Below are 53,117 nucleotides of genomic sequence, written 5' to 3' on the forward strand. Positions count from 1 at the left end.
TTCTCTAAACGTCTCACCCGTTAATGAAAAATTTAAAACCTCAGCTTTCTCATCATACCACTGCTCACTACCATCAGAGCGAGTATGAATGCGTTGAACTAACCAATTAACCGCTTTCAAATATGGGTTATTACCCCAATAAAACTGCTTTGCGATCAAACTGACAACACCACGAAACCCAGGGACAAAACCACCTAACTTCGTACTCAAATAGCTATTAATAGGCTGCTCTGGATATCCCATCCCTACATCTATAGTCCCCTGAACACCGCCTTCGCGTTTATCACCACCCAACAAACTCGGTTTATTAACAACCATCTGACCATAGCCTGTGGAACTGCCAGACTCTTCACCAATCCAGCATTCGCGATCGGCATACTGCATATCAATAATTTTATCGGCAGGGCCGTGGCACAACGTAAAGTGCACGCCAGAATGATATTTATAGCCAACGGTCTGTTCACCACCTTTGCCGCCACCCATTATTCAACTGCCTCCCGTTCTGCCAGTTCAGCGGCTTTAATCGCCAAACCACAACCGGTAGCGCGTAACTCAGACGCGGGAATACCTGCCCTAAAACGCCGAATATCTATACCATGATCGTCACACCAAACACGCACCCTAGGAGCACAGTACTTCAGCTTGCGCAGGTCTTGAAATGTCACTAAAACTTCGCTCATTTCTTACCACCACCGGACTTAATCGGAACCGTCTTAATATCGCCGTACCATGCCACATTAGGCCCGCTGATACGCCGAGTACCAAACAAGATAGGGATAGGCTGGCCCTCTTGCGCCGTAGGTACCTCAAACTTCTCAGCAGATGACTTATGCGCCTGTTGAGGCTTACCTAAAATCAAACTAGTAACCGCTTGCAGCGCTACCGAGATGATAAACTGAACCCAAAATCCCATATCTTCACCTACACCAATGAATTACCTTCAAAGGGCCCCTTTGGCGGACCAAAATCAAACCCACCGTAGTTTTCAATATTGTTAAATTTACTGCTGCAGGTAGCATCTAATCGATCGCAACCGGGGTACAACGTAACCTCAGCTAATCCACCCACATGGTCATAATTACGTTGATATGCACTGACAACAGCAGCCGCTTCTAACTGCGCACCCCATAGATAACTGCTCCCAAAACCCGCTTCAGCGTAATACAGGAAAGGAGAGCTCTGGATTACATCATCAACAGCACATACCAGCGTTGCGGTTATCGTAATTCTGTACCAACCATCACCCATATCACTAATGCTGTTTGACGTATCAGATACACCCGCAGCGTCCAGTACACTATCGAATGCCAAAACATTCCCAGTCCACAGCCACTTCACACAGTACAAATCATCGCTGGTCTCATTTTTAATCTGCAGCGCTATATACGGCGCATCGTTTTCTTTAACATACACACTCAGGGTAAATGCAACGTTATTAGTCTCAGTAATCGCCATACTTTGATAAATTCTAGGAGATACCGTAGCCCCGTCACCAACCAACAAATCCGCCACTTGGTAACCGCTAGGGGCATTTACCGCATCAGCGGTAATAGAAAGGCCAGCAGCAGACCACGCCGCATTATTCAACTCTTCACTAAACAGCAAACGGTTAACAATACCGCGATCGCTAAGATTCTCAGCCAAGCCAATAATTTCACGATTTAACGTAACGGCAGAGCCCGCATGGCCTGTGATATAGCGCATCACGTTGTTGTACTCAATAATGCCGCCCGTAAAGTAGCCATCCTCATATGCAGCAGCTTCATTAATAACCAGCTGCGTAGGCGCAGACACAGCAATAGCATGTGCGGGTTTTGCCCAGTTGGCTTTATCTAATTGACACTGCCCGTGATATAACGCATGTCGACACTGGCGCTGATAGCGCGCTCGCAGCGCCGAGCGCTTCATCGTTGTGGTCATTCTTTCAATCGACACAACCATATGAGGGTGCTCCCAACTAACCCCCGTTAACCTGCCCGAATAAAGCCCGATAACCTGCAAATCCGGGTCATTCAAATCCACAGCCCGTAGCTTAAATGTAACCGCTGTATCAAAATCAGAAGTGCGATAAATATCAGCAAACGGGTTATCACGCTGAATACGAATAGACAACTGTTTACCGTCATCCGGATTGCCGTCCTCATCATATGTATCGCGTTCAATAGTAATAGAGATATAGGTATCAGCACCGAGTATTAAATCCTGATCAGCAGACGTAAGACGCACAATATCTTCAGGATCATTACCGTACCGAAACTCATAAAGCTCAGCAGGCATTGCACGATAGCCTGTAGTAACAATGTCAGAATAACTCATGTAACAACCTCCACGGTTTGTACGGCCAAGCTGATATTAGCCACGTCGTCAGTAACCCAACTAATCGACAACGTGTCACTCACCAAACGAACCGTATTTACAAAACAAACAAACAAACAATCCTCAGGGCCATAAAGCTCATCCCACGGCTCAACCGTTGCTATGCTCGTTACCCCTAACGTGTAATCGGCCTCGATACTCTGCACGGCAAAGAAAGCAAAGCTCCCATCTCGTTTGCGCAACATTAAATGGCTATGAATCGGCCCCGTAGGCATAAAACGCCCCAGCTCGGTTCCTGCCACCTCAAAATCAGTTAAACCAACAGGCGTCTGCAACTGGAGATCGTTCTGCCACGTAGGCATTAAAAAGGGGGTTTGGCGGCCACGAACTCGATCAAAAAACGCTTGATACCAGCTAACTTCATCACGACCGACTTCTAACGCCGTACCTTTATAGACACGCACCGGCAGCGATGACGTTAATTCATACGTAAACGGGCCGCTCTGCGAATCAACAAACTGAGCTGACCACTGATGTTCAGTAGATACCGCATTATTCCAATTCATTTTACGCAACAGCACTTCCAAACCATCAATGGTTAGCTCTGCCTCAGCAGTCCAACTAAACGGCTCATAACTACCAACCAATCGTTTAAACGACAACGGCGCGCGCATAACAGAACTGGTTAACTTACTTGCACCAATATCACCATTAACGTGCACTCTCCACGCGGGATAAACCGCCGATTTTTTTGACCAATCAGAACTCATTGGCTGGGCTGCCCCCAGCGTTAAACCATCACCAGAAATCGATTGCAACGCAAAAACCTCAGGCTCCTGATTATCGTTAACCAATACCCATTCATCACCGACCTGACTACCATCCCCAACCGGTTTGTCTAACACTAAAACAGACTCCCCAGCATCAACAGAAAGGCTTAAATAACGCTTACTAGGCCAGATAGGCAGCATTAATACATGGGGTTGCAGCGCCCACAGGTAATAATCTAAACGAGCAGAATCGTGCCCGTCCAACAACACCTGGTACTCAATATAATCACGAGGCTTTGAGCGCAACGCTCGTCGTTGTTCGGTACCATCCCGGCTAGTGATAACATCGGTTTTAAACTCCCGTAGCTGCTTAACAGGAGTACTCCAATCTGGGGAAAACGGAAAAACGGCCGCAACACCGGTAGGCAATGTCATTTAACCCTCCAGAATCGCTTTAATCTGGCTTTTTTCAGAGCGGATAGTATTCACAATAGAGCGGGAACCTTGTGTTGTTCCCATTATCTGCTGCGCCATATCCCCAGCATCCAAACTGTTAAATATATTCAGCTCTGTTGCACCACCATTTGCTGCCATGGGTGCCGGTTGAAGCATTTGCTCACTGCCAACTACGCCACCCTCCGCATACCCCTGAAAGCTATTCAGCGCCTGCATGCCATAGCGGCGGAATGATTCCATAAACGGCAGTGCACCGGGCTGCTGCATCACGTCACTTGGCTGAACAAACTCGCCCGCATGGACCACGCCTGCCACCTGATATTTACTGCCTGGTCCGGTCCAGCCGCCGTCCGCATAACCGAACAAACCGCCCAAAAACCCCGAAGAAGACCCCGCTGAATCACCAAACATACTTAGCACTGCTTTTTGTGCGATCATTTTAGCCAGCAGCTCGGTCATTGCATTAGCGACGGACTGAACTAATGACCCAATCGCATCGCGTAACGTCATCGTTCCATCAGCAAGGCCCTGAACAGCCGTCTGAATACCCCCTTGTAAACCCTCTTTTAAAGTAGATTCAAGCAAGGTGCTGGTTGAATGTAACTGCTTAATTTGATCATTTAGTTGTTGATATGCCGCTTGAGCCGCTTCACCAACAGCACCCGGCTGATTAGCCAACGCTTCAAGAATGGGTTTCTGTTGTTCTAGTACTGCAGCTGTTTCACTATGAAGCTTTAATAAGCGCTCCCGCGCATCTAACTCATCAATCAAACCCGCATCTAGTTCAGTTTGGATCGACTGCTCTTCACGATTTTGTTTATCAAAAACCGTATCAATTTCAGCCTGCACCTCATCTAACCGAGCCCTCGCCAATTCAACATCAATCAGTGATTCAATTAGATTTGCACCGTCTGTATTACCGTCGGCTCTTAGCCGCTTCAGGAGATCGCCAAACTCCTGCTCCAGCTCCAACGCACGGGCTTCTGCACTTTTACCGGAGTTCTCCAATAACCGTATCTGAATCCGCTCTAGTTCCTGCGCGTCTTCCATTGCTTGGTTCAGTTTTTCTTGCGTTGCCAATGCCGCATTGGCAGCTCTGGCACGCTCAAGTAACGCACCAGACAAACCTTTCTCAGCTAGCTCATATTCACGGGTTTGCTCTGTAGATAAGCCATAAACCTCAACACTACGCTCAAGCTGTTCTACATACTTCTGCTGGTCTCGCTGGCGAGCGACAATTTGTCGCTGTGCTTCTTTACCTGCTGCAGTAGCCTTGCGCTGCGACTCAGCAGCCGCCTTGTTCGATTCATCCAATTGTTGATTGGCAGCGGCTTGCTCCAGTATCTGCTGACCTAAATCCGAGTGCTCTTTTATCTGGTTTCTCAGCAGGTAAGAGCGGGCCTGCTCAACAGGTGAAAGGTCGCTCAGCTGGCGGAACTGCTTTTGTAATGATTCCAGATACGCTGCAGCTGCTTTTTCTGCGGCAGGGGTATTTTTAGTTAGCGCGTCTCCGGCGTTATCCGCCGCTACTTCCGTTTCACTCAACGCGTGGGTTAATTCGTTATAACGCTGCTCTAGATCACCTACATCACGCCCCTGTTTAACCAGCACCTCCATCAAGTTTAGCAACTGCTTTCTGGTCTTTTCTGGTATGTCTTCAGAGGTTTGTATGGCAGCAAATATGGCATCAAAATCAACAGCAATACCCGCTGCGGTATCCGCTGATGCTTTACGCAATAGCTGAATCGCCTCAATTGATCCCGATGTTAATGATTCGCCAGATATCGCATTCCCACCACCGAGCGTCTGATCAACAGACAGCGCACTCAGCTCACGTGCAGCATCAACCACACGGTCCTTCATTTGGTCAATTTTCTCACTTAGCCTAGTCAGCTCTTGCTGGCGTTCCAATTCAGTCAGCTGGCGCAAACCTTCAACCACTTTATCCAGTGGCTCACTCACGTCTGACAGGCTGCTTTTAACGTCATCTGTACTGTCACGGAACGCATACAAACCGGTGGCAGCAAGCGCCGTCATTGCAATCATACCCACGGGGCCGCCTAAAATACCCAGCACACCTCTAGCCGTTATCGCCGCAGCTGATTGGGCTGCAGCTAAACGTTGTAACGCAGCGGTATGTGCAGCACTAGCGGCTGTTGCAGCACCCGCTGCACGTGCCGAGGCCAATTGACGAGCAGTTGATACAGCATGCGCTTTTGCAGCAGCCAACTGAGCAGCAATATCTGCACGGGTAACTAATATCTGTTTTATTTTACCCGCCGTTAAGTCGGTTACAGCAATCAACGCACGGCCCGCAGTTAATACTAGGGCTGTATCAATCACCGCGCCCAGCAACTCTGTATTATCCGCCATGCTATCAATCACATCCGCAATAGCCGTTAACGAACCCGCTAACGTCGCGCTCATCCCGTTTGTCGTCGACATTGTGCCAACCAATCGAGTAAATGCTTCATTTAGCTCTGTAGCGCCTTGAGCAACAATTTTAACGCGGCCATCAAACTGAGTATCCACTGCATCTTTAGACTTTTGCAGTGCCTCCACTAACTTATCAGCGGTCAACTCGCCCTCAGCAGCCATTTCGCGAAGCTTCCCTATATCAACGTCCAAGCCATCCGCAATAGCTAGTAACAAGGCCGGCGCTTGCTCAGATACCGAGTTAAACTCTTCACCACGCAACACACCCGAGGCAAGCGCCTGCCCAAACTGCACCAACGCTGCCTCACTACTGGCGGCAGAACCACCCGAAACAGCAATGGCCTTGCTGACAGTTTCAGTTAATTCGGCGGTTTCTTTTTGGCTAATATTTAGGCGATCTGCATTCTGTGCAAAACGTTGGTAAACCGCTGCGGTTGAGTCCAATTGCTGGCTGGTTTCACGGGCAATTTCATAAACGTCTTTAGAGGCGATTTGCAATCCAAGCTGGGTATCAGTCACCAAACGCAAACGGTTTTGATACGCAGTCCACGCATCGGCAGAGCTGATAATTTCATTTAACCCAAAGCCTGCGGCAATGGTTAATGTAGCCGCTTTAACAGATGCGGCAATGGTGTTGAACCCAGCCGCTGTTGTGTTATTGGTTTTGTTCAGCTTATCTGCCGATTTTCGGGTGTCATCTAGCGACAAACCCATCTGGTCAAGCTCACTAATCGCTTGATTCAGATCGGCTTTGATTTTTAGCGCGAGAGTAAGGTTTTTATTCGCCATGTCACCATCCTAGAAATTAAAGGCATAGTGACACGGCTATTTAGAAAGGTCTTTTGCACAAGGGCAAAAGCAATAGAAGGGGTAAGCGGTAGGCTAAGCCGCACCCAGCGGACTAAAATCAACAAGGCCAAACTTCATGTTCTCACTATCTGATGGGGAACACATTCCTATCAATCGAATTCCTTCAGGAAGGTCTACATAGGTAAACGCATCGTCAATGAGCTCAAGTGTGGTATAGCAATCGTCATCGTCAGGATCACGAGTATCAAGCTGCTCTGCTAACGTTTCAGTATCGAAAACAAAACCAACTTGTATGGATTGATACCGTAATATCCAATCCGTAGGAAGGTTTAATTGTTGAGCAGCAAACTCAGTTGTTTTCTTATCAAACATGTCACATTCCTATTTCGTTACTTAATGATTTAAGATGGTTTAAGGCTTCTTTACCGCCGCTAACTGCATAATTTGTATCAATTAACATAGCCTTCCGCTGCTTACGTTCATGGCGTAACGCCGCATCGTAGTACAGCATTAACTGTCGTTCAGTATAAAAACCTATTTGGTCAGGGGGGTGGCCATTGGCGATGAGGGTGGCGTAAACGTCGCGCCAGCGATCGCGTTTCTTTCCGCTTGTCGCTGCAGCTGGGCGGTCATTAGTCGATCGCTCAGCTTGCGTACGAAAAAAGGGCCGCACACACCCCACCATGTCATCATAAGTAAGGTGCCATCTGCATCGTTTAAACTGTTTATCCAGCTTACATTTACACCCGCAGACGTTGCGATCAGTTGAGTTAGTTCGTCTGGATTATCAGACACAACATCCAAAATAGATTCTAACTCTATCCGCTGGCCTGATTTCGTTATCTCATACAAACGGTCGTGCAGGGGCTTCATTAATGGGCGCAACTTCAAACCCTCAATAAAACCATACTCCCTCACGGTGATTTCTTGGCCATTAATTGTTACGGTTTGCTCAGGATGAAGGACCACCAAATCATCGTTCTGGGGGTCCTCCTTTTCTATCCGTGTAGCCATTACTCAGCATCCAGCAGCTCAAGTTTACCGTAGGGGCCCAGCGTCTCATCCAGCTCTGCCGCTGAATCCAGCAACAGCGTACCTGTCAGCTGTAAATCACCGAACGTATCATTAATCAGTGCCAATTGACCCACCGGATTAAACTTAAGACGATACAACCGCACACGAATTTTATCCGTGCTACCGTCGACTGTGTTCATACCGTTCATCATCAGATAACGCACAGGCGGAGCTTGGTTAAACATCAAGACATCAGAGCTGCCACCGTGATCATAATTTGCACTCAGTGGCTGAGTGAGTGTAGACAAATCAATAATTTTAATAACACCACCGACCGCATCTTCAACAGCATAATGCGTACCTTCTACCAGCGTTACAGGAGACCCCGTACTGTCCTGAATAACAACAGACGACACGTTTCCACGCTCCAACATGACTAAATCACCGGCTAATAAATCCTCGGGAAAGTCCTCACCGGTAATACTCGCTGCAGCGACTGTTTTAACCTCGCCATACAAGCCTAACGCTAAATTTTTAGCGCTGCCGTGGTTCAATGTTAGTGAAAACGAGACCTCTGTACCGGTGTTAATCGTGGCACTGGTCCCGCGATTACCGGAATAGCTCTCTTTACGCTTTTCTTCAGACGCCGTGGGTGATACTTGCAACAACGCCGCATCATTAACCCAGTGCATAGCACCCGGCTTACCATTAATGGATTCGCCCAAGTAAACCTTGCCTTGTAGTGAAAAATCTTCCATTACATAGCTCCTTATTTAATGATTTCGCGGTCTTTCAGAAACTTTAGCTGAACCGCATTAACGTTGATTTTGTCACCCGCTTTACACGGTTTCCCCGCATGCTTGTGAGGCTTAGCTAACGTGACCTCCTGCAGTGCGTCGTTTTTAGGTTGTGCGGTTTTAGATGTGCTCATCAGTTACCTCCGATAAAGCGGGTTGTTGTAAATACATCAATCCATAAAAGCGTGTTTTTGTCGTAATCCAATACGTCGCCTTGCTTCCATGCAATAGGACGCATAATGCCTAAATCGGGTGTCCAGCCCAGTAGTGCTTTACGCACAGAGCCAATCAATGGCATGGCATCCTTTTTTGCTGCATCTCCGGTGCTATCACGATAATTACGTACAGCAACAATCACCCCAAACGTCACCAGCGCTTGGCTTTTTCCTCGCTGGCGAGCACCAGGCTGTGCATCCGGATCTGCCGTGTTAACCTCTTGCGCTAACACAACATACGCGGTGCCGTGTCTAAACCCTCGCATCTCAGTGACCGCCGCATAATCAGCAGCGCCGCCAACTGACTGCACAGCAGAAACCTCGTCAGCCAAGTGGCGTTCAATCAACGCGGTATCAAAGGGCTCAAACATTAACGAAACCTCGTTAGTTGCTCACGGCTAAAAACTTTTTCATCAGACTCAAATCGCAAATCAATTGCTGATGGGCTGTTCGTAATGGGGTCGTCTGCACCCAAGCTGAATTTTCCATCCGCTGTTAACTGCAGCAACTTAAGGGCGTCTTTGTAATCTCGCACAATCGGATCTTTATCATCAGAGATACGATCTTGGTGCAACTTATAACGTGTAATAGCCCGCGCCCACGTAGTGACAATACCTGGCACTGGATCCAATGGCAGATAACCACGCTGTGCTAAAAAACCATCGATCAGAGATTGCGCGTCCACCACTGCAGCATCGATGCGCTGCAGGGCCTCATCCGCTATTGCAATCTCGTCAACTGACCATGCACTGCGATCGGTATCAGCCAAGCTGGCTGCCATCAAATCACTGTCAATCAAATGCTGGTGCGCAGCCGTGGCCACTTCAGCCAGTTCACGTGCACCAGGTCTTTCAGACAGTTGGGAGCGGGTTATATACATCACTACTTAGCCTCTGGCCGCGTAAACGGAACTTCCGTAAACGTTACACGCTCAACCACCAAAGCCGGCTCGGCTTCTAGTTGCTCAAGGTCCTGTTCTGATAACGCATGCAGGGCAATGCCATTGCCAGCCTGAGTAAACGAATACCCTGCGCGGCGAAAGCGCGGGCCAACAGAACGCACCCACACACCCTCAACCTCAAGGTCTTTATCCCAGCCCTCAACATCCGGCAAAGATGGCACGTCCTGTGCCTTACTAGCTTCGTTCTCTGAAGCTATTTCTGCAGGTTGTTCCTCATGCTCTGGCAACTCAGGCTTAGCATCCGCTTTAACCGTTTTCCGGCGAGGCTTACGCACAGTCGGTGATGTTTTCTTTACAGTCATACATCACCCCCTTACAGCCACGGAGTAACCAACACATCCACCGCATCACGGTTGACGTTGGTAGCACCATTTGAGTTACGCTCAGCTTTAATCACTTCTAACGCTTTTTCACGTAGCGTCGCAGGTACGACCAGCAGCTTAGGACGAATGCCTAGCTTTTTCCCTTGATCGCCAGTCATGCTCTGCATCGCTGCAAAAGCTGCGTTAAAGTTAGTAGCATTCAATGTCTCTTTTGAGCCATACGCCAACTGCCATAAGCCGTAACCCACGTTCAAACGCGCATCAACACCATACAAATACTCTTTGCGCATAAAGACGTTTTCATCTTTTTCGCCATTGAGCATCACAAAGTTGTACGGCTTACGCTTCTGTAAAATGATCGGTTTAATCACGCGCGTTGTATCAATTAAGAACCATGGCGTCCCGCTACCGCCTTGGAAGTTTGATACAGATGATTCCGTGCCATCCGCATCAGTCACAGGGTGATCGGTATCAAAGAAGTACTGCCCGTCATAGCATTTTTCAGAAAAACCAGCCGATAGCAGCTCATAAACTAATTCAGCCGGATGCTGTTTAGAATCTTGCCCCAATTGAGCCATCAATGGCGTAAAAATACCGTAGGAGTCATCTTCTATCGCATCGCGGCCAACACCCACCGTGTTTTCAAACGACTTATTTTTAATCGTGTAATCATGCAATTCCAGATTCTGAATAACACGATCGCCCAACCACTCACGGAAGCGAGTTGACTGCCCTAGCCATGGGTACGACTCTTTGCTGGTCGTTGACATTACCTCCAACACAAACTGATCAAAATCGACTTCTAAACCATCATATGCATTTTGAAACGCCGCTTTATAGCCAGTAAACAGCAGTTGTAAATTTTGCTGATTAATATCCATCATTTAGTCCTCTTGGGCCGGATTAAAGTTCGACCCAGACACCAGCACTCTCCACGTCGTGGATTTTGCCAGCTACTGAGCGAGTTGAAGTACCATTGGTTTTAGCCACAGTTTCGTCATCGACGATATAGCAGTCATTACCAATATCAGCGCGGGTGATCTCATCCGTAGTCGCGCTGTTGTTAAACAAAAAGACGCCACGGCGTGTCTCAACACGTTCATCACCTGCAGCACCGCCGCTGTTATCCACGTACTCTTCAGCTCGACCACGCGCGGTCAGCGTTGTAGAGGTACTACCAGGCACGGCGTTGCCGCTGGCATCCAGACAGACCAGCGCACCCGCATAGATCTTAGTTGCAGCAGCAACTGGGTCACTGTGCTGGATGCCTTCGCGGCGTTTCGTATTACGATCTTTAGACAGAGCCATGGGTTAGTCCTCCTTAGCGGCTTTGAATTGCTCAGGGGTTAAACCCATCGAGCTGCAGACTGCTAGCTCATCTTGGGTCAACCCAGTTTTATCATCCGTCACCGGAGGCTTACCGTTCGTTTGTGAGGTATTCAGCGCCGCAATGGGTGCCGCTTTATCCAAATAGGCATTCAGCGCAGCAATATCCGTTTTACCCAAGTCGGTAGCCCAGGCTTTCAACGGTTCAATTAAACGCCCATCTTCGAGCGCGTCGTCAATTAACGAGCTAACATCTTTTTCATCGCGTGCTTTCAGTCGCGTATTTAATGATGCGATCTCTGTTTGCATTTGAGCGACGGTTTCAACCGGTACAAATTTAGAGGGATCAACAGCTGAGTGACTAACGCTGGATTTCATTGCAGAACAGGCAGTGATAACGGTTTGCATATCCGTCGTTTCTTCAAGGTCTAACGCTTTGCACAACGCAGCTAGATCTTTATCAGGGCTGGCTGGTTTTAAATCCTTTAGCGCAGCCACCGCTTGATCTTCAGTGGTTGTCTCAGGCAGAGATAGTGCAGCACATATAGCAAGGAGCAATTTATTCACAGGGTCGTCCTCCGATTCCTGATTGAGTCCAAAAGTTGCAGCGGCCAGCAGGGATAACTCATCCATGCCGTCAATTGCGGGGGTATTTGTGAGGGCACCCATAACAACATCAAAAACCTCGCCAGTGGCGGCGTTGTAACTGAATACAGGGCTAAAATAACGATATTCACCGTTGCTGATAAACGCTTTAGCACGCGCAGTTAGCTCTACAGTCGCCCAAAGGCCACTGCCTTCCCGCCACTCTAAAGAGCGAAACCAGCCAGCGGCGGGAGCCGGTTGACCATTTTTCTCTTTGTGTAGCGTTTGATGCTCATAATCCAGAACCGTATCTGTCTTACGCGCATTAAAAAGGGTGATTACTTGCTGTGCTAATGCGGCATTAATCAGCCAGCCTGACACCTTTAACTCACGGCCATCTGCAGGCACAAAAAAACCAGCAGGCGTAACCTGAATCGAAATCAGGTTGTCTGATAGGTCTTCTGGCATCACGAATGAGCAGGGAGCAATAGCAATCAGTTGGCGTTTCACGTTCGCACCTCAACAATTAAGAGTCTCCAGCCTAAACACCAAAACTACTGAGGTCTTTTGTACTAGGGCAAAACTTAATACTGTGGATAGGGCTAAAACGTTTTATAAAGCCTTTATGAGCGTAAAACGGGGGGTAATACTTATGATGGGATAGATAGAGGTGCGTAGAGCGGCTCTCAGCCGCTCAGAGCGTTATCCATATATTCGAGGGCTTTGTTAAGGATCGTCTGATCATCATCCGCACTGGTACCCAACCATGGGCGCGCAGGAATATGCACACTATGCCCACCTACGGTGGCATCCTGAGCAAAGTTGCTGCGGCTCTTCTTCACAAATCGATTACCTACAGAGCCATCGCGGGCGCGTTTAAAGTACAGCGTAGTACTGCGTTGCTTTCTCTTAATGTCACCGCCGAATTGATGGATAGCGCCATAAATCCGATTAGTACCAAATTCCAGCCCCTCATTGTCATACTGTCCGCGCAGCGTTCCTTGCAAGTGACCCCTAAGCGCCAAAATCTTATTCTGATTGCGGTGCTTACGTCGTTTATAACGAGGTGATAGCGGAGCCCACGGAACGCCAGCCGGACTGCGCTGCTCTTTGAATCGTTGGCGGTGTGCCTGCAGTAGATATTCATTGATAATCGCAAACAGCGGCGCAGGTTTTTCCAGCTGGTTGATCGCGTTATTAATGCGTACCTGCACTACGTTCGCGTTATATTCTAACTTTACGCCTGTCATAACCCCCCCTATAATGTAATCACGTCTTGACGCATGTGCTGCCCCCGGCTATTGGGCCCCCAGGTGCGCAAGGTGCCCGTGGTTGCCGGACTGCGGGGCTTCTTACTCGTCATTCTCCTTATCTTTCCTGCTGTATAGCCGTGTGCCAATCCTTGAATCATTGATGTCCCGATCATCTTTGTGAATGGTAATACCGCTCCAACCATCATTACTCCACTCAAACACAGCCAGTGCAGGCACTCGTTGGTCGGGGATTTCAAACTGGGCAATATAGCGGCGTCGTATCACTGCACGTTTAAGCGCCGCTTGGTATTCTAAGCGCACCCAGATCTCATCCGGATCCAACAATGCATCGGCTAACAACAGCATGTACTGGCCACGCCCCGATTTATTAGATTTAAACTGGCCGCTCCTCCGCTGGGTAAACAGCTCCTTACCGATCACCAATGGTTCAGCTAATACATCCCGGAAGATAACAGGCTGGTCCAATGTGGCACCAAAACGAGACAGGAACGCGGCGGCATATTGCTGGTCACTCAGATTATCCGCTAATAACAGATCTGGGCTGACAGTCCGAGCGGGTGGCAGCTCTGCACGGGAACGAATGTTCGGCAAGCCGGGACCACCCGTTGAACCAGATATTGGAGGTTCCGGCCGCTCAGGGGGTATAGCGCCTTGTAACCGGCTCATGCCAGGCGCGTGTTCAAAGCTAGGGTCAATGCCTACTGGTACCGAAACCGTACGTGGCCCGTTTGGGTTGCGCTGGCCAATTACGCGGGTTTCCATGTTCAGTGCCGGTGCCTGGTCTGGGCCGGTTTTACCCATCACCCTCAGGTCTGACTCTGTTAAGCCTGTCACATAACACTGACAACCCCACCCATTTGATGGAAAGTGGGTTTTCCACCACGGATCATCAGCCCGTAAAACAAGATTATCCCATTTTAGATGTTCCTCTCGTGGGTGCTCAACCGCATCACTGTGATGGTATTGACGATATGGCAACACATCCTGCATATCATCCAGCTGTTGTAAACGCCCCGCGTTATAGCTGCTGAATAGATTGGTTTCGTAAATGGTACGGCTGCGCCAATCCCGACCGCCGTTATAATCCCAGCCGTAACGCGCAACAATGTCATCAAAGTCGTTGCGAAACGTTTCCAGTGTGGTGCCATCGTCAATCGCTTTTTCAATCGCTGTGCGAAAGTCCTGCACCAGCGCATCACGATTAGCTCCCGCCACTACAAACGCCCAATCATGCTCAGCGTTGTAGATATCAGTCCAGTGTTTAGTTGGTAGGTTCAGCTTACGGCGGAAAAACTCAGATTGCTCTTTAAACGGTACCGAACCATACACCGCATCAACCATTATTGGATTCCTCAATAATCGAGTTACGCCCAGCCAAGCTAGCTGCGGTCAATGCCTCACCCATCGCTGCAGCGTACTGGTCAAGGGTCATGTCCGGGTATTGCTCCAACAGCCGATCTCGCAGCTCGTCGAGTGTTTCAGCCTCATTCATTAACGTGCGGATCTGCTCAACCCAGCCGTCAACAGCGGGGGATATTGTTTCTTGCACCTGTGGCAACATCTGCTGCGCAGGCGTGTTTGGATTAACAGCTGTTGTTATTTCTGCTGTTATTTCGGCATTAGCAGAGGCTACGTCCGTGGCCGGTGGCACCGCAGGCTGCACAAAGGCCTGTCGCATTAATATCTCCTCATCAGGCTGAGGCTCCGGGATAGCCACTTTACTCTGGGCCCACTGGCGAGGGATCTTAAAGCCCATATCAACCAGCGTTGGCAGGGCTTCAGAATACACCTGCATATCTTCAGGGTCTTGAGTATTAAACTCAAAACGTGGGCAACGATTCCAGCTATCCGCTAGGCCATTCAATACAGCAATGGGATACACCCAGTCACGACTGATAGTTTTCTGAATCTGCTTAGCATCAGCATCGCGCAGGTCCATGCGCACCTCATTATGCACATTGCCCAATGCGTTCGTTGATGATTTACCGTCCGCCTGGCTTGTGAGTGTGCCCCCTAAAATTGCTTTGCTTTGGGTCTTTTCACACCAGTCAATCATTAACTGAAACGCAGCCGGATCACCCTGTGCTGCATTCAAAAAGTCCAGCTCCATACCGTTAGGGATAATACCCGCTGCATTGTGTCCAAGCTGCGCCAGCGCTCGCAATAGCGTTAATTTCTCTTTATCGGTTGCACCGGATGGATATTTACCCACCCGCATGGGGATACCATAGATCTCCAGAAACTCAGCCAGATCACCCACAGAATAGTTTTTAAACAGATAGGGCCATACGAGTACTCGAAACAGTGCCGAGCGCTCTAGGTAGCCAGACTTTGCTTTATGAACATGCGTTATCCAGCCGAAGGGTTGCAAGGGTTCACCCGCGGCAGAACCCCTAAGCCTAATCTCCTGACGTTGCCCCCGCACCAGCTGAAACCAGCTTTGCGGCCGATGAATAACAGCCTTCGGCACGCGGTAGCCCTCCAGCGTTTGCCAGCCGTCAAATTCTAGGCACGCAAACCCCTTTCCGATGGCGTCGGTGATATCAAACAGAATCTCCTCAAAATCATCTTCAGCTTTCAGTAACTCATTGAGAATCGCAGCTGATTTTTTCTCTTGTGCGCTGGCATTATCCGGCGGAACAATACTCCAATCCAACCCAATTATTGCGCGGCGGCGCTTGCCCATCTCAGACATGATATGGCCGTCTTTCTCTTCCATGTCCTCAAATAGTTCGTATTGGCCGACAATATCGCCTTGCTCAGCGGCATCCAGAATCGCTGCCAATTTACTGGGGGTTAGCCCTCGTGATGGGTGGTTGGCAAACTCATGATGCAGGCTAGTGATATGTGAGGTTTGTCCTGTTTTCAAATCTTTATCATTAACCACGGTACCACTTGGGCTAAAAAAGCGCGCAGCAGAGGCCAGCAGCGCTGCAGCATGTTTAGATTTAATTACCATGCGGTTGACTCCGGAAGGATAAGATCATCCTCATTGTGAACATTATCAAAACCACGGCTCTGTCTAGGCAGTGGAGTAAAGTCGATTTCACCGCCATCCATCCATGAGGCGCGAACAGCCATCACTAATCCGACAGCAAAATCACCGTGGCGCTTACCGCGCCCTCCGGCGGATTGCAGGTCTTTCGTGCGGCCCTTATCAATTAGAGGGACCCCGTTTTCCACCTTGATGGCCAGCAGGTCATCTAGGGTTGTTTGGTGCCGAGCAACCTCGATATTAAAGGCCTCAAGCTCACCTTTTAGCTTTGGCATCCACTCGTGGTACCAGCTGGCTGACAAGTGCACCTGGTCAACCATACCTGCTCCATACTTCAACGCGGCCTGCTCAGCGAGATAACCACCATTACCCGTCGCATCAAACGCCATGCCCCCACGGCGCGGTAGGCGATCACAGATGTAAAACATCACTTGTCGTTGCTGTTCATACGTCAGGCTACGCAGCTCAACACGAAACGTTTCACGCTTGCGTAGGCTGGGCTTAATCGCCAAAGGAACAAACACAGTCAAGTCGCCATGGCGGGCAAAATCCTCACCAAACACATGGCGATCGGCAGGGTCTAACTTTTTCAGCTCAGGTAGTAAATTAATGCGACACCAATCATCCACCTCAGCTTCGCGCATTTCAGGCGTCCAGCCCTCAAAGCCTTCGGGGGCTTCAAAGCGGTGAATATTGATAGAGTGATCCGCCACCATCGCGGCTTCAATCAGCACACGAGAGAGATAGTTGCCGCCTGATTTTTTCGGCACACAGCCATATTCCTCATCAGCAGATTCGGTATTAGGTGCGTTTTTATACAGGTCATCACGCCATTTCTTTTCAGCCTCTAGGCTCCATTCTTGCCCAGTTACATAGCAGATACGTTTATATAACCCCTCGGCGATCGCTTCATCCAAGGTGATACGGTGCACGCTGTAATCCTTACGCCCCTCACGCACATCCTGAATGTATGTATTAAAGGCATTATCAACGCCGTTGTGGGTACTGATCAGGCGTACTTTGTTGCCCCACATAGTCAATGCCAGTGCGGCTTTCAGCAGCTCTTCAAGTGATTCATGGAATGCCGCCTCATCGATCACCACATCACCCTGTAAACCACGTAAGTTGCTGGGGCGGGAACTCAGTGCCTGAATCTTGCGGCCCGTTTTAGGAAAACGGATCATGTAGGTTAAAATCTCTTCTTTCTTTGCCGAATCCCAAAACGTTTGCTCATAGACATCGGCGTCGGCTAACTCGTTAAAAGCTCTCGCAAACAGCGCGCAGGCGGCAATATACTCCAGCGCCATCTCTTGCTTACTGCCTACATAAAACGTATTACACCCCCCGCGACGCCGAGGCTTAGCAGCATTAAGGACATTACGACCAGCCTCGGCCCAGGTAAGGCCGGTTCGGCGGGATTTTTCTGCAAGCATGATCTGGCTTTCATCTTCAAACCAACGTTGCTGATAGGGTAAAAAGATCGATTCGTGCTCTGGCTGGGCGTCTGATATCTCCTGCGGTACATCAACTCCGTACAGCTCCATCTCATCCGCAAGATCGATTTTACGAGGCTCGGTTATCGCTTTCAGATTTTTTGTTATTTTCTCAGCCATTAGGATTTACCCAACAAAATGCCGCGTATTCGGCCTTCCAGCTCTTCACTCATGCCATCAGAGCCCCGCATCTCTTCTAGGCGCTCTTCCTGTTCCTGCAGCAGCTCAGCCTTAGCCGCTTTCTGAATCTCTTCCTGGTACTTCTTCAGACTAATGCTAGAGCGTGTCAACGTAGCGATATTTTTAGCAGCATCAGCCAACAATCCAATGCGGGCTGCTGGCTCCATATCATCCGCTTCTTGCAGCGCCATAATCGACTCAAACAGCTCAGACTGAATCATCGCTGTCAGCGCCTCAGATCGCGCATCTTCACGATCGCCTGCGTGATTTCGTATTATTTTTGCAGCCTCAGTACTGGCACGGATAGCAGACAATCGCCGTTCAAGCTTTTGGCCGTATCGATGCACAGCGCTGCGGCTCGGTAGTTCATCACTGTGCTGCGGGAACGTGGCCTGCAAGTCAGCAATTAACTCATCTAGAGTGAGCCGATCATCAATCAACAGTCGCTCGATGTGTGTTTTAATCTCGGCCGGTAAACGTGCAATGGATGACCGACCGGGTGATGTGATTAATGGCGTTTCATCAGTCATATCGATTACCAGTACTTCACAGGCCGGGCAATACCCGGCTCACAATCAATGGTGTACTCAGCGATATCAGTACCATAGCGTGTCAGATCGCATTTCCACTGCCCGCTGGGCTCTTTCTTAATCTCCACCAGATCACGGTCGTGTAAATAATCCAGCTCTCGACGCATCTCTAGCTGGGTTGCATTGGGGTATTCAGACTGGGCAACGGTTAGAATTAGCCGCTCAGGCGCACCCAGCGGACGCGCATTATTTAATGTTAATAAAATCAACCAGCGGATTGACTCACGGCGTGCCCGTTCAATATCAGGATTCATTACGTTTAGCTCCAATCATTGCGCGCAACTGCACGTTTTCAAGTTTATTACCCAGTGAGTCCATTTTTGCCTCTAGCACCGATTGACCTCGGATATAATCCTCACGTCGCACATAGTGGAGAGGTAAGTCTTTCTGCAGATCGTTTAGGTCTCGCTCAATCCGCTTCCATTGCTCACGTTCCTCAGTGTTTGACGACTCCATCGCCTCCATTCGGTCACTGACTAGCTTTAAACTGCTACCGATATAGTTCTGCATTTGTGCAAAAATCAGCTTGCCAATTGCGGCTAACGCCAGCAGAAAAAACACCATTACACCGATGAGTTGAGTAAATGTAATATCAACGGCCATCGTCATTTGCCGCTCCTTTTAATCGCTCGTAAAAACGCCCAGCACATTCACCGTATTGATCATAAAGCTGCTTTAACGCAACAGCGGCCGCATCGGCGCTATTATCAGCAGGTTCAATCGGCATGGGGCATGGCACCTGTAATACCGCTGGTTGCGGCGCTGGCGGCACGGTCACGGGCTTGTTTAAGCTGCTGCATGATGTCGGCGCTAAAGCGACAATCAACACGCTCAGCAGACGTTTTAGAAAGTGCATGGCGCAACTCCTCAGTTGTTTTGGCATCGTCAGCCGCCTGTTTCTGAACCAAATGACTCAACCGCAGGCTGGTTGCGTTTGCGTGTTTCGCCTGTGTGGCGGCCGTTTCAAGCAGTGTTGTTAAGGTAGCTATATCGTCAGATTGGCTGTCGTTAACGGCGGCAGCATAGCCCCGCTCATAGCCTGACTGATCTGCGTATTCCACAATCCACGCGCCCCCCAGCAACACAACAGCTGTTACAGCAACCACAATCAAAATGCGCCTCATAACGAAAACCTCGCAGCGCAAACACCACGGCCCCAGCCCGCAGCAATATATTGCGGCTCATGCTGGGCTAATATGCGCCGAGGGTAATCACGGTTTTCAGAAAAGTTAGCGGCAGATCGCCCAGCGTTGTGGCGTTCGATGTTATCCCACCACAACCATCGGCTATTACCGTTGGCAACGGCCAGCTTCTTATCACGCAGCACCCAGCCCAGCCCACCGTTATAGGCCGACAACACCATCGCCCATCGGTCACAGTTAGTGTCGGCCTTCAGCCGAGCATGCAGCCACTGGTCATATCGCACCATCGCACGCATAGACCAACTCGGGTTATAGGGATCAACGTTTTTTAGCTCAGGGAAAACATTAATAATCCACGCAGCGGTAGCTGGCATAAACTGAGCCAGCCCCTGCGCACCCACCCACGACGTGGCCGTAGGTTGCCATGCAGACTCCTGATGAATCTGCGCAGCAAAGGTGGCTATGGGGGCATCTAACCCCCATTGCGCGTGAGCTGTGCGTATTAAGGTACGCTGGTATGGCTTAGCTGCATAAGGAACATCAGCATAAACCGGTGTGCATGCGGCTGTTGCAAGCAGCAATAACGCCAGCAGTAGTGCTGCAACAAACTGTATACGAACCCCTGCAATATGCATGGCTACAGCCCCAACGTTAGGCCTAGCACGCAGGCAGTGATAATCAGTGCCCGTCGCAGTGTCGCTACTGTGGCAAAAACTTTATCTAACTCATCAGCCCGATCAAACAAAATATGAGGTCGCGCATACGGAAACATCAACCGATCCAGCAGATACGCCAGCGTCACCGCTAACACGACCAGCACCAGCTTATATAGCACCACAGGGAGTTGAACGGGCGAGATCACCGTAAGGCACGCCAGCAACACAACGCTGGCTAACAACCAAACGAGAAAACGAAATAGGGGGAATTTTTCAAACATGACGCACCTCTTAGTTAGTTCAGTGATGACTGAATGTGTCCTAAGAGAGTGCGGTATTGTGTTAAAAAGGTCTTTTGTACAGGGGCAAAAGCGTATAGATCAGATTAAGCACAGACTAAGAGGAAACCTACAGGAGAAGCTTAATATGTCAGCTGCGCAAGAAAACCAAATAAACCTTTCAGAAGAAACACTTCATGAATTAGAAGCACTGGCTGAAAAGTGGGAAGCTAATGCACGCAAAGCATTTGAAAGAGGCGAATTAGAAGAAACACGATATATGCGCCGCTTTGTGCAGAATGAGGCAATGAGTCGATATAACTGTGCTATGCAGCTACGGGCAGCATTACTAAAGAGCAACCGCATATCTGAGCTAGAGATGGATGCACTGACAGCAGACTCCGAACAACGAATCGAGGCTTTCCGTACAGTTTTGCAAGACAGCATCAGTGCGGGGGAAAGCTGCGCCGAATTTCGTGATCGATTACGGTCAACGCCTGTTGCCAAGGCTCTGATTCCACCGCGACATACCACTTAGTCGAACGGAAAACTGAGTCAGGCTGCCGCAGTTTTATCATAAAGTCCACAAGCAGCCCGGACACGGTTATCCGTGCTTGAGTTGATAGATCGCCCCAAGCATCAACCTGACACTGCGCAAGCTGCAGCAGAAAAGCAACCGCTTCATGTTCTACAGAAGCATCAAGCTTTCCCTTATATTCAATCAGCCATGGATACCGTTGCAACAGATAATAAATACAATCGAAAGCTTCCTCTGCGTTTATCTCTTTATTCATTATCATTTTCCTTGATTAAAACCCTACTTTTTTTCCATTTAAAGTAAAATCCAGCATCATATCATCAGGCGCTTCATACTCACCTTTAGAGTTTTGACTAACATAACCAGAACAGACTGATGTTGAATTAATGCTGGCATTAAATCCATTTTTGACTGTAAAGTCTGAAATTAATACTTCGAAATTCCAGAATTGATCAGTACCCCACCTATCATTTGCTTCTTTGTCGGGTACCATTTTATATAACGAAACCTTTGGCGAATCTACGCGCCAACCATCATATTTAGCCCATTTTTCTAATCGATTTTCAAGCCCATCGACACACGCCTCGAACAACATTTCCTCTGACGACTTACAACCTGAAAGCAAGACTGTTACTAACGCTAGAACGCTCCATTTCATTATGTAATACATCACTCACTCCTTGTTTTCCAACATCCATAACTTAATCAATTCACCTAGCGCATGTATAGCGTCAGCCGTAAGGGTTAACTGATAACAATCGCCCATAACTACCCGGTTGTGATCTCCATTGATATGAACATCCATTCAGCACCTCCTGTGCCGTCATCGTTAATCGTTATTTATTTTTAATAATCCTACCACCAACCACGTGGTTGTTGTCGCCCTGTATCGTCATCGAGCTACTACCTTTGCTGTTATCAATATGGGTATGCTTACTAGATGTATCCGTTTGTGTGGCGACAGCGCTATTAGCAAAAACTCTAGCGGTGGATCTCAGTGCCTTTTTACCTTCAGTCGCACTTTGTCGGTAATCATCTAGCAGCGCCTTCTCATCCGCAGACAATACATTTAGCGCCTGTAACACCAAATCACTATTACCAATCTCTATACCCGTTAACAACATCTGTACACGGGTTTGTGCATCGGCATCCAAGCCTGACATCTGCGCACGCTGCGTGGCACCGGCCACAGCATCTAAGCGGCGTTCCAGCTCTTCCTCACTACTCGACCGAAACATAGGCCCGTCGCCTGTTGCCAGCCATTCTGCGCGCACATTGAGTTTACGAATGAGAGCTTCACCTTCTTCTCGTGTGAGATTTCCCGCTCTGCCTCTGGTTAGGTTTTTCACACGATCAACTGTTACCCCCATCACCTCAGCAAGGCCCTTCTGCTTAAGACCTTGATAGCTCATTAACTCTTTCAATTGAGATGAAAGTACTCCAGACATAAAAATACCCTTGACAAGGAGTACTCAGTACCCCTATATTAAATACAAATAACTACTAAACAAATTTAACAGAACACGAGGTATAGAACCCCATGTCTAAATGTAAAGCACTCACCCCTAATGAAGTGAAAGCCCGCTTTCAAGCTAACGGCATCACGTTCACCCAGTGGGCCAAGGATCACGGCTACACACCTAATGCTGTTTACCGCGTCCTGAATGGCTTTGATAAAGCCAAATACGGCAAGGCCCATGAAATTGCCGTCAAGCTTGGACTTAAACCTTCTGTCGATACAGCTGACATACAAGCCGCCTAAAAAGGAGCTGCCGCCATGAGCCAGATAGCCCTCAACCTGCCCAACCCACTCGCCGCCCGTGAGAGCCTGTTTCTCTCAACCGATGGCGCACCGTTTACAACCAGTCGCGCCGTTGCCGAGCGTTTTGGCAAACAGCATAAAAACGTTATTCAGTCCATCGAAAACCTGATCACAAACTGCCCTGATTCCGAGTTTAGCCAGCTGAATTTTCAGCCCGCTGAATATCTTGATGCGCAGAAAAAACCGCGTATCGAATACCGCCTGACACATGACGGTTTTGCCTTTCTAGCCATGCGCTTTACCGGTAAAGAAGCGATGGCCTGGCAAATTGCCTTTCTGCAAGCCTTCAATGCTCTCGAAGCCGAACTGCGTACCAAAGAGGCCCGCTTTGCCAAAGCCCTAGACCATGTTCGCCCCACATTGCGCCCCATTGTAGAAGGCACTGAACAAGGGCAAAGCCGCGCTGACATTGCAGCACCCTTGGGTAAATCAGTTAACAGCGTCACTTACCACCGCCGCAAAGCCCGCGAATTGGGTCTGCTGCCAACCCACCATTGAGGTCACTATGATGAGAACTCTACAACCACGTTTCCCCTTTGGCTTTTCTCCCTGCGCATCGGTTTTGGGCGGTGCCTCGCCTCAGCCATCCATTACCCAGCGGCGCGTTAATCTGAAATGCCAGATTAATGTCAACGGCATAACGTACGATCTCAATGCAGACGTCCATTCTATGGTCGAGGTCGATCTAACACGCACCACGCCTACTGCCGTGTTCTGGCGCCATGCCGGACAAGACACCGGATTTAATCAGGCGCCAGTGCATCAGCCGTTCTCCTATTGGCCTGGTCTCGAGACATCCCTGTTGACACAAAGAAATCGCTCAGCAAGTAGTTCGCCAGCTCATTCAGATTGCTCGGTACCTGACTCTGTACACCAAAGCGGATTTGAAGATTATCCGCCTCAATGCGCAGTGCCGCCTGCAGCTTCTGCAGATCCAGTGGTTGATGCTGTGCAAGCGAACCAGCCAACACCCGATACGCATAGTGCATGGCAATGTTTTGCTGCCGTAGTTCGTCGATTGCTTGGTTCAGTATTTCGATCTGGTCGCTCATAGCTACCTCGTTACGATAAGAATGTACCGCAAAGCTTAGTTTTTTGAAACTGCTTTGCCCAGAGGCAAAAAAACTATTTGTTTGGACGGACTCAAACATACAACCCAAACGGTATTTCCAATGAAAAGAAGAATGCGGAAAAACTGGAAAAACTACGTACCACCTAGTGCACGTGATGCGCTGAAGGCGTGTAGAGATTATGCCGATGAAAAACACAACCTCAGCATTGAGCGTATTGCGGCGCTTATGGGGCTGGAGGATCACTGGGTCTTATATAAATGGATCGGCAGCGGTCGCATGCCTGCCATTTTAATCCCGACCTTTGAGCACGTGTGCAAAATTAATTTGTATTCACGCTGGCTAGCGGCAAGTAACAACCGCTTGCTGATTGAGATACCCAGCGGGCGTAACGCTACTGCTGAGGATATCCAGCAATTGCAAACGCAGCTACATGAGGTGACCGGCATGCTAATGGGATTTTATGCCGGCAACTGCGAGGCCGAAGAAACGCTAAACAGTATTCAAACATCAATGGAATCGTTGGCGTGGCATCGAGGCAATGTAGAGCAACACTCTCAGCCAGAATTGGAGCTTTAACATGAATGACAAAACTCGTAAATCAGACAGTGGCGGCCGCGTGTTACGCGTAATGAAGGCTCTGCGTGGCCATAGCCTTACAGGCCTTAGCAATGGTGAGTTAGCAAAGGCAATGAACGAAAGCCCTGCAACCATCAACCGTTGTCTAAATACCCTAATTGCTGAAGGGCTAGCAATGAAGCTCGACAACGGCCGCTTTGCCCTAAGCGTGAGCATGTTACAGATAGCACAGGCCCATGCTGAAGAGATGAACCGTGCAAGTAGTCGTATAGCAGAACTAAACCAGCGTGTAGCTGCAGGAGCTTATTGAGATGGAAAAGAACAAATCGAAACATCCAGCATTTGATGAGGGGCAATACCTGATAGGCGTAGCTCAGGGAATGATGAATCATCAGATCATCACCCTAGTCCTGAAAGCTGATGGCATGCGCAATATGGACACACCAGTGCAAAACGAGCTGCTAGATGCATTTATTCCGGAGCGGAATAATCCATCAGTACGGGCGATGCTGCTCCGTATTAAAGACCGGTTCGAATATTTGGTGCGTGACGGAAAAAGCACGACTGAAGCCCTGAACCTGATTCGTGAAGAAGGCTTGCTGAACAAATATGAAAATTTGGTTAATCCAGCGCAGGAGATCCACTAATGGATGAACAGAATTACCCGGAAATTGATACGGGCAAAGCTATAGCTTCTCAACAACAAGCAGCTCGGCTGGAGGCAGCTTTTACCGAAGAGCAACGGCGTATTACATCTATTGTGAGCCGTCGGTTGGGACGTAAAGATATTATCAAGATGATGACTAAATTATTAACCGTTACGGATCTCATAGACCTTCAACAGCTAAAGGATTCTAAAGAATACAAAGGGTTAATGCACATTGATGAAAATAAAAAGTCGCAACCGATTACGACTTGGGCTGAATACTGCAAAGTAATTGAAGGTCGCTCAGTAGAGTCAATTGATAATGATCTGGCTAACCTCAACACCTTTGGCGAAGAGATGTTCGATGCCATGCGTCAGGTAGGCATCGGCCCTGGAAAAATGCGCTCTATTCGTAAACTACCAGAAGATGAGTTGCTGCTGATCCAGCAGGCAAGTGAGAGCGATGATAAAGATCAGGTCGTTGAATTGATCGACAACCTTGTTACGAAGCATGCCAAAGAGAAAGCTCAACTCGCAGAAGAAAAGGAGCAACTCACCTCTGAGCGCGACGAGGCCGTGGCAGATAGCGAAGCCACACGCCAAGTTTCCGCCCAAAAAGACGAGAAAATCAACCACTTGTCCACTGAGCTGGAAAAATCCCGCCGTCGTATTAGCACCAGCGAGCCTGACCAAGTTGCTAAAGAGCTGCAAATAGAAGCGGCTGGCATCGCGGCTGAGTTTAAAAGCATTGTTCAAACCAAGCTACGCCCTGCAGTTGAGGCGCTAATGGACTATCAAACGCTGCACCCTGAGATAGACCAACAAAACTGGTTGTCAGCCACTATCAGTGATTTACAGCTGGATCTTACAAACCTAGCAGATGATTACCAGCTAGACGAGCTAGCTCAAGCCCAGCTGCCTGATTTTTTAAACCCCGAAAAAGTCGCTGCGGCCAACGCTAAGGTTGGCGCGATGCGCGATGAGCGAGGTATCTGATTGTGAGCGCCGTGAAACTTCAACGCCTGGTCGCGGTAGCCCAGGCCGCTGCGGCGGCGGGTCACGGCGGCAAGCAAGACATTTATAACAAAGCGTGTGCAGATTTAGGGGTTTCGTTAGCCACATTGCATCGACAGCTGGAGAGAGTAAAGGTGACAACAAAAACACGTAAACAGCGGTGTGATGCGGGCAACAGCGGATTAACACTGGATGAGGCAAAGCTGCTCTCCGGTGTGCTAATGGAGACCATTAAACAAAACGGAAAGCGTCTTTACAGCATCACTGATGCGGTTGCTGGGTTGCGAATAAATAATCTTATTCGTGCTGAGCGTATAGACAAAACAACCGGTGAGCTTATTCCCATGAGTGACAGTGCCATTAGCCGCGCAATGAAAAACTACGGTGTACACCCTGACCAGTTGCTAGCCCCAGCGCCGCATTTAGAGATGGCCAGCCTGCACCCCAACCATGTTTGGCAGATCGATGCGTCACTGTGTGTGCTGTATTACCTAAAGCCGCTTAAAAACCAGGCGAACGGCTTGCAGGTGATGGATGCGGATAAGTTTTATAAAAACAAACCTAAAAATCTAAAAAACATTATGGCGGATCGAGTGTGGTCGTACGAGATTACAGATCACACATCCGGCTGGATTTACGTTGAGTATGTAATGGGCGCGGAGAGTGGTGAAAACCTGTGTAACGTGCTCATAAACGCCTTGCAAGAGCGCTCTGGCGAGGGCGATGTTCTGCACGGTGTACCAAAAATTTTGTATATGGACCCCGGTAGCGCTAACACCAGTGCTATGGCTAAAAACCTGTGTCGGTCACTAGGTATTGAAGCCATTGCCCATGCGCCAGGCGAGGCCCGTGCCACGGGCCAAGTAGAGAACGCACGAAACATTATAGAACGTAAGTTTGAGGCGGGTTTAAAGTTTCAGCCGGTTGCAGATCTCGCTGAGCTAAATGCCTTAGCTGCGCAGTGGCGTGCGGTTTTCAATTGCACGGCTGTACACCGCCGGCATGGTAAAAACCGTACCGATATTTGGATGCAAATTAGTGCTGAGCAGCTTATTAAAGCACCGTCGGTTGAGGTGTGTCGTGAGTTAGCGGTGGCTGAGCCAGTTAGCCGAAAAGTGACGCCTAAGTTGCGCGTTAATTTCCACGGTGATGAATACGATGTTGGCCAAGTGCCCGGCATTGCAGTGCATGAAAAAGTAATGGTTACGCGCAACCCATGGCGTAGTGATGCTGCGCAAGTAGTTATGCGTGATGAGCACGGACATGAGGTTTTTCATGTTGTGAACAAGGTGCATAAAACAGAGTTTGGTTTTGCTGAAAATTCTCCGGTTTACGGTGATGGCTTTAGCAGCATTGCAGACACAGAGGCACAAAAAGCAAAAGCCTCAGTTGAACAGATGATGACAGACACAGAGACACCGACTGATGCACAAGCCGCGCGTAAACAAAAGGCATTGCCATTGGGCGGTAAATATCAACCCTTTAAGGCATTGGACGATGCCAACCTGCCTACGTTTATGCCTCGCCGTGGTACCGAGCATGATTTGAATCTGCCGACCCTGGCACTGCCGCCGCTCAGTCATGTGCAAGCGGCTAAACGATTACGCACCCGTCTAGGTGACGCATGGAATGCAGCCAGTTTTGAGTGGTTGCAGCAGCGTTACCCTGAGGGTGTTCCTGAAGATGAGCTGGAAATTATTGAACAGAAGTTACGCCAGCCGGAAGCTGCACCACTACGCGTGGTGGGAGGTGACAAGTGTTAGAGGTTAAAAATGTGCTACGCACGATAGAGCAAAAACAAGCCGATTTGGCGCGTTTTTTGAGTGTGAGCGATGCAACGCTATCGCTGATCGTCAATCGCAACGAATGGCCAAAGTCGATAGATCATGACGGTTTAAAACAAGGGATTAACGACTTTTTACGAGCAAACGGAGCCACTGATCAACAGCTGTCTAACGTTTTTGATGTTGCAACTGAGTTGGTACCACTAAAACCTAAAAAACCGGAGCCGGAGCTAAAACCTGCACCGGAGCCAGAATCAGAACCAGAGGAAGAGATCATGTTATTGCGTAAACAGACTATGACACAGGAAGCCCGTCGTCAGTTTGGATTTGGCCGTAGCCCGTTTGATGAGGTGCGTAACCCGAATGAGGTGTTTCTGACGCCAGACAGCCGTTATGTACGTGAAGCGATGCGACAGACCGCGAGGCATGGCGGCTTTATGGCCGTTGTTGGTGAATCCGGTGCGGGGAAAAGTACGCTGCGCAGGGACCTTGTGCAGTGGGCTCATGCTGATCAGCAAGTGACTGTTATTGAACCCTATGTGCTAGGTCTGGAAGACAACGATATGGCGGGTAAAACGTTAAAGGCCAGCCACATTGCTGAAGCGATTATGACTGAAATTGCACCGCATATTCGCTTAGCCCGTAGCCCCGAAACGCGCTTTCGTACTGTGCATGAGGCTCTACGTGAATCACACCGCGCGGGTAATCGCCATGTGCTGATTATTGAAGAAGCCCACGGTTTGCCTATACCAACCCTAAAGCATTTAAAGCGGTTCTTCGAGCTAGAAGACGGCTTTGAAAAACTGCTGGGCATCATCCTCATTGGGCAGACGGAGCTAGGCCAAAAGCTTGATGAACGTAACCCTCGTGTGCGAGAGATTGTGCAACGTTGCGAGATTGTTCATCTGCGTCCTATTGATATAGAGCTAACCGATTATTTGCGCCACCGCTTTGCAATGTCAGGCCGCAACGTAGACGAATTAATGGATACCGACGCAGTTGAGGCATTGCGTTACAAGCTGAGCGGGCGTGGCCATTCTGTACTTTATCCCTTAGCAATTCATAACGTTTTAATTGCTGCATTTAATGAAGCCGCAGCGTTGGGTATGCCATCACTCAATGCTGATCTAATTACCGAGGTGTGAGATGAATACTCAAAATAATCACATTATGCAAAAGCTGGAAGAGACAAAAGCAGCAGCCAGCGCATTAATAGCAGAAGGTTTAACTGTGACGCATATAGAAATTGAGGGTGCACACCCACGCCTTCATTTATTACGCGGTCCACGTAAAACGGGAGCATTACCTATTTGCTGGAAGGCGATCCGTCCCAGTAAACGCGGATCGGGTCGAGAAACTGAGATGGCAGCCTGTGTAAACGGCTGCGAAGTCCGCTGGATAGAGGATTAATAGCATGCTGATACTAACACGGCGCGTAGGCGAAGTATTAATGGTTGGTGATGACGTAACTGTCACTGTTCTCGGTGTTAAGGGTAATCAGGTCCGTATTGGTGTAAATGCACCTATGGATACTGCTGTGCACCGCGAGGAGGTTTACCAGCGGATTCAACAGGAAAAACTAGAGGCCGAACGACATGGATGAGTACTTAATTATTGATCTACCCAAAACCCGAGAAATTGGCGCAGTTATGTTTTGGGGTATCGGATCAACCGTAACAACGGCTAACCCCAACGCAGCAATGGTTGTGAACTGCAGCTATTTAGATCAAAACCTAGAGCGATTTGATAACGGCGCAACCACTCAAGCCGTGCTGAAAAGCGTTGTAGATGAACATATCGACCAACTTGAATATTTACTGCATTTACCGATCCAGGAGAACGTAGCATGAGTACACAACAACCAGCACAGCCTATCGTACAACCCCATATTCCTGAAGGCTTCATGCAAAATTCAGCGGGGCATTTAGTCCCTGCAGACCAAGTACGTGAGCAAGATTTATTGCGTGATGCGCTCGTTAATGAGCTCACACCAAAAGCGATCGCATTACATACAGCGCTGGCAGAATTCAAAACCGCTGCACTGCAAGACATTGATGATTTAGTTGCCATTGCAGGTGATCGATACGGCGTAAAACTTGGCGGAAAAAAAGGCAATGTCAGCCTTACTTCATACGACGGCCGCTACAAAATACAGCGTGCATTTCGCGAAGTTGTCGCCTTCACCGAAGAGATTGAAGCCGCCAAAGAGTTGATCGACCGCTGCTTAAAGCGCTGGACCGAGGGTGCCAATCAAAACGTTAGCGCCATCGTTAGCCAAGCATTTAGAACTAACTCAAAGCAAGAAATAAAAACCGGCAAGGTACTGGAGCTTATGCGTCTAAATATAGAAGACGAGGAGTGGCAGCTGGCAATGCAGGCATTAAGAGATGCACTGCAGAACGTCGGTACCGCCGTCTATATCCGTATTTATGAACGCATAGGGCAAACGGATCAGTACAAGCCTATTCCACTAGACCTAGCAAGTGTGTGATACGCCATGTGTATTCAAGTGGATCGGTCTGATGCGGAAATTTACGACCTAGCCAGCTGGGCTGAAGAGCGCGTCATGCACGGTGAAACTGATCACGATGATGGCACCTATGAAGAAGGCGTAAGGGATGCTCTGCGCTGGCTTCTAGGGGAAACAGATATTCGACCTGATGAGTAAAAATTAAGGAACTTAAAAATGACAGATGAACGCAAAGCTTACGACCCGATGGCAGACGTTAAAACGGAAGGTTTTCTGGATGAAGACTCGGCGCAAATTATATCGCAACTTATCGCTTGGCATGACGGGCGGATGGAAACACTGAGATCAACAGCCGATACCGAATTGATTCGCTTACAGATTAGGGATGGAGATGATCTTGAAATTAGCGACCCTAAAGTGATCGAAGGCTACAAACTAGGTATCTATGTTGCCGAACAGCTTCTTGGCGATTTTCCCGTCAGCTTGAGTGAATAGCGAAACGCCTAACAAAGGCGTCTATCTAGCGTAGCGGCTAGGTACTGATGAGCAGCTAACAACTAAAGGAAAATATGATGAACAAAGCAGAACTAATTAACGCCATTGCCACTGCCAGCGATTGCACAAAAACTCAAGCAGATCACATGCTCGTTGCACTAGGTAACATAACTACAGCTGAGCTTGCAAACGACGGTGAAGTGACATTACCAGGCTTAGGGAAATTAACAGTAGGCATGCGCGCAGCGCGCACAGGCCGCAACCCACAAACAGGCGCAGCGCTAGATATTCCCGCGGCAAAAGTTGCCAAGTTCAAACAATCAAAAGTATTAAAAGACGCGCTGAACTAGAAGGAAAATCCGCCCCGTTAGGGGCGGGATGCAGAGCGGCCATCCTTGGCCTAGTAAGAACTAACGTTCTCTTTCTCTGGTTACAGAATGTACAGAAGTCGAAAAAAAAGAGATATAAGAAAATTTCTTAAATTTGGAGCACAGCAGCATGTCACTGACTCAAATTGAAAAGAACATCATTAACGCACTCGGGCAACGCGGGGCGATGGGCGTTAGTACGCTAATCCCGTTGGTCTACGGGTTAACAAGTAAAGCGCAGTTAAAAAATGTACTTGAAGAACTACAAAACCGGAAGCTCATTAAACAGCAACAGAACGGGCAATGGAGCATTACACGTACAGAGTTTAAAGGCCTTACCGATGGTGGTTTTTTGGCTGGTGCAAGCAAATTACCACCAAGCCCTAGCAGTCAAGAATTACAGACACCATCACTTCAGCCAAAGAAACAACCTAAGTCTGAGCCTAAGCCAAAAGTAAAAACCTCGGCAGCACCAAAAGCACCCGCAGAAGAGGTTCTATTCAAGTTGATGCGTACGATCCCAGTGGATATAACGCTGCAGATCAACAGTAGAGGTATTGCTGTGAATTGGAACGAACAACGCTACGAGCCGAGTTTAAACGAACTGGCTAACGTGCTCGATGCTATCGATACTCTGCAGCAACATGCGGCGTAAAGTAAAAATACGGGGCGCTTAGCGTCCCCGTGATTGCGGTGTTATCACCTCCATAATCAAAAGTGGCTCACGGGCTATTTCTGATTGTGAACAAAACGAGAGAACATCATGCAACTAACTCGCTGTCCTGTTTGCCATAGCCGAATTTCGCTGGAAGCAATCATTCAAGATGATGCGTCTAGAAATTTACTGATACTGGTTGCCAAGCTAGACAAAACATCGGGGGCTGTACTGGTTAGCTATCTGAGTTTATTTCGTAGTAAGTCTCGGGATTTGGCAAACGATCGAGCACTACGTATTGCTGAGGAAGCACTGGAACTAGCATCGATTGACATATTAATACCTGCATTGGTGCAAGTCGTTGAGCAAATGAGAGTAAAGCAACAAGCCGGCGGATTTAAGCCATTAAGCAATCATAACTATTTAAAACGTGTTTTAGAAACACGAGGACCAGTAAATATAGAAGGCGATATTCAAGCACTTCCATCATCTGCAAGCAAAAAAGATAAGCGCGCGGCTGTTAGCTCAGCTGTTATGAACATTAAAGATACGGATTGGTAATTATGAGTCAGTCAGAATATCAAAATAAGCTCAAAAAAGTGATTCACGTTGCAAAACGCGAACTCGGTATGACAGATGAAGACTACCGATCCATGCTGTCATCAATTCCTGCGCTGGAAGGGGCTACATCAACAGCCAAGCTGACAATTCCAAAACTGCAGGCAGTTTTGGACGCTATGAAATTAATGGGGTTTAAGGTACGTCCAAGCAAGAAAACCGCCGGCAAACCCAAAAACTTTGACAGAATGCCGGAGCATATCACTAAAATTGAAGCGCTTTTAGCTGATATGCAGCTGCCCTGGTCATATGCCGATCGCATTTCAGAGCAGATGTTTGGAATTAAGCGCTGCGCATGGCTAAAAGACAGAAAAAAACTCTCTGCACTAATCGCAGCTCTGCATGTTGAACAAGAAAAGCGATCGCTGGAAGCAACAGTTCTAAAACTACTAAATAACCTGGATACAGAGACAAAACACCTCTATGAGAAAGGGCTGCCAGTAAACTGGACCCGGAAACGTTCACTGATGAAAGCAATCATCGAAAAACTAGCTGATGAGGTGGAATCATGAGCCAGCCAAACGGAATGGAAGAGCTACGTAGTGAGCTGCTCGACGAAGTAAGCTCATACACAACAAAGATACTGACAGACCACGGTATAGATGATGCGGTAGCAGAACAGTCTGGTTTTGCCTTGGCAGAGTTTTTAGCGGAACACTGGGGAGGTCAGTTGATCAACTTTCCGAAGAATCATTTATACAAACTAGCCCGGCGTGACATGCAGATTTATAATGAATTCAATGGAAGAAATTACCCCCAACTGGCACGTAAACACAACATGTCAATCAGGGGTATGTACAAGCTAATAGAGAGAGTTCACAAACGCAGATTAGCAGAAACGCAGCCAGACCTTTTCAGTTAACCAGATTGAAAAGGTTTTTCACTTTCCATCCCTTGTCATTTCATCTGATCCCATCCAATCCCACATTTATCACGCTTTCTCCTATATATTTATCTCACTCTCTCTCATTAAGAAGATTACATAACCACTTAGCTAAAAAAGCGAGCTAAACTCTGTTTATTCCGTAAACAGAGGCGTAATATCTGACAGTTCCACGCAACTTATTAATTAAACAATCATTAGGACTCAACATGAAAAAACATAACACCCAAAAGACCCAAAAGGGAGTCAAGAACACAGGCTCCCTAGAAACCGGCAGAGGCACTATTCGTAGCAACCATTTAGCGGCCCTAGTCACCTCACGGGTTTTCAAAACACAAGTTGTTAAAGCAAAAAAAGGTAAAGGCGCCTACCTTCGCAGCAACAAACACAAAGGACAGGAGTCCTATTTAATAGCGGCTTAAGGATCTATTAGGTCCACAAGAGTCGTTATTCAAATAGGGCTTTAAATAACCATCACTTAACAGTAGCTATCATCGCAGCCAGCTTTGCTTTTTCTTCATGATCAATGTGATAGAAACACAACCAATAGATTATCCCTCACCTCCCTTGTTTGCACCACAATAAAGCAGACAAACCTTCATAAACACTTATAATGCACGATATTGGTCATTACGCACCAATACAAAACATATGATGCACCATATTAGTGCTAAATATAATTTAAAATACCCTCCTCCCTATTAGGAAATTTAATTTTTCATTTATAAAACAATAAGTTATTTGATAACAAACAGAGAACCCCTAATTGGTCTAGTACTTGCTTAATAAATAGCATATTGAGCATCAATATGGTCGTTGTTTATGAATATGTTGGATGCTGCGTTTAACGAATTGAATAATTTTTCTGGGGTAACATAATGAGTGGTAACACATCAAGATTAACATCAATCAGTGCAATCACTAGCGGTAAACCTATCGATGTGGAGATGCCAAAACCATTAAGTAAAATTTGGGCTAGCGATGTATTTAATCTAGCCAAAATGGAAGAAGCACTATCCAAAAACGCTTTTAAAGCGATAAAGAAAACCGTGCAAACAGGATCACCTTTAGATCCCGCTACGGCTGATGTTGTTGCTGCTGCCATGAAAGATTGGGCTATGTCCAAAGGTGCCAAATTCTTCTCCCATATTTTTTACCCCATGACCAATGCTACTGCTGAGAAGCATGACGGTTTTATTATTACCAATGCTGATGGCGCTGCTATCACCGAATTTACAGGCAGCTTACTTATCAAAGGCGAACCTGATGGTTCCTCTTTCCCGAACGGTAGCTTACGTATAACCAATGCCGCACGTGGTTATACTGCTTGGGATCCAACCAGCCCTGCTTACATTATGAATACGCCAAACGGCGCGACATTAATGATACCTAGTGTCTTTATGTCATGGACTGGCGAAGCATTAGATAAGAAGATTCCACTGTTACGCTCAAATGCGGCGATGGATAAAGCAGCTAAAAAAGTACTTTCACTTATGGGTGAAAAAGAGGTTGCAACACTAAACTCTAGCTGTGGCGCTGAACAAGAGTACTTTTTAGTAGATGAAAACTTTGCTAATAGCCGTCCAGATTTGCTACTTGCCGGTCGTACGTTATTTGGCGCTTCACCAGCAAAAGGTCAACAGTTTGACGATCATTATTTCGGTGCAATTCCTGAGCGCGTACAAGTCTTTATGCAGGACTTTGAAGACCAGCTGTTTAAACTAGGCATCCCTGCAAAAACACATCATAACGAAGTAGCGCCGGGCCAATTTGAGATCGCACCATATTTTGAAGCAGCTAACGTAGCTGCTGATCATCAGCAGTTGTTGATGACTATCATCAAAAATACCGCTAAAAAACACGGTTTCCTTGCTTTACTACATGAGAAACCTTTCGCAGGCATTAACGGTTCTGGTAAACACGTAAACTGGTCTGTAGGTAACTCAACCCAAGGTAACTTGCTTGATCCGGGCCACACACCTGAAGAAAACTTAAACTTCCTTATCTTCTGTGGTGCGGTTATCCGTGGGGTACATTTATATGGCCCACTATTACGCGCAGTCATAGCGACGGCATCCAATGACCACCGCTTAGGTGCCAATGAAGCACCACCGGCAATCCTATCGGTTTATTTGGGCGACCAATTAGAAAAAGTATTTAAAGAGATTCAAGCAGGCGACTTACAACCAACAGTTTGCGGTGGCGAGATGGATCTAGGCTTATCTCAGATTCTGGCCTTTACTCGTGATCCTGGCGACCGAAACCGTACTTCTCCGTTTGCCTTCACAGGCAACCGCTTTGAATTTAGAGCCGTCGGTTCATCACAGTCTGTATCTGGGCCGTTGGTAGCAATGAATACAATGCTTGCCGATTCCCTCGATTGGATTGCAGGCAAACTTGAAACAGCGTTAGAATCAGGCTTAGATCAAGCTTCTGCAGTACTTTCTGTACTAAAAGATCTTATGGATGAGCATGGTAATGTTATATTCGGCGGCGACGGCTATTCAGAAGAGTGGCACAAAATCGCTGTAGAAGAACGCGGTCTGAAAAACATCCCAACAACAGCAGATGCCCTACCTGTTTTCCAAGAAGAAGAAATTATCTCCTTGTTTAAAAACACAGGGGTATTATCACCTGTTGAGCTAGCAAGCCGCTATGAAGTGTATTCTGAGCAGTACATTTTATCGATTGAAGTAGAAGCTAAGTTAGTGATCGATATGGCAACAACTTCTATCTATCCTGCTGCTGCGACTTACCTATCAGAGCTAGCATCAACGATTGCCACAGCATCAAATGTGGGTGTGACACTTGATAATAGCATTGCGCAAAAAGTAGCAAGTACTGCTGACGCAATGATGGCTGATGTAGATGCTCTGTCTATTGCCATTACCAAGCATGACTTCCCTACCGTAGAAGATCATATGAAATTCTGCGCGAATGAAATTCGTACTCTAATGGACAGCATTAGGACTCATGCAGATCTACTTGAAACTATTGTTGCAGATAGTGCTTGGCCTTTGCCTAAATATGCAGAAATGCTATTTATTAAATAAGATTATTTAATAAATATAAAAGGCCGCATAATGCGGCCTTTTTCATATTTCCTCAACATTTACAAACAGGAGGGGTTAGCTGACAAGGAAATCTATTTACTGATTTTTATTAGCTATACCAAACGGAATATGAACCATTGGAATATCACCCGCCTCCGATTCCAGATGGCTACGCTGATCATCAAAGAACATATGCGGTTTCAGTTTTGAAAGAATTCGATCTTTTGACATCCCACCAAGAAAAAAGACCTCATTTGCACTAACCCCCCAATCTTCCAGCGTTGTGATGACCCTTTCATGGGCAGGAGCGCTGCGAGCAGTAACAATCGCAGTCGTTAATATACGTTGGTAATCCCGGTCACGCTCAACCTCTTTATCTTCAAGTTCTTGTAAAAAGGATAGCTTTCTAAATAGATCGGCTAAAGGACCCGGCTTATGCGGTATCTCAGATTTCTCAACCTCATAATCATAAAAACCGGGAAGATCAGCGCCTTTGAAGACAGCCTCAGATTCATCATCAGCAATAACGCCATCAAAGTCGAAAGCAATTCTAAGTATCTCGCTATCATCGTCGTTTATACTTTTACTCGGCAATACAACCCCGCCGGGATACCCCGAATTTATAGCATTCTGAATATCTTCTTCATTCGCGGATAAAAATAGAGATGCATTAAAAGCTGGAATATATTCATAGGGAGACTTCCCCTCCATAAACGCAGCACGAGATATATCAAGCCCATAATGCTGTATCGAACGGAAAACACGCTTCCCCGTCGCGGCCGAGTTTCTTGAAAGCAAAACAACTTCCACCGGCTCTTTACCTGGGAAGCGCTTATTAATCTGTAAAAAGCGTTTAATAAAAGGAAAGGCGACTCCTTTATCGAGTACTTTATTTAAGTTTTTCTTCTGAAAGTCTTTATAGGCCTGCGGCCCCTCCTCGACAAAGACAGAATTCGATTCAGAAAGGTCAAATAACGCACTGGAAGATACGGCAACAACCAGTTTTTTATCTATAGGGTATGACATACGCTTCCTTTCAAAATAGTTCTAAGCAGGTTGATTCTATGTTTATAAAACTTCACTCTCCCTCCTCGACTAAGTTAAAATCAGCGCCCCAGATATCACAAATCTCTTGTAACTCGTCATTTTCAGTTTTATCTAAAGGTCCGGCTAAACGAAGCTGGTAAGTATCATTCCGCCTAAAAACAGATTGATAAGTGCTCATGCCATGTAAACGTGAAATAAACACCTCTTCATCCACAGCACACTTGAAGATTGGGTCGACTATTTGTATAAGCATGCTTCTCTCTCAACCTTCTTTCTTTATATTTATCGGATTATAAAGTTCGTTAACCGATTGATTTTCGATCACCCTTTTTTTGACCCCAGTAAAACTGTTAAATAGGTGCTCATGAGCCGACTTGGAAAAAGTATCTTTCCTATCTGAGTATTGTGAGATCCAATTAATTAACATATTTAAATTCTTATCTTGCGCTGCCTTAGAACTATACTTATGAGGCTCCCAAGGACGATTACGCGCGTTCTCTATGCAGAGAGCTATAGGTAGATCCATAAAGATAATTTCGTTCGAAAATGGCAACGCAACTTCCAGTAAATCAGCATAGCAACCTTCTATTACCCAGCCATTATAGGCATTCATAAAGCCACTTATTTCTAATGATGATTCACTTAGCGGCCTCCTTTCCGGTGGCATTTCCTCTTTCCAGGCCAATGTATCAAGATCTAAATGAGAAAGGCCTTCAGATCGACTGATTGCTTTCGCAAGGGTCGATTTTCCTGATCCAGAATTGCCGAATATTAAAACTTTTCTCATAGCCTTCTTAACCTAGTTAGATCGTTATATAGGTTTATATCTTATAACCACCAGCACTACCGGTCACAATCTTAAACCACGCCTTTTCTCGCGGATAACAATCAGCCTCTCTAGCTGAAAAATCTATACTGTTACGCGGTACTTCAAAGTAGTCAATCACCTGCTGCCTTTTGACGACTAGAAATAAGGTGATGCTATCCAATTCATAAATATTACTCTTTGACTCTATATCAAACTCAAAGCCGATAAGCCTTTCCGCTTCTTGATTGCTAGAATAAGGTGTTAATAAGCAGACCTTGTCCCAGTCACCTTCTATTTCAGTAGACAGATCAATAGTTGAACCACTAAACGTAAACACCCGTTTAGGAGCCTTCCCTATTTCCGAACAAGAGAGCGATAAAAAAAGCAGGGGGAGGAAAACATAAAATTTCATCAGGCTTAAACCTCAAACGTTAGAGCCTATTTACAAACAATTTGATTAGATAAAACAAGCTATATGGCACAAAAAATAAAGGCTAAGCCGTAACGGAAAGAACCATCAGACTTGGCCTTATCTCTAGCAATGTGAACGTATATATCAGCCTAAATACGACGTTTTCATCATCACACTTTTAGCAAAGTGATTAAGTTATTTTATTAACCGAATCGCGAAAGGCACACGAAACTGATTCCCTTTTGACGTTGAAACCGCTCCCATAATACAAAAAACCAAATGGCAAATACCGATAATAGGGAAAAGAACGACACCAATAGCGATAAAGCTCAACAAAAAAGCTGTTACATAGGCAATCATTACGGTTATCGACCAATTTAATGATTCTTTCGATTGATCCTGAACATAAGCATCATCCGTTTTGATCACATAAAGAATCAATCCTGGAATAAAGCCTAAAAAGAACGTCCCAATCCATGATAGTAACGCCATATTTTTCGAATCTTGTGTGATTTCCTTAAAGTCTGGCATAAGGTCATTACTCATTCCACTTCCCTCTTAAATTTCAAATTATACTAAGTTCCACTTACTAGGCATCATATCAGACACGTTGCTATTTGATTTATCTATTCTTTTAATTTCCCCTCGTAACAATACAAACATCCATTTAAGTTACTATAATAGTGAAACAAAAAACGTTACATATAAAACAAATCTGAACCCATATAAGATCAGCATACTTAAGCTACAACACCTTTAAACTAGCGCCTGATTCATATTCCATAATAGAGTCATAAAGTCTGGTTACAGCTAAAACATCATGAACGGGCTGGTATAGTTTTTTCCGTTGTATAGGTAATTATCTGCAACGACTTCCAACCAATAACAACCCATTTAAGATTAAGCACAGATTAAATGTAAATTTTGACAATAAATAAAATCATCCCCTTGTGTAGCTATTAACTTTATAGACATGAAAATCCTTTTTACTTGAGCACGATTATGATTAATCAGCTACAGGAAAAATATCAACTCTGCTTATTAATGCTGCTTAGCTCTGTAGCAATGTGGGCGCTTTTCCATTTGTAGTCCTCCGCTATATGGCGGGGAATGTCACCGCTGCCATTATAGATATGATGATCATGCTTAGACTTATAGCCTTAGTTCCTTATGCCGCTTACTCCAAAAAACCCGTCTAGTCAGTGCAATAATCGCAGCCTTCATTAACATTTGGAGTTGCCTCTTGCCAGCTAAAGACAACTATAGATACATGGCTCCAACGCGCCAATGAAGCCCTTTATCAAGCTAAAGCACAAGGACGTGATGGTGTAGTGTTCAGTAATATAGAACTAATCTCGCCCTATAACATATAAGAGCCTTTAGACTTCGCAAGCCAGGAAGGCTCGCCACAGAAGAAGCCCGACCGTGGCGGCTTAACACTAACCGTTTTTAAAAACTATCCTTACTTTTCTATTTTAGTTTTCATTAGCTACCGATTCAGCGCCTCTTTCAGGTCCACGCACCTTAAATAAAATGTAAACAATAAAGCCCGTCATTATGCCTGGCGCAACACTATAAATTGCTCCACCCCAGCCCATTTGTTGCCATAAAAGAAAGATCCCAACACCAGCAATAACCATGCTAATGGATACCGACTGCGGAATACGTTTGCCTAAAGCCTGTAAAATGACCAACGGCGCAAAAGCTGAACCAAGTAAACCCCATGCATCAAGCACTAAAGAAAATACCGACTCAGCGCCCGTTAACGCAATAATAACGGCAACAGTGATGACACTTGCTGTGGTGAGTTTTGCGGCCCAGAGTGAATGCATCTTCCCCGGTAACCGAACAAAATCACGGGTGACCGCAGCAGAGCATGAAAGAACCAACGAATCCGCTGTGGACAGCGTCGCGGCAAACAGTGCGGCAAGAACCATACCGGCAAAGATATCAGGCAAGACCAATTGCGCCATGGTCGGTAATGCCAGCTCTGAATCAAAGCTTGTACTCTCTGGAAAGGCTATACGGCTTAACAAGCCCACCATAATAGTTGCCCCGTAAAACAACGTAAACCAACTATAATAGTAAAAGCGCATGCGCTTAATTTCCGACTCGTCTTTTAAGCTGATAAAACGAACGACAACATGAGGCTGACCAATCACAGCAAATCCACCAAACACCCAACCAACAATAAAGAGTATGATGCCAATCCAGTCTTTATCAGGGAACCAGCCAAGAAAATTCACATCAACACGGTCGATCTTATCCAATGCCAACGTCCATCCACCCGCTAATTCAATACCCCCAGCAATCAACATTGCCATGCCAATCAGCATCACAAATGATTGAGCAGCATCAGTCCAAATAGAGGCCCGTAATCCGCCTGCTGCACTGTACAAAAGGACGATAACGGCACTAATTATGATACCCCAGGTCGGATCCCACTCCAGCAGTACTGATGTTGCCTTACTTCCCGCTTTAAACTGAGCTGCCGCATAAAGCGTAAGAAAAAAGAGTGTCAGCAAACCCACTAAGCGACGTAATCCATGATTTTCACCGCCATGCCAATGCGCTAACAACTCCCCATAAGAGTGTATTTTGTTTTTGTGCGAAGCAGCATGCAGAGGCTTCAACGTGATTAGTGAGGCCATCAAGTCACCAGCGATCCAGCCCAGCATCAACCAAATAGAAGATAGCCCTGTCGTATAGGTCAACCCAATCATGCCGATAAACATAAAACCACTGTTGTTTGTCGCCACCGCAGAAAGCCCAGCAAGCCAAGCGGGTATAGATTTACCTGCGACCAGATAATCTTCAGTTGTTTTTTTACTCTTAAGCATGGAGGATAACCCAATGATTAAAAATAAAAATAATGAACACAAGAAGCTTATTTCGATCATGAATTCCCCCCTTTATCTGTTACCTTTTTATATTTTCTGTTCTCAGGCGGGTTATGAAATATTAAATTTTCAGCTCGGCACTTTAAAGGATTCTTCATCTTTCGATCCTCCATTGATTTTTTTCATATAACAACGGTACAACATCATAGAATAAATACCCAATTTCTAAGCAATATGTTTCAACTTTGGGGAAATTAAGGGGCGTATAATAGGTCTATTAAACAAATAACATCGCTTATTTGCACAAAAAAACTGTTATATCGTTTTTTAATGGCCAACAGCGGCATATTAAATAATGCTTTGTGAATGTAGCTGGGTATTTCAACCCTAAAGGTTCTTGGCTACGCAGTTTCATCGGAGCCATCATAAACCGTTTACTAAAGAAGATGGTGCATTGATTTATGTGCAAACAGGTCATCTGAAAACATAAAACTTTGAAATAGGACAGACACCCTAAAAGTCTGATCGATTAATTAAAAAGGTCTTAAAATTGCCCGGTCTTAAAAGTGCCTGTCCTAATCTCACCTTTTGTATTGGCTTATTAGCCCCACGAAAAGATAGATTTAAAGGCCTTGCTCTTGGAATTGACTTAGCGCTTGCATCGCCTCAATCCCATAAACAACTGAGGGTCCACCGCCCATAAGAATAGCAACGGATACTGTTTCGGCGACCTCTTCTTTACTGGCACCCGCCTTTAAAGCATCATGTACGTGGAAAGATATGCACCCATCACATCTAACAGTGACAGCAATACCTAAAGCAATCAGCTCTTTCGTTTTTGTCTCTAATGCACCGGGTTTTAGGCTGGACTCATGTAATGCAGAAAACCCCTGCATTGCGCCAGGAATCTCCAGACCAAGCTTTTCCATCCAGCTACTAAGTTCTTTAAAGTGTTCAGGAAAATTCTTCATGGCTCATCTCCGTATGTATAGAAATCAATCTAGAAAATAGATCAGAATTCATTATAGCGGGCTGGATGAGATGCTGGAGGAACGATTACAATTCTATTGCGTTCTGTCAATTTTTTGCGCAGGCCTATTTTTGTCCTATATATCGCCAAGAGTTTACACTCGAGTTCCATGCTTTCTTTTAAATTGTTAACAGAGGTTTGGGGTAGCCGTTTCGGCTAGTAAGCATCGATTTCTGCCACCACGTTTAGCCTTATATAAGGCTTGGTCAGCCGCGTTAATCAACTCTTCAGCACTTTGCCCCTTTGCATAAAGCGCAACACCGATGCTAATAGTCACATGTATACCATCACTACCCGGTATTATGATTTGACGTTCAACCCGCTCGCGTAGTTTTTCAGCCATTTGTAACCCAGTTACTGCATCAACACCCGGTAACAAAAGACAAAACTCCTCTCCCCCATAGCGACCAACCACATCATAGTTGCGACTGTTTTCTACCATCAAGTGACCTAGGTCTGACAACACTTGATCACCGACCTGATGGCCCCAAGTATCATTTACCCTTTTAAAGTAATCTACATCCATCATCAATAATGTCATGGGCTGTTTCGAGCGCTGATTACGATTAAGCTCTTGCTGGAACCGCATCATAAAGTAGTGACGACTAGAAACACCAGTAAGCATATCTTGGTGTGCAATTTCCTCTAATTGCCTATTCAAGACCTGTATTTCCTGCGTCCGCTCATCCACGGTCTGCTTAAGTTGACCTAACACCAATCGAATACCCAAAAAAAGAGCCAGTTCAATTATGAGAAAACCGATAATCCCATAGATAATGTTAATCCAAGTATTATGATTGAGCTCTTGTACAACATCAGAGGCCGATTTCCAGATCAGAATACGGCCCACCGGAGTCTCGCTGCCGTCTCGCTCCCCAACATAATCTGACAGTGCAAATTCAGTCAAAGCAACAGGACCATTTGCCATATTAACTAAAATCGTACGCACGCTTTTAGGCGGCTTAGACCACTTAGTAGTCGATCGCTCAGCTAACAAAGCACTCAGTTCAGATGATGACGTCGCTTCAATAAAGCAGCCACAAGGTGTCCTGCTTTCAGGTTCATCTGGACGAGACCACGTCGCATTTTCAACATTGGCCTCGTTAAGCAACACCGCAATATTTCCTCCAATAGAAGAACCCAACGAATCAATTAAGGTTTTAAAAGAGGTTCCTACTTCCAACGCGCCAATTTGATGTTTGGGATGATTATCAGAAAAAAACCGGCACGATGCCACGAAGGCCTGAATATACACGCCCTAGTTCAAAGCCCTGTCGAGGAACACCATCACGATTAACATCGACTACCATGTGCCGAAGATTATCCATATTATCGCCAAATTTCTCAGGCTTATGAACACGAAGGAAACTGGTCGAGCCTGGACCAAGATGAAAATGCAACTGACGAACCTGATACTTTTCCGTCATGGTAGCCCATCCTGACGACACACTATCGTAGAGTATGTCTCGCAAGTGAGCTGATTCAGCGCCTCCCGCACCTCCTCCCTCTTCCTGAACCGCTTGTACACCTTGGGCAAATAAGTGCTGCACCTCCGTTGAGCTGGCAATAAAGGTCGCGAGTTGAGACATGTTATTGAGCGTCATGGTTAATGCGACTTCAAATGATCTTTTAAGCTGTTGACCATCCTGCTTCAAGCTCTGCTGCAAGGTGCGCTTATCACTAATATAGTTAATAGTGACGAACAACGTATCTGCTACAAAAAGCATTATAGATAGTAGTATGAATAACCGCTTATGCGTTTTATTGATCATCATGCGCTTATATGAAACGCTATAGTACAGGACGGTACTGATGTTTGGCTTTTTTGTTTTTTCATACAACTTAATCCTAAACCTTCAACATTTACTGTTTGCATCAACAGTTAACTACAAGTTGTGCGGGAAGATATCACAGAGATAGAGGCTTTGAAATTCTTTGCTGTTTTTATAGGGCAGTGACCGGTCAAGCAATAAAAGGTGTGTCATAAAGACGGGTATTTTTCCCTCTTTCCAACCGCGCCCGTCCTAGAGTATTTTCTAGGTTATGACTCCCTGTAGGAAGCCAACCTTTGGCCGAAATAGTTAAGACCAAAGACCCTGATAATAAAAAACGATAAAGAGCAGCCACGTTAGGTTATTGTAAATAATTAAGAGCAGACCTAGTTTATGCATTGATATAAAATGCTTATCGATTTCTATCCCTATCTACTCATCCCCCCAAATAGCTTATTTACTTATTCCAAAATAGTATTTAAATAATATTTAATATTCTTTTGCATTATATATAATCCATACTCAAATTTTAATTCTCTGGAGTGCTCTAATGTCCCGTTTCGTGGCTCTGATGACCTTGTTATTGTGTGGCTGGAGCAGTTTAGTGACTGCGGCTGACAAAAATCTTGAAATTGGCTATATGCCGATTATTCCAATTTCCCAAGCTTTTATTGTGTTAGAAAATGACACTTTACAAAAGGCTGGCGTTAACGATCCCAAGCTATTTAAATTTCAAAATGGACCCGCCATTGTACAAGCCCTGTTAGCCGGTCAATTAGATGTTGCTTATCTAGGTATTGGGCCTGCCATGGTTGCGCGCGCCAAAGGGGCAGACATTAAAGTGGTTGCCTCTAACATTGTTGAACAAATCAGCATGATCGCATTGGGCGAACTGTCTCCTTACTTTGATAATGGTGATGCAAAAACAGCCTTTGCTCGCTTTAAAGCAGATAAAGGCCGTAAAGCCGTTATCTCCACCTTTCCTCGAGGTTCAGTGCCAGAAACGGTATTGCAGTATTGGTTGCAAAACCAGTTAGGGATGAGCCGTGATGAGATTAAGCAAAATATCGACATCATTTACCAAGGCGCAGCACAGGTACAACAAGCACTGATGACCGAAGCAGTCGATGGCGCAGCTATTTTAGAGCCTGTCGTTAGTATTATTCGTAATAAAAAATCCTATGCAAAAGTCGTCGCTTCCGGCTCGGGCATGTTCCCTCATCAGCCAGGCGCTGTATTAGCCGTGCGTGAATCATTGATCAATGAGCACCCTGAATTGGTGAAAGCATTAGTGAAAGCACACATCGCCGCCACCGATGAACTGCGTAACGCCCCAGAACAAGCAGCTAAAGCGGTTGGTAAATACGTCGGTGGTGGTCGTTTACCGAAACAAATTATCCTAAATGCATTAAAGAACTCGCACGATCAGTTCCAAGCAGATCCGAACGCCATCATCGATGGCACCCGTACCATGCATGATTTTCAAGCCAGCCAAGGCACACTTAAAGCAAGCGTGGACCTAAACGCACTATTTGATGTTCGTTTTTATAACGAACTCATTAGGGAGTAATTCCACATCATGGAATCACACACTCACCCTTTAACACGCTCTCGATGGGGGCGTGTTTTACTGGGAATCTTAGGTCTAGCCGCATTTGTGCTGTTGTGGAAATACGCGCAAGCAGCAGGCTGGGCGGCGGCTGGCACCATTCCAGACCCCTTTAAACTGCCACAAGCACTGGCAGATGAGTGGACATCCGAGCGCTTAATGCCAGCCGTCCTCTCAAGTTTAGTTCATTACGCATGGGGCTTGGCGATTGGTACGTTTCTTGGTTTCTTAGTGGGTACATTGGCGGCGTCTTCATCGCTGCTAGACGCATTACATGCTTTGCTCGCGCGGATTCTACGTCCAATTCCGCCATTGGCCTGGGTAGTCTTTGCCATCGCTTGGTTTAAAGTAAGCCATGCGGGAGCCGCCTTCGTGATTGCCATAGGTGTATTCTGGGTAAACTACTTTGCAACCTATTCAGCGGTACGCAATGTGGATTCTCGTTTTTATGAACTGGCCCGTGCTTTTGGGCAAAATGGCCATTTACGTCAAACCTTTCAAGTAACCTTACCGGGTGCTGCCACGGGTATTTTTTCGGGTATTCGCACTGGTATCGGACAAGCTTGGATGACTTTGATCGCCGCTGAATTGTTGGGCGTCCCCGGTATGGGACAAGAGATGAATTCAGCCGCAGGCGTAGGCGCTTACGAAGTGGTTGTGGTTTACATGCTGATTATTTCTCTGGTTTACACCTTGAGCGATACCCTGTTTGGTTTCATTGAAAAGCGAGTGTTAACATGGCGCCCATCCTAAAGATCGAAGACCTAAGTTATCACTACGGTAACAACCCTGATCCCGTGTTTTCTCATTTGAACCTTCAAATAGAAGACGGCGAGTTTATAGCGGTCGTTGGTGGTTCAGGCGTTGGTAAATCAACCCTGTTACGTTGTGTCGCTGGCCTTACCTCAGCGAGTCATGGCACTATTTCGCTCAACGTGGAAGAAGACGAAACCCGACGCTCTCGCAGCGTGGTGTTTCAAGATGGTCGTCTTATGCCTTGGCGTCGATTGCGCAGCAATATAGCTTACGGGCTGACGGGCCTAAAACTGACCGCCGAAGAGAAACGTAACCGAGTAGACGAAGTATTAAAACTGACTCGCCTTGACGAGCTAGCTGAGCGTTGGCCACACCAGCTATCGGGCGGCCAAGTACAACGGGGCGGCATTGCCCGAGCATTAGCGGTAAAGCCTCATTTATTGTTGATGGATGAGCCTTTTAGCGCGGTGGATGCCATTACCCGTCAACATTTGCAAGATCAGTTACTGGCTATCTGGGAACAGACGCGCAAAGCGGTGATGTTTATCACCCACGATATTGAAGAAGCAATATATTTAGCGGACCGAGTGATTGTCTTGTCGGGCTCACCTGCGAACGTGGTGTTAGATAAACCCATTGACCTGCCCCGTCCAAGAGATCGTGGCACAGATAGCTTGCAAAAAATGGCTCAAGAGATCGCTAATGCTCTTTAATTTTTAAAAGGATACCCTCATGGCTGTTACACAATTATTGATTCACGCACCAACAGTGGATGCATTAAAACGTGCGCAAAATAACGCTCGTAATTTACTCAAATTAGAAGCGGATGCCCAAGTGGAAATCGTCGTCAATGGTCCCGCAATGGCAATGGCGGTCACCTTGACAGATGAGGATATTTTAAGTCGACTGGTGATGTGTCGTAATAGTTTACAAGCACAATCGCTGACCGCTCAGGCAGACGTTAAGCTGGTGGACGCCGCTGTGCAGTACCTTGCTCATCAACAAGCCGTTGGTTGGTCTTATCTTCGCGCTTAAGGTTGCCTTCACAAGCCATTATCGTATGTGCTCAAAACCTATTATAAAAGCTGAAGTGAACCCCCGAAGATTGGCGTTTCGGTAAAAAACTCTACAGCCCTGCGCACCGGTGATATGCAATGTACCTGGAGGGGTCTGAGCATGGCCGATACCGTTAGTGCGAAACGCTCCCTGCAAGGCGTTCTCGCAAAACTCATGCATAGGTGACATGGGATTCGGGTTCATTCTCGACACTTTCGAAACACTCTGGGCTGAGGATGTCGCACGTAATGTGTCGATCTCATGCATGCAATAATCGATTATCTTAGAACACCAGAACGCTTCATAGGCTTCCAATCGAGCCGGATCGGTTGGCGCAACATAGGTAACATAAATTGTATTACGTCCGGTCGAAAGAGTACGCTTCCAACTTACAGAGCGGATGAAATCTGCATTGGGTTGCCGGTCTTCAGTTTGAAAGAGCAACGATTGTATGGATTCGGGCCGATTCTGTTTTTTTCTTCTTACTATCGTCACTATCAGCGGCTTTTTCGTAACCACCGCTTGCCAAAGTTAACTGAACCTCGTCCTTCGGCATCGTTAGGTTCACGCCTTCAATATTGCTTCCGCATAGATCGGCATAATCTTCTGCGACCGCTGATCCGCTGCTGAGAGCTAGCAGACCAAGTACACATGATACTGTTTTTAATTTCATTATCGATGCATCCAATGCGGTTTGTAGGAATATTAGCTGACTCCTTTAATTCCAGCAATTAACTGCACGCTGCAAGACCTGACCCTTAAGGTTTAATTCATTTGATCATCGGCAAGGCAAGCTGGCGAGCAGCCTGATTGCCAAAACTCAGATCGCCAACCTCCTACTGGAAACTCGCTGTATGATTGCCAGTAAACATAGTTAGTTAAGCCGCTAGAAAAAAGGAGTGATTGGGTGAATCAGTCGGTGGAGAGCCATTACCATTAAGAATATATTCTAATGTGGCAATTTCTGTGGTCGTTAGATTGCGTTTAAGTTTTAAATTCAACGTAAAAGTATAGTGATTCGACATAGTATTATTTCTGCCCCAACCCTGAGTACTAAGCGCATTGATATACACGATTCAACTATTTGGGTTTTTCCTCATGCACAAGCATTTCCATATATTTTGTGAAACGCCTTTGTCTAGTTTCGGGTTTCTTAGCGCTTGTTAAACCGTAAGCGATAACATAACGACTCGATTTATTAAGTGTCTCAAAAAATCTTTTTACTCTTGGCTGATTATCCAATGCTGCTAAGAAATCTGCAGGCACTTCCATTTCACTTACTACATAGGCGTTTTCCCACCGACCGTCAGCCTTTGCTGCACGCACATGTACAAGCCCAGGTTCCTTCATTCGGTCTTCGCCTATCAAACGTTCCACATGCTCTGTGTTTCTTTTAGACCAATTGCTTCGTGCTGTTCTAGGAGTTATGCGTTGAAGATAGGCTTGATCATCAATTGACTTTTTTACACCGTCAATCCAGCCCCAGCATAAAACTTCTATCACTACATCATTCCAAGTAACACTTGGAATTCCAGTATTCTTTTTAAAAATCTTTACCCACAACTCACGTTCCCTTGCATGATTCTTCTCGAGCCACTTGCCAAGATCTTTTGGCGTTGCAAATGCAATAATTTTTAATGGATCAGGTTCTGGCATCTAAATTAGATTCTCTTTAGTGATTGGTTGGCGTTCCCTACAAAAAGCTATCACGTTGCTTGGCCTTGTTTAATGTTTATAGCGCCATATGCAACAGCGGATAAGGCTTGCCCTGACCATCAATTGGTGAACGGCCCGTAACAGAAAAACCAATATGCTGGTAAAAACCTAACGCTTGCTCATTCTGTTCATTAACATCAACTTTGCTAGCCCCTTGAGACTTGATCGCATAAGTAGCTAACAGAGCTCCTAAACCTTTGCCACGCGCATCAGGTGAAATGAACAGCATTTCAATGTTTTCACCATGTACACCACAGAACCCCAATATTTCACCCTTACTATTTTTTGCACACCTTAAATCAACGGTGTCAAAATACTGCTCTAAGATCAGTGGCTTTAATTCCTGAAGATCTTCTTCCGCCAAAAAATCATGGGTTGCTCTCACCGATCCTTCCCAAATTTTTAGCAGCCTAAGATGATCTGCTTTTTCTACAACTTCAATATTCATCACTAAACCTGATTGAAAATTTAACCTTTGGCTTTCCGATGCGCCGGAGCATAGATGCGTTCGCCAACAGCCACTGGTTTATACTTTAGCGGCCTGAATCCACCGTCAAAACTATTGCTTCACCAATCTCAGCAATCGCCTCATTCCGCTCTGAGAAAGAAGCTTCTGTTTGCGTAAGATATAGAGCTACAACGATCGGCTGGCGTTCCGGAGGCCAAAATATGGCTGTTATAGATCGCGATCCGAAACCGCCAGCCCCAGTTCGATCTGCAACAATCCAGCCTTCTGGAACAGAAGCCCGAAAAAGTCCATCTGCAACTTGGTTTCTCTTCGCCAGTCATATAGCTGACCTCTGGACTTTCTGGATAACACGTCGCCCAACAGCAAATTCTGGAGATTTTTCACCATTGCATTTGGAGTTGTTGTATCTCTATTATCACCTGGTATCGCCTCATTAAGCTCCGTCTCCCAACGATCAAGACGCGTTACATCATCTCCCAATACTCTTGCGAACAATGTTACTTTTTCCGGTCCACCCAGTGCTTGCAAAACCAAGTTTGCGGCCGTGTTGTCGCTCATCGTCAGAGCAGCCTCACAAAGATCCGCAAGACTCATAGCTTGACCGCTAGCGTGTTTCTCCGTGATAGGAGAGTAGGTAACGAGATCTGACTCTGAAAAACTCACCGATCTATCAAGACTCTCCTGCCCCGCATCGACCCGGTGAAGCAGAGCCGCACAAGCAAGCGTTTTGAACGTACTGGACATTGCGAATCGCTGATCAGCTTGATATTCCCATCGCTGACCGGACTCCAAATCATAAGCAGCAAAGCCCACTTGAGCCTCTATCTCTCCAGCGATTCGTTCCACCGTTTGAATCAAAGAACGATGGCCGTCAGCAGATGCGATTAATGCCCAAAAACTAAAAAAATAGCTATAGGAAACTTTAGTAACGCTGTCATTGGTGAAATTCTCATAAATTTCTCAGCACTTGGTTCGAACTGCATAGACATAATGACTCCCACGAGGTGCTGACCTCCATTTTCGTGGGTTAGCTGAAAGCCAGAGCCATACTGTATCTGTTAACAATACCAGTTGGAGGTCAGCATGATTAACAGTAGCATAATTTTTATTGGCTTAGACACTCACAAAGAGTTTACTGAGGTCGCCTATGTCGAAGATGATCGAAACGCTAAAATCGTCCACCTAGGCCGCGTGCCTAGTACTAAACTCTCCATCAAAAAACTCGTACGACAATTTCAATCTAAATACCCTAACGCCACACTACATTTTGTTTATGAGGCTGGACCCTGTGGTTATTGGATCTATCGACTGCTCACCAGTATCGGGCATCCATGTTACGTCGTCGCACCCTCTCTCATTCCTAAAAAACCTGGTGAACAGGTCAAAACAGACAAACGGGATGCGATGAAATTAGCCAACCTATTACGCACCGGTGATCTTGACCCTATCTATGTACCCGAACCTGAGGATGAAGCAATGCGCGATCTGTCTCGTGCAAGGGAGATAGCTATGAAGGATCTTAAAGACAGTAAGTATCAACTCAAAGCCCTTTTACTTCGTAACAATATAAAACCTACGGTAAAAGATAATTGGTCTCAAAAGCACTTGCGCTGGCTAACGGAACTGGTGTTGCCCTATCCCAGCCAACAGATCGTTTTACAAGAATATATTCAAACCATTTCAGAACGTGTTAAACGGCTAGCTCGCTTGGATAATGAACTCATTCATCATGTTAAAAACTGGCGCTATTATCCCGTGGTGAAAGCCATTCAAGCAATGCGTGGCGTACGTTTATTAGTCGCCGTTGGGGTGATTGCTGAATTAGGCGATTTAACCCGCTTTGATCATCCCCGTAAACTCATGAGCACTTAGGACTTGTCCCTCGGGAGCATTCAAGTGGTGGTCACCGACGACAAGGGAGTATTACTAAATGCGGTAATGGCCGAGCAAGGCGCTTACTTATCGAAGGGGCACATAGTTATCGCTACAGTGCGAACATCTCGACAGATTTGCAAAAACGACAAGAATCACTCAGTAAAGAGATCATTGATATCGGATGGCTCGCTCAATTGCGTTTATGCCGTCGCTATCAACGCTTAATGAAGCGAGGGAAACACTATAACGTGGTTGTGACAGCCATCGCCCGAGAGATGATCGCTTACATCTGGGCTATCGCCAGGGAAGTTGTGTTGTCTCCTGTGGATCCAACAAAACGTTTATCGAGAGTTCCCGCGTAATGACAGGTTTAGAGTTAGTGCATTGGATCAGGCCACGGCAGTGGCATAATCTCCGACGGCGTTAGGCAGGCAACTGTGTAAACAGTTGATCCACGAGCATAGACTGAAGATCGGTGCCACGACGGAATAAGTAAGGTAGGCGCTGCTCATTTAAGAATGAGTAATCCACGGATACCAGCATGAAAACCGACGAAATTACCGGCCTCATTCGATGCATTAACTCTATTTAGTTAGACAAAAAGGCTTTGAACGAAAAAGCAGGTACAACTGTGTTTAAACTTGACAGTGGGAGTCATACCAACGCTAAGTACTGCTGCACCTTGTTAATTGGATACTTCAATGTACCACTTCGGCTTGATACGCCCAAAATCCCGGCGGACGTTTGATTTCAGTGCCTTTTTTGAGTCCAGCACCTTTGCCTCGCCGCCCTCTCTAACAAACACAACCCAATGCCAAAATTTTTTGCCCTGTTCCATACGCCATTTAATGGCCATAAGAGCTTTGTCTGGGAGGCTCTCCCAAGACTCAAATGGTGTTTCTTTAGGCGACACCGAGATACCGAATTCCCATAGAAGTTTCCGGACAGGTGTAGTCTCCGACCAGAGAGACGTGTCTGCAGCGTAGATGCCCAGAGCATTTGCCTTTCGCTTGGCCTCTGCATAGCTGACACCTGCGAGAGTAGCGCTTGCAGCAATACCGCAGCCAGTTGTTTCTTCCTGAATAACGGGTTCCATCTCTCTACCAATTAACGTT

General features: G+C 46.6%; 72 protein-coding genes, 1 other RNA gene and 2 pseudogenes (1 of these 75 cut by a window edge). 30 read left to right on the forward strand and 45 right to left on the reverse strand.

Annotated features, from left to right (window positions below):
* The 28 genes from ACOQOE_RS10835 to ACOQOE_RS10970 all read right to left on the reverse strand — a co-directional run.
* On the reverse strand, positions 1 to 483 hold the start of the coding sequence (locus ACOQOE_RS10835) for a phage tail protein (RefSeq protein WP_420553967.1). Its footprint begins 2,463 nt before the window's first position; only the first 483 of its 2,946 coding nucleotides appear in the window; the start codon lies at positions 481 to 483; its stop codon lies off the left edge, out of view.
* The gene (locus ACOQOE_RS10840; RefSeq protein ID WP_420553968.1) at positions 483 to 680 is read right to left on the reverse strand and encodes a hypothetical protein; all 198 of its coding nucleotides are present in this window, start codon (positions 678 to 680) and stop codon (positions 483 to 485) included. The genes ACOQOE_RS10835 and ACOQOE_RS10840 overlap by 1 nt, the downstream gene beginning before the upstream one ends.
* Positions 677 to 913, reverse strand: a complete 237-nt coding sequence (locus tag ACOQOE_RS10845) for a hypothetical protein (protein ID WP_420553969.1) — start codon at positions 911 to 913, stop codon at positions 677 to 679. Before ACOQOE_RS10845 ends, ACOQOE_RS10840 begins: the two co-directional genes overlap by 4 nt.
* An 8-nt stretch (positions 914 to 921) precedes the next feature.
* The gene (locus tag ACOQOE_RS10850) at positions 922 to 2,316 is read right to left on the reverse strand and encodes a phage head spike fiber domain-containing protein (protein WP_420553970.1); all 1,395 of its coding nucleotides are present in this window, start codon (positions 2,314 to 2,316) and stop codon (positions 922 to 924) included.
* Positions 2,313 to 3,521 carry a hypothetical protein gene (locus ACOQOE_RS10855; protein ID WP_420553971.1) on the reverse strand — a complete coding sequence of 403 codons (1,209 nt, stop codon included), beginning with the start codon at positions 3,519 to 3,521 and terminating at the stop codon, positions 2,313 to 2,315. Before ACOQOE_RS10855 ends, ACOQOE_RS10850 begins: the two co-directional genes overlap by 4 nt.
* Complete coding sequence (locus ACOQOE_RS10860; RefSeq protein ID WP_420553972.1) at positions 3,522 to 6,767, reverse strand: tape measure protein; 3,246 nt, start codon at positions 6,765 to 6,767, stop codon at positions 3,522 to 3,524.
* Between the two features lie 93 nt (positions 6,768 to 6,860).
* Complete coding sequence (locus ACOQOE_RS10865; RefSeq protein ID WP_420553973.1) at positions 6,861 to 7,160, reverse strand: hypothetical protein; 300 nt, start codon at positions 7,158 to 7,160, stop codon at positions 6,861 to 6,863.
* Between the two features lies 1 nt (position 7,161).
* Complete coding sequence (locus ACOQOE_RS10870; RefSeq protein ID WP_420553974.1) at positions 7,162 to 7,299, reverse strand: hypothetical protein; 138 nt, start codon at positions 7,297 to 7,299, stop codon at positions 7,162 to 7,164.
* A gap of 23 nt (positions 7,300 to 7,322) precedes the next feature.
* Positions 7,323 to 7,802, reverse strand: a complete 480-nt coding sequence (locus tag ACOQOE_RS10875) for a DUF6631 family protein (protein ID WP_420553975.1) — start codon at positions 7,800 to 7,802, stop codon at positions 7,323 to 7,325.
* Entirely contained in the window at positions 7,802 to 8,560 is a 759-nt protein-coding gene (locus ACOQOE_RS10880; protein WP_420553976.1) for a hypothetical protein, read from the reverse strand. Before ACOQOE_RS10880 ends, ACOQOE_RS10875 begins: the two co-directional genes overlap by 1 nt.
* An 11-nt stretch (positions 8,561 to 8,571) precedes the next feature.
* Positions 8,572 to 8,733: a DUF7210 family protein gene (locus ACOQOE_RS10885; RefSeq protein ID WP_420553977.1), complete on the reverse strand. Its 162-nt coding sequence runs from the start codon at positions 8,731 to 8,733 to the stop codon at positions 8,572 to 8,574.
* On the reverse strand, positions 8,733 to 9,185 hold the full coding sequence (locus ACOQOE_RS10890) for a phage tail terminator protein (RefSeq protein ID WP_420553978.1): 453 nt from the start codon (positions 9,183 to 9,185) through the stop codon (positions 8,733 to 8,735). Before ACOQOE_RS10890 ends, ACOQOE_RS10885 begins: the two co-directional genes overlap by 1 nt.
* Entirely contained in the window at positions 9,185 to 9,694 is a 510-nt protein-coding gene (locus ACOQOE_RS10895) for a gp436 family protein (RefSeq protein WP_420553979.1), read from the reverse strand. Before ACOQOE_RS10895 ends, ACOQOE_RS10890 begins: the two co-directional genes overlap by 1 nt.
* A 2-nt stretch (positions 9,695 to 9,696) precedes the next feature.
* Positions 9,697 to 10,077 (reverse strand): HI1506-related protein, encoded by a 381-nt coding sequence (locus ACOQOE_RS10900; RefSeq protein ID WP_420553980.1) that lies wholly within the window; start codon positions 10,075 to 10,077, stop codon positions 9,697 to 9,699.
* An 11-nt stretch (positions 10,078 to 10,088) separates the two neighbouring features.
* A complete protein-coding gene (locus ACOQOE_RS10905) occupies positions 10,089 to 10,982 on the reverse strand; it encodes a Mu-like prophage major head subunit gpT family protein (protein WP_420553981.1) in 894 nt (297 codons plus the stop codon).
* Positions 10,983 to 11,001: 19 nt separating this feature from the next.
* On the reverse strand, positions 11,002 to 11,406 hold the full coding sequence (locus tag ACOQOE_RS10910) for a hypothetical protein (protein ID WP_420553982.1): 405 nt from the start codon (positions 11,404 to 11,406) through the stop codon (positions 11,002 to 11,004).
* 3 nt (positions 11,407 to 11,409) lie between these two features.
* Complete coding sequence (locus tag ACOQOE_RS10915; RefSeq protein ID WP_420553983.1) at positions 11,410 to 12,519, reverse strand: phage protease; 1,110 nt, start codon at positions 12,517 to 12,519, stop codon at positions 11,410 to 11,412.
* A gap of 176 nt (positions 12,520 to 12,695) precedes the next feature.
* The gene (locus ACOQOE_RS10920) at positions 12,696 to 13,259 is read right to left on the reverse strand and encodes a phage virion morphogenesis protein (protein WP_420553984.1); all 564 of its coding nucleotides are present in this window, start codon (positions 13,257 to 13,259) and stop codon (positions 12,696 to 12,698) included.
* Positions 13,260 to 13,361: 102 nt separating this feature from the next.
* Positions 13,362 to 14,624 (reverse strand): PBECR2 nuclease fold domain-containing protein, encoded by a 1,263-nt coding sequence (locus tag ACOQOE_RS10925; protein WP_420553985.1) that lies wholly within the window; start codon positions 14,622 to 14,624, stop codon positions 13,362 to 13,364.
* Positions 14,617 to 16,242, reverse strand: coding sequence for a DUF935 domain-containing protein (locus ACOQOE_RS10930; protein WP_420553986.1), 1,626 nt, complete (start codon positions 16,240 to 16,242; stop codon positions 14,617 to 14,619). Before ACOQOE_RS10930 ends, ACOQOE_RS10925 begins: the two co-directional genes overlap by 8 nt.
* Positions 16,236 to 17,891: a hypothetical protein gene (locus ACOQOE_RS10935; RefSeq protein ID WP_420553987.1), complete on the reverse strand. Its 1,656-nt coding sequence runs from the start codon at positions 17,889 to 17,891 to the stop codon at positions 16,236 to 16,238. Before ACOQOE_RS10935 ends, ACOQOE_RS10930 begins: the two co-directional genes overlap by 7 nt.
* Positions 17,891 to 18,481 carry a DUF3486 family protein gene (locus ACOQOE_RS10940; RefSeq protein ID WP_420553988.1) on the reverse strand — a complete coding sequence of 197 codons (591 nt, stop codon included), beginning with the start codon at positions 18,479 to 18,481 and terminating at the stop codon, positions 17,891 to 17,893. Before ACOQOE_RS10940 ends, ACOQOE_RS10935 begins: the two co-directional genes overlap by 1 nt.
* Positions 18,482 to 18,486: 5 nt before the next feature.
* Entirely contained in the window at positions 18,487 to 18,795 is a 309-nt protein-coding gene (locus tag ACOQOE_RS10945) for a cytoplasmic protein (protein WP_420553989.1), read from the reverse strand.
* The gene (locus tag ACOQOE_RS10950) at positions 18,785 to 19,150 is read right to left on the reverse strand and encodes a hypothetical protein (RefSeq protein ID WP_420553990.1); all 366 of its coding nucleotides are present in this window, start codon (positions 19,148 to 19,150) and stop codon (positions 18,785 to 18,787) included. The genes ACOQOE_RS10945 and ACOQOE_RS10950 overlap by 11 nt, the downstream gene beginning before the upstream one ends.
* Entirely contained in the window at positions 19,134 to 19,268 is a 135-nt protein-coding gene (locus ACOQOE_RS10955) for a hypothetical protein (protein ID WP_420553991.1), read from the reverse strand. Before ACOQOE_RS10955 ends, ACOQOE_RS10950 begins: the two co-directional genes overlap by 17 nt.
* On the reverse strand, positions 19,258 to 19,665 hold the full coding sequence (locus ACOQOE_RS10960) for a hypothetical protein (RefSeq protein WP_420553992.1): 408 nt from the start codon (positions 19,663 to 19,665) through the stop codon (positions 19,258 to 19,260). Before ACOQOE_RS10960 ends, ACOQOE_RS10955 begins: the two co-directional genes overlap by 11 nt.
* The gene (locus tag ACOQOE_RS10965; protein ID WP_420553993.1) at positions 19,662 to 20,318 is read right to left on the reverse strand and encodes a transglycosylase SLT domain-containing protein; all 657 of its coding nucleotides are present in this window, start codon (positions 20,316 to 20,318) and stop codon (positions 19,662 to 19,664) included. The genes ACOQOE_RS10960 and ACOQOE_RS10965 overlap by 4 nt, the downstream gene beginning before the upstream one ends.
* A gap of 2 nt (positions 20,319 to 20,320) precedes the next feature.
* Positions 20,321 to 20,620, reverse strand: a complete 300-nt coding sequence (locus ACOQOE_RS10970; protein ID WP_420553994.1) for a putative holin — start codon at positions 20,618 to 20,620, stop codon at positions 20,321 to 20,323.
* Positions 20,621 to 20,765: 145 nt separating this feature from the next.
* On the opposite strand from ACOQOE_RS10970, the gene ACOQOE_RS10975 reads away from it, so the two are divergent.
* Entirely contained in the window at positions 20,766 to 21,155 is a 390-nt protein-coding gene (locus tag ACOQOE_RS10975; RefSeq protein ID WP_420553995.1) for a hypothetical protein, read from the forward strand.
* Positions 21,156 to 21,426: 271 nt separating this feature from the next.
* On the opposite strand, the gene ACOQOE_RS10980 is transcribed toward ACOQOE_RS10975, so the two are convergent.
* The 3 genes from ACOQOE_RS10980 to ACOQOE_RS10990 are packed head-to-tail and all read right to left on the reverse strand — an operon-like array spanning position 21,427 to position 22,603.
* Complete coding sequence (locus tag ACOQOE_RS10980; RefSeq protein WP_420553996.1) at positions 21,427 to 21,825, reverse strand: hypothetical protein; 399 nt, start codon at positions 21,823 to 21,825, stop codon at positions 21,427 to 21,429.
* A 3-nt stretch (positions 21,826 to 21,828) separates the two neighbouring features.
* Positions 21,829 to 21,960, reverse strand: coding sequence for a hypothetical protein (locus ACOQOE_RS10985; RefSeq protein WP_420553997.1), 132 nt, complete (start codon positions 21,958 to 21,960; stop codon positions 21,829 to 21,831).
* 31 nt (positions 21,961 to 21,991) lie between these two features.
* Positions 21,992 to 22,603: a helix-turn-helix domain-containing protein gene (locus tag ACOQOE_RS10990; RefSeq protein WP_420553998.1), complete on the reverse strand. Its 612-nt coding sequence runs from the start codon at positions 22,601 to 22,603 to the stop codon at positions 21,992 to 21,994.
* Between the two features lie 92 nt (positions 22,604 to 22,695).
* Here ACOQOE_RS10990 and ACOQOE_RS10995 point away from each other — a divergent pair, with 92 nt between their 5' ends.
* From ACOQOE_RS10995 to ACOQOE_RS11105, 23 genes are all read left to right on the forward strand, one after another.
* The gene (locus tag ACOQOE_RS10995; RefSeq protein WP_420553999.1) at positions 22,696 to 22,917 is read left to right on the forward strand and encodes a DNA-binding protein; all 222 of its coding nucleotides are present in this window, start codon (positions 22,696 to 22,698) and stop codon (positions 22,915 to 22,917) included.
* Between the two features lie 15 nt (positions 22,918 to 22,932).
* A complete protein-coding gene (locus tag ACOQOE_RS11000; protein WP_420554000.1) occupies positions 22,933 to 23,475 on the forward strand; it encodes a Rha family transcriptional regulator in 543 nt (180 codons plus the stop codon).
* A gap of 7 nt (positions 23,476 to 23,482) precedes the next feature.
* Positions 23,483 to 24,031, forward strand: a complete 549-nt coding sequence (locus ACOQOE_RS11005; protein WP_420554001.1) for a hypothetical protein — start codon at positions 23,483 to 23,485, stop codon at positions 24,029 to 24,031.
* Between the two features lie 118 nt (positions 24,032 to 24,149).
* Positions 24,150 to 24,626 carry a hypothetical protein gene (locus tag ACOQOE_RS11010; protein WP_420554002.1) on the forward strand — a complete coding sequence of 159 codons (477 nt, stop codon included), beginning with the start codon at positions 24,150 to 24,152 and terminating at the stop codon, positions 24,624 to 24,626.
* A 1-nt stretch (position 24,627) separates the two neighbouring features.
* Entirely contained in the window at positions 24,628 to 24,936 is a 309-nt protein-coding gene (locus ACOQOE_RS11015) for a helix-turn-helix domain-containing protein (RefSeq protein WP_420554003.1), read from the forward strand.
* A 1-nt stretch (position 24,937) separates the two neighbouring features.
* On the forward strand, positions 24,938 to 25,273 hold the full coding sequence (locus ACOQOE_RS11020; RefSeq protein ID WP_420554004.1) for a hypothetical protein: 336 nt from the start codon (positions 24,938 to 24,940) through the stop codon (positions 25,271 to 25,273).
* Complete coding sequence (locus tag ACOQOE_RS11025) at positions 25,273 to 26,268, forward strand: hypothetical protein (protein WP_420554005.1); 996 nt, start codon at positions 25,273 to 25,275, stop codon at positions 26,266 to 26,268. Before ACOQOE_RS11020 ends, ACOQOE_RS11025 begins: the two co-directional genes overlap by 1 nt.
* An 11-nt stretch (positions 26,269 to 26,279) precedes the next feature.
* Positions 26,280 to 28,049 (forward strand): hypothetical protein, encoded by a 1,770-nt coding sequence (locus tag ACOQOE_RS11030; protein ID WP_420554006.1) that lies wholly within the window; start codon positions 26,280 to 26,282, stop codon positions 28,047 to 28,049.
* Complete coding sequence (locus tag ACOQOE_RS11035; RefSeq protein WP_420554007.1) at positions 28,043 to 29,215, forward strand: ExeA family protein; 1,173 nt, start codon at positions 28,043 to 28,045, stop codon at positions 29,213 to 29,215. Before ACOQOE_RS11030 ends, ACOQOE_RS11035 begins: the two co-directional genes overlap by 7 nt.
* Before the next feature lies 1 nt (position 29,216).
* On the forward strand, positions 29,217 to 29,480 hold the full coding sequence (locus ACOQOE_RS11040; RefSeq protein WP_420554008.1) for a hypothetical protein: 264 nt from the start codon (positions 29,217 to 29,219) through the stop codon (positions 29,478 to 29,480).
* A gap of 4 nt (positions 29,481 to 29,484) precedes the next feature.
* A complete protein-coding gene (gene csrA, locus ACOQOE_RS11045; protein ID WP_420554009.1) occupies positions 29,485 to 29,673 on the forward strand; it encodes a carbon storage regulator CsrA in 189 nt (62 codons plus the stop codon).
* On the forward strand, positions 29,666 to 29,920 hold the full coding sequence (locus ACOQOE_RS11050; protein WP_420554010.1) for a hypothetical protein: 255 nt from the start codon (positions 29,666 to 29,668) through the stop codon (positions 29,918 to 29,920). The genes csrA and ACOQOE_RS11050 overlap by 8 nt, the downstream gene beginning before the upstream one ends.
* Complete coding sequence (locus ACOQOE_RS11055; protein WP_420554011.1) at positions 29,917 to 30,561, forward strand: DUF3164 family protein; 645 nt, start codon at positions 29,917 to 29,919, stop codon at positions 30,559 to 30,561. Before ACOQOE_RS11050 ends, ACOQOE_RS11055 begins: the two co-directional genes overlap by 4 nt.
* Positions 30,562 to 30,567: 6 nt before the next feature.
* Positions 30,568 to 30,738, forward strand: coding sequence for a hypothetical protein (locus ACOQOE_RS11060; protein ID WP_420554012.1), 171 nt, complete (start codon positions 30,568 to 30,570; stop codon positions 30,736 to 30,738).
* 18 nt (positions 30,739 to 30,756) lie between these two features.
* Positions 30,757 to 31,035, forward strand: a complete 279-nt coding sequence (locus ACOQOE_RS11065) for a hypothetical protein (protein WP_420554013.1) — start codon at positions 30,757 to 30,759, stop codon at positions 31,033 to 31,035.
* Positions 31,033 to 31,096: hammerhead ribozyme type II (locus tag ACOQOE_RS11070), an RNA gene on the forward strand. The genes ACOQOE_RS11065 and ACOQOE_RS11070 overlap by 3 nt, the downstream gene beginning before the upstream one ends.
* 16 nt (positions 31,097 to 31,112) lie before the next feature.
* Positions 31,113 to 31,385 (forward strand): HU family DNA-binding protein, encoded by a 273-nt coding sequence (locus tag ACOQOE_RS11075; RefSeq protein WP_420554014.1) that lies wholly within the window; start codon positions 31,113 to 31,115, stop codon positions 31,383 to 31,385.
* A 148-nt stretch (positions 31,386 to 31,533) separates the two neighbouring features.
* Positions 31,534 to 32,058, forward strand: coding sequence for a hypothetical protein (locus tag ACOQOE_RS11080; protein WP_420554015.1), 525 nt, complete (start codon positions 31,534 to 31,536; stop codon positions 32,056 to 32,058).
* Between the two features lie 108 nt (positions 32,059 to 32,166).
* Positions 32,167 to 32,619, forward strand: coding sequence for a hypothetical protein (locus ACOQOE_RS11085; protein ID WP_420554016.1), 453 nt, complete (start codon positions 32,167 to 32,169; stop codon positions 32,617 to 32,619).
* 2 nt (positions 32,620 to 32,621) lie between these two features.
* Positions 32,622 to 33,188 carry a gp16 family protein gene (locus ACOQOE_RS11090; protein WP_420554017.1) on the forward strand — a complete coding sequence of 189 codons (567 nt, stop codon included), beginning with the start codon at positions 32,622 to 32,624 and terminating at the stop codon, positions 33,186 to 33,188.
* Entirely contained in the window at positions 33,185 to 33,538 is a 354-nt protein-coding gene (locus ACOQOE_RS11095) for a Mor transcription activator family protein (protein ID WP_420554018.1), read from the forward strand. The genes ACOQOE_RS11090 and ACOQOE_RS11095 overlap by 4 nt, the downstream gene beginning before the upstream one ends.
* Positions 33,539 to 33,768: 230 nt before the next feature.
* Positions 33,769 to 33,981 (forward strand): alternative ribosome rescue factor ArfA, encoded by a 213-nt coding sequence (gene arfA / locus ACOQOE_RS11100; protein ID WP_067867284.1) that lies wholly within the window; start codon positions 33,769 to 33,771, stop codon positions 33,979 to 33,981.
* Between the two features lie 456 nt (positions 33,982 to 34,437).
* The gene (locus tag ACOQOE_RS11105; protein ID WP_067867283.1) at positions 34,438 to 36,612 is read left to right on the forward strand and encodes a glutamine synthetase III; all 2,175 of its coding nucleotides are present in this window, start codon (positions 34,438 to 34,440) and stop codon (positions 36,610 to 36,612) included.
* Between the two features lie 96 nt (positions 36,613 to 36,708).
* Here ACOQOE_RS11105 and ACOQOE_RS11110 read toward each other — a convergent pair whose 3' ends face one another.
* The 5 genes from ACOQOE_RS11110 to ACOQOE_RS11130 form a co-directional block, all read right to left on the reverse strand.
* On the reverse strand, positions 36,709 to 37,638 hold the full coding sequence (locus tag ACOQOE_RS11110; protein WP_067867281.1) for a 5'-nucleotidase: 930 nt from the start codon (positions 37,636 to 37,638) through the stop codon (positions 36,709 to 36,711).
* 52 nt (positions 37,639 to 37,690) lie between these two features.
* Positions 37,691 to 37,912: a hypothetical protein gene (locus tag ACOQOE_RS11115; protein ID WP_067867279.1), complete on the reverse strand. Its 222-nt coding sequence runs from the start codon at positions 37,910 to 37,912 to the stop codon at positions 37,691 to 37,693.
* 9 nt (positions 37,913 to 37,921) lie between these two features.
* Positions 37,922 to 38,446: a shikimate kinase gene (locus ACOQOE_RS11120; protein WP_420554019.1), complete on the reverse strand. Its 525-nt coding sequence runs from the start codon at positions 38,444 to 38,446 to the stop codon at positions 37,922 to 37,924.
* A 34-nt stretch (positions 38,447 to 38,480) separates the two neighbouring features.
* Positions 38,481 to 38,879, reverse strand: coding sequence for a hypothetical protein (locus ACOQOE_RS11125; protein ID WP_420554020.1), 399 nt, complete (start codon positions 38,877 to 38,879; stop codon positions 38,481 to 38,483).
* A gap of 195 nt (positions 38,880 to 39,074) precedes the next feature.
* Positions 39,075 to 39,425: a DUF4870 domain-containing protein gene (locus ACOQOE_RS11130; protein WP_075107961.1), complete on the reverse strand. Its 351-nt coding sequence runs from the start codon at positions 39,423 to 39,425 to the stop codon at positions 39,075 to 39,077.
* 716 nt (positions 39,426 to 40,141) lie between these two features.
* Here ACOQOE_RS11130 and ACOQOE_RS11135 point away from each other — a divergent pair.
* On the forward strand, positions 40,142 to 40,252 hold the full coding sequence (locus ACOQOE_RS11135; protein ID WP_420555475.1) for a hypothetical protein: 111 nt from the start codon (positions 40,142 to 40,144) through the stop codon (positions 40,250 to 40,252).
* 102 nt (positions 40,253 to 40,354) lie between these two features.
* Here the strand turns inward: ACOQOE_RS11135 and ACOQOE_RS11140 are convergent, their stop codons facing one another.
* The 4 genes from ACOQOE_RS11140 to ACOQOE_RS11155 form a co-directional block, all read right to left on the reverse strand.
* The gene (locus ACOQOE_RS11140) at positions 40,355 to 41,719 is read right to left on the reverse strand and encodes a sodium/proline symporter (protein WP_197468061.1); all 1,365 of its coding nucleotides are present in this window, start codon (positions 41,717 to 41,719) and stop codon (positions 40,355 to 40,357) included.
* A 623-nt stretch (positions 41,720 to 42,342) separates the two neighbouring features.
* Complete coding sequence (locus tag ACOQOE_RS11145) at positions 42,343 to 42,690, reverse strand: carboxymuconolactone decarboxylase family protein (protein WP_067867271.1); 348 nt, start codon at positions 42,688 to 42,690, stop codon at positions 42,343 to 42,345.
* Positions 42,691 to 42,876: 186 nt separating this feature from the next.
* Complete coding sequence (locus ACOQOE_RS11150; RefSeq protein WP_420554021.1) at positions 42,877 to 43,863, reverse strand: GGDEF domain-containing protein; 987 nt, start codon at positions 43,861 to 43,863, stop codon at positions 42,877 to 42,879.
* A gap of 97 nt (positions 43,864 to 43,960) precedes the next feature.
* Positions 43,961 to 44,476, reverse strand: a complete 516-nt coding sequence (locus tag ACOQOE_RS11155; RefSeq protein WP_420554022.1) for a cache domain-containing protein — start codon at positions 44,474 to 44,476, stop codon at positions 43,961 to 43,963.
* A gap of 595 nt (positions 44,477 to 45,071) precedes the next feature.
* Here ACOQOE_RS11155 and ACOQOE_RS11160 point away from each other — a divergent pair.
* The 4 genes from ACOQOE_RS11160 to ACOQOE_RS11175 are packed head-to-tail and all read left to right on the forward strand — an operon-like array spanning position 45,072 to position 47,921.
* Positions 45,072 to 46,091 (forward strand): ABC transporter substrate-binding protein, encoded by a 1,020-nt coding sequence (locus ACOQOE_RS11160; RefSeq protein WP_420554023.1) that lies wholly within the window; start codon positions 45,072 to 45,074, stop codon positions 46,089 to 46,091.
* Between the two features lie 9 nt (positions 46,092 to 46,100).
* Positions 46,101 to 46,883: an ABC transporter permease gene (locus ACOQOE_RS11165; protein ID WP_303419748.1), complete on the forward strand. Its 783-nt coding sequence runs from the start codon at positions 46,101 to 46,103 to the stop codon at positions 46,881 to 46,883.
* Positions 46,868 to 47,599 carry an ABC transporter ATP-binding protein gene (locus ACOQOE_RS11170; protein WP_420554024.1) on the forward strand — a complete coding sequence of 244 codons (732 nt, stop codon included), beginning with the start codon at positions 46,868 to 46,870 and terminating at the stop codon, positions 47,597 to 47,599. The genes ACOQOE_RS11165 and ACOQOE_RS11170 overlap by 16 nt, the downstream gene beginning before the upstream one ends.
* A gap of 19 nt (positions 47,600 to 47,618) precedes the next feature.
* Entirely contained in the window at positions 47,619 to 47,921 is a 303-nt protein-coding gene (locus ACOQOE_RS11175) for a hypothetical protein (RefSeq protein WP_420554025.1), read from the forward strand.
* A gap of 448 nt (positions 47,922 to 48,369) precedes the next feature.
* Here the strand turns inward: ACOQOE_RS11175 and ACOQOE_RS11180 are convergent, their stop codons facing one another.
* The 4 genes and pseudogenes from ACOQOE_RS11180 to bla all read right to left on the reverse strand — a co-directional run bounded on the left by ACOQOE_RS11180 (position 48,370) and on the right by bla (position 51,012).
* Positions 48,370 to 48,615, reverse strand: coding sequence for a hypothetical protein (locus tag ACOQOE_RS11180; protein ID WP_067867260.1), 246 nt, complete (start codon positions 48,613 to 48,615; stop codon positions 48,370 to 48,372).
* A gap of 407 nt (positions 48,616 to 49,022) precedes the next feature.
* Positions 49,023 to 49,598 (reverse strand): YdeI/OmpD-associated family protein, encoded by a 576-nt coding sequence (locus tag ACOQOE_RS11185; RefSeq protein ID WP_420554026.1) that lies wholly within the window; start codon positions 49,596 to 49,598, stop codon positions 49,023 to 49,025.
* Positions 49,599 to 49,674: 76 nt separating this feature from the next.
* Positions 49,675 to 50,106, reverse strand: a complete 432-nt coding sequence (locus tag ACOQOE_RS11190; protein WP_420554027.1) for an acetyltransferase — start codon at positions 50,104 to 50,106, stop codon at positions 49,675 to 49,677.
* 85 nt (positions 50,107 to 50,191) lie between these two features.
* A pseudogene (gene bla / locus ACOQOE_RS11195) lies at positions 50,192 to 51,012 on the reverse strand (class A beta-lactamase).
* 198 nt (positions 51,013 to 51,210) lie between these two features.
* Here bla and ACOQOE_RS11200 point away from each other — a divergent pair.
* A pseudogene (locus tag ACOQOE_RS11200) lies at positions 51,211 to 52,364 on the forward strand (IS110 family transposase).
* A gap of 323 nt (positions 52,365 to 52,687) precedes the next feature.
* On the opposite strand, the gene ACOQOE_RS11205 reads toward ACOQOE_RS11200, so the two are convergent.
* Entirely contained in the window at positions 52,688 to 53,098 is a 411-nt protein-coding gene (locus tag ACOQOE_RS11205; RefSeq protein ID WP_420554028.1) for a hypothetical protein, read from the reverse strand.
* Positions 53,099 to 53,117: the final 19 nt, after the last annotated feature.

It is taken from the genome of Neptuniibacter marinus, from assembly GCF_965223595.1.
Taxonomy (GTDB): domain Bacteria; phylum Pseudomonadota; class Gammaproteobacteria; order Pseudomonadales; family Balneatricaceae; genus Neptuniibacter; species Neptuniibacter marinus.

What these genes read in the sequence shown, in the direction of transcription:
- ACOQOE_RS11025 (WP_420554005.1), top strand. Translation starts at nt 25,273, where the DNA reads ATGGATGAACAGAATTACCCGGAAATTGATACGGGCAAAGCTATAGCT.
- ACOQOE_RS10985 (WP_420553997.1), bottom strand. Translation starts at nt 21,960, where the DNA reads ATGGATGTTCATATCAATGGAGATCACAACCGGGTAGTTATGGGCGAT.
- ACOQOE_RS10980 (WP_420553996.1), bottom strand. Translation starts at nt 21,825, where the DNA reads ATGTATTACATAATGAAATGGAGCGTTCTAGCGTTAGTAACAGTCTTG.
- ACOQOE_RS11110 (WP_067867281.1), bottom strand. Translation starts at nt 37,638, where the DNA reads ATGTCATACCCTATAGATAAAAAACTGGTTGTTGCCGTATCTTCCAGT.
- ACOQOE_RS11140 (WP_197468061.1), bottom strand. Translation starts at nt 41,719, where the DNA reads ATGCTTAAGAGTAAAAAAACAACTGAAGATTATCTGGTCGCAGGTAAA.
- ACOQOE_RS11125 (WP_420554020.1), bottom strand. Translation starts at nt 38,879, where the DNA reads ATGAAATTTTATGTTTTCCTCCCCCTGCTTTTTTTATCGCTCTCTTGT.
- ACOQOE_RS11190 (WP_420554027.1), bottom strand. Translation starts at nt 50,106, where the DNA reads ATGAATATTGAAGTTGTAGAAAAAGCAGATCATCTTAGGCTGCTAAAA.
- ACOQOE_RS10990 (WP_420553998.1), bottom strand. Translation starts at nt 22,603, where the DNA reads ATGTCTGGAGTACTTTCATCTCAATTGAAAGAGTTAATGAGCTATCAA.
- ACOQOE_RS10995 (WP_420553999.1), top strand. Translation starts at nt 22,696, where the DNA reads ATGTCTAAATGTAAAGCACTCACCCCTAATGAAGTGAAAGCCCGCTTT.
- ACOQOE_RS10920 (WP_420553984.1), bottom strand. Translation starts at nt 13,259, where the DNA reads ATGACAGGCGTAAAGTTAGAATATAACGCGAACGTAGTGCAGGTACGC.
- ACOQOE_RS11130 (WP_075107961.1), bottom strand. Translation starts at nt 39,425, where the DNA reads ATGAGTAATGACCTTATGCCAGACTTTAAGGAAATCACACAAGATTCG.
- ACOQOE_RS11015 (WP_420554003.1), top strand. Translation starts at nt 24,628, where the DNA reads ATGAATGACAAAACTCGTAAATCAGACAGTGGCGGCCGCGTGTTACGC.
- ACOQOE_RS10860 (WP_420553972.1), bottom strand. Translation starts at nt 6,767, where the DNA reads ATGGCGAATAAAAACCTTACTCTCGCGCTAAAAATCAAAGCCGATCTG.
- csrA (WP_420554009.1), top strand. Translation starts at nt 29,485, where the DNA reads ATGCTGATACTAACACGGCGCGTAGGCGAAGTATTAATGGTTGGTGAT.
- ACOQOE_RS10845 (WP_420553969.1), bottom strand. Translation starts at nt 913, where the DNA reads ATGGGATTTTGGGTTCAGTTTATCATCTCGGTAGCGCTGCAAGCGGTT.
- ACOQOE_RS11105 (WP_067867283.1), top strand. Translation starts at nt 34,438, where the DNA reads ATGAGTGGTAACACATCAAGATTAACATCAATCAGTGCAATCACTAGC.
- ACOQOE_RS10955 (WP_420553991.1), bottom strand. Translation starts at nt 19,268, where the DNA reads ATGCCGATTGAACCTGCTGATAATAGCGCCGATGCGGCCGCTGTTGCG.
- ACOQOE_RS11000 (WP_420554000.1), top strand. Translation starts at nt 22,933, where the DNA reads ATGAGCCAGATAGCCCTCAACCTGCCCAACCCACTCGCCGCCCGTGAG.
- ACOQOE_RS11165 (WP_303419748.1), top strand. Translation starts at nt 46,101, where the DNA reads ATGGAATCACACACTCACCCTTTAACACGCTCTCGATGGGGGCGTGTT.
- ACOQOE_RS11060 (WP_420554012.1), top strand. Translation starts at nt 30,568, where the DNA reads ATGTGTATTCAAGTGGATCGGTCTGATGCGGAAATTTACGACCTAGCC.
- ACOQOE_RS10930 (WP_420553986.1), bottom strand. Translation starts at nt 16,242, where the DNA reads ATGGTAATTAAATCTAAACATGCTGCAGCGCTGCTGGCCTCTGCTGCG.
- ACOQOE_RS11075 (WP_420554014.1), top strand. Translation starts at nt 31,113, where the DNA reads ATGAACAAAGCAGAACTAATTAACGCCATTGCCACTGCCAGCGATTGC.
- ACOQOE_RS10850 (WP_420553970.1), bottom strand. Translation starts at nt 2,316, where the DNA reads ATGAGTTATTCTGACATTGTTACTACAGGCTATCGTGCAATGCCTGCT.
- ACOQOE_RS10935 (WP_420553987.1), bottom strand. Translation starts at nt 17,891, where the DNA reads ATGGCTGAGAAAATAACAAAAAATCTGAAAGCGATAACCGAGCCTCGT.
- ACOQOE_RS10970 (WP_420553994.1), bottom strand. Translation starts at nt 20,620, where the DNA reads ATGTTTGAAAAATTCCCCCTATTTCGTTTTCTCGTTTGGTTGTTAGCC.
- ACOQOE_RS11080 (WP_420554015.1), top strand. Translation starts at nt 31,534, where the DNA reads ATGTCACTGACTCAAATTGAAAAGAACATCATTAACGCACTCGGGCAA.
- ACOQOE_RS10905 (WP_420553981.1), bottom strand. Translation starts at nt 10,982, where the DNA reads ATGATGGATATTAATCAGCAAAATTTACAACTGCTGTTTACTGGCTAT.
- ACOQOE_RS11055 (WP_420554011.1), top strand. Translation starts at nt 29,917, where the DNA reads ATGAGTACACAACAACCAGCACAGCCTATCGTACAACCCCATATTCCT.
- ACOQOE_RS10885 (WP_420553977.1), bottom strand. Translation starts at nt 8,733, where the DNA reads ATGAGCACATCTAAAACCGCACAACCTAAAAACGACGCACTGCAGGAG.
- ACOQOE_RS10975 (WP_420553995.1), top strand. Translation starts at nt 20,766, where the DNA reads ATGTCAGCTGCGCAAGAAAACCAAATAAACCTTTCAGAAGAAACACTT.
- ACOQOE_RS11115 (WP_067867279.1), bottom strand. Translation starts at nt 37,912, where the DNA reads ATGCTTATACAAATAGTCGACCCAATCTTCAAGTGTGCTGTGGATGAA.
- ACOQOE_RS10870 (WP_420553974.1), bottom strand. Translation starts at nt 7,299, where the DNA reads ATGCTGTACTACGATGCGGCGTTACGCCATGAACGTAAGCAGCGGAAG.
- ACOQOE_RS11065 (WP_420554013.1), top strand. Translation starts at nt 30,757, where the DNA reads ATGACAGATGAACGCAAAGCTTACGACCCGATGGCAGACGTTAAAACG.
- ACOQOE_RS10965 (WP_420553993.1), bottom strand. Translation starts at nt 20,318, where the DNA reads ATGCATATTGCAGGGGTTCGTATACAGTTTGTTGCAGCACTACTGCTG.
- ACOQOE_RS10960 (WP_420553992.1), bottom strand. Translation starts at nt 19,665, where the DNA reads ATGAGGCGCATTTTGATTGTGGTTGCTGTAACAGCTGTTGTGTTGCTG.
- ACOQOE_RS11180 (WP_067867260.1), bottom strand. Translation starts at nt 48,615, where the DNA reads ATGAAATTAAAAACAGTATCATGTGTACTTGGTCTGCTAGCTCTCAGC.
- ACOQOE_RS10895 (WP_420553979.1), bottom strand. Translation starts at nt 9,694, where the DNA reads ATGTATATAACCCGCTCCCAACTGTCTGAAAGACCTGGTGCACGTGAA.
- ACOQOE_RS10840 (WP_420553968.1), bottom strand. Translation starts at nt 680, where the DNA reads ATGAGCGAAGTTTTAGTGACATTTCAAGACCTGCGCAAGCTGAAGTAC.
- ACOQOE_RS10945 (WP_420553989.1), bottom strand. Translation starts at nt 18,795, where the DNA reads ATGAATCCTGATATTGAACGGGCACGCCGTGAGTCAATCCGCTGGTTG.
- ACOQOE_RS11205 (WP_420554028.1), bottom strand. Translation starts at nt 53,098, where the DNA reads ATGGAACCCGTTATTCAGGAAGAAACAACTGGCTGCGGTATTGCTGCA.
- ACOQOE_RS11020 (WP_420554004.1), top strand. Translation starts at nt 24,938, where the DNA reads ATGGAAAAGAACAAATCGAAACATCCAGCATTTGATGAGGGGCAATAC.
- ACOQOE_RS11185 (WP_420554026.1), bottom strand. Translation starts at nt 49,598, where the DNA reads ATGCCAGAACCTGATCCATTAAAAATTATTGCATTTGCAACGCCAAAA.
- ACOQOE_RS11095 (WP_420554018.1), top strand. Translation starts at nt 33,185, where the DNA reads ATGAGCCAGCCAAACGGAATGGAAGAGCTACGTAGTGAGCTGCTCGAC.
- ACOQOE_RS11160 (WP_420554023.1), top strand. Translation starts at nt 45,072, where the DNA reads ATGTCCCGTTTCGTGGCTCTGATGACCTTGTTATTGTGTGGCTGGAGC.
- ACOQOE_RS11155 (WP_420554022.1), bottom strand. Translation starts at nt 44,476, where the DNA reads ATGCTTTTTGTAGCAGATACGTTGTTCGTCACTATTAACTATATTAGT.
- ACOQOE_RS10950 (WP_420553990.1), bottom strand. Translation starts at nt 19,150, where the DNA reads ATGACGATGGCCGTTGATATTACATTTACTCAACTCATCGGTGTAATG.
- ACOQOE_RS11175 (WP_420554025.1), top strand. Translation starts at nt 47,619, where the DNA reads ATGGCTGTTACACAATTATTGATTCACGCACCAACAGTGGATGCATTA.
- ACOQOE_RS10925 (WP_420553985.1), bottom strand. Translation starts at nt 14,624, where the DNA reads ATGGTTGATGCGGTGTATGGTTCGGTACCGTTTAAAGAGCAATCTGAG.
- ACOQOE_RS10875 (WP_420553975.1), bottom strand. Translation starts at nt 7,802, where the DNA reads ATGGCTACACGGATAGAAAAGGAGGACCCCCAGAACGATGATTTGGTG.
- ACOQOE_RS10900 (WP_420553980.1), bottom strand. Translation starts at nt 10,077, where the DNA reads ATGACTGTAAAGAAAACATCACCGACTGTGCGTAAGCCTCGCCGGAAA.
- ACOQOE_RS10865 (WP_420553973.1), bottom strand. Translation starts at nt 7,160, where the DNA reads ATGTTTGATAAGAAAACAACTGAGTTTGCTGCTCAACAATTAAACCTT.
- ACOQOE_RS11120 (WP_420554019.1), bottom strand. Translation starts at nt 38,446, where the DNA reads ATGAGAAAAGTTTTAATATTCGGCAATTCTGGATCAGGAAAATCGACC.
- ACOQOE_RS10890 (WP_420553978.1), bottom strand. Translation starts at nt 9,185, where the DNA reads ATGTTTGAGCCCTTTGATACCGCGTTGATTGAACGCCACTTGGCTGAC.
- ACOQOE_RS11085 (WP_420554016.1), top strand. Translation starts at nt 32,167, where the DNA reads ATGCAACTAACTCGCTGTCCTGTTTGCCATAGCCGAATTTCGCTGGAA.
- ACOQOE_RS10910 (WP_420553982.1), bottom strand. Translation starts at nt 11,406, where the DNA reads ATGGCTCTGTCTAAAGATCGTAATACGAAACGCCGCGAAGGCATCCAG.
- ACOQOE_RS11050 (WP_420554010.1), top strand. Translation starts at nt 29,666, where the DNA reads ATGGATGAGTACTTAATTATTGATCTACCCAAAACCCGAGAAATTGGC.
- ACOQOE_RS10940 (WP_420553988.1), bottom strand. Translation starts at nt 18,481, where the DNA reads ATGACTGATGAAACGCCATTAATCACATCACCCGGTCGGTCATCCATT.
- arfA (WP_067867284.1), top strand. Translation starts at nt 33,769, where the DNA reads ATGAAAAAACATAACACCCAAAAGACCCAAAAGGGAGTCAAGAACACA.
- ACOQOE_RS11090 (WP_420554017.1), top strand. Translation starts at nt 32,622, where the DNA reads ATGAGTCAGTCAGAATATCAAAATAAGCTCAAAAAAGTGATTCACGTT.
- ACOQOE_RS11170 (WP_420554024.1), top strand. Translation starts at nt 46,868, where the DNA reads ATGGCGCCCATCCTAAAGATCGAAGACCTAAGTTATCACTACGGTAAC.
- ACOQOE_RS10880 (WP_420553976.1), bottom strand. Translation starts at nt 8,560, where the DNA reads ATGGAAGATTTTTCACTACAAGGCAAGGTTTACTTGGGCGAATCCATT.
- ACOQOE_RS11005 (WP_420554001.1), top strand. Translation starts at nt 23,483, where the DNA reads ATGATGAGAACTCTACAACCACGTTTCCCCTTTGGCTTTTCTCCCTGC.
- ACOQOE_RS10855 (WP_420553971.1), bottom strand. Translation starts at nt 3,521, where the DNA reads ATGACATTGCCTACCGGTGTTGCGGCCGTTTTTCCGTTTTCCCCAGAT.
- ACOQOE_RS11145 (WP_067867271.1), bottom strand. Translation starts at nt 42,690, where the DNA reads ATGAAGAATTTTCCTGAACACTTTAAAGAACTTAGTAGCTGGATGGAA.
- ACOQOE_RS11010 (WP_420554002.1), top strand. Translation starts at nt 24,150, where the DNA reads ATGAAAAGAAGAATGCGGAAAAACTGGAAAAACTACGTACCACCTAGT.
- ACOQOE_RS11040 (WP_420554008.1), top strand. Translation starts at nt 29,217, where the DNA reads ATGAATACTCAAAATAATCACATTATGCAAAAGCTGGAAGAGACAAAA.